Source organism: Tabrizicola sp. (genome assembly GCF_030694085.1).
In the GTDB taxonomy this organism is placed as follows: Bacteria; Pseudomonadota; Alphaproteobacteria; order Rhodobacterales; family Rhodobacteraceae; genus Tabrizicola.
In genome coordinates, this window is record NZ_JAUXZE010000032.1 from 53187 (window position 1) to 109083 (window position 55897).

General features: G+C 65.3%; 52 protein-coding genes and 2 tRNA genes (2 of these 54 only partly in view). 28 read left to right on the top strand and 26 right to left on the bottom strand.

Going from position 1 to position 55897, the window contains the following annotated elements:
- Positions 1 to 482, bottom strand: the start of a protein-coding gene (locus Q8M85_RS04480; RefSeq protein WP_305540777.1) for a DUF808 domain-containing protein. Its footprint begins 493 nt before the window's first position; only the first 482 of its 975 coding nucleotides appear in the window; the start codon lies at positions 480 to 482; the stop codon falls past the left edge of the window.
- 186 nt (positions 483 to 668) lie between these two features.
- On the opposite strand from Q8M85_RS04480, the gene gap (Q8M85_RS04485) reads away from it, so the two are divergent.
- The 4 genes from gap (Q8M85_RS04485) to Q8M85_RS04500 all read left to right on the top strand — a co-directional run bounded on the left by gap (Q8M85_RS04485) (position 669) and on the right by Q8M85_RS04500 (position 3280).
- The gene (gene gap / locus Q8M85_RS04485) at positions 669 to 1670 is read left to right on the top strand and encodes a type I glyceraldehyde-3-phosphate dehydrogenase (protein ID WP_305540780.1); all 1002 of its coding nucleotides are present in this window, start codon (positions 669 to 671) and stop codon (positions 1668 to 1670) included.
- 33 nt (positions 1671 to 1703) lie between these two features.
- Positions 1704 to 1847, top strand: coding sequence for a hypothetical protein (locus Q8M85_RS04490; RefSeq protein WP_305540783.1), 144 nt, complete (start codon positions 1704 to 1706; stop codon positions 1845 to 1847).
- Between the two features lie 82 nt (positions 1848 to 1929).
- Positions 1930 to 2931, top strand: coding sequence for a type I glyceraldehyde-3-phosphate dehydrogenase (gap, locus tag Q8M85_RS04495; RefSeq protein WP_305540786.1), 1002 nt, complete (start codon positions 1930 to 1932; stop codon positions 2929 to 2931).
- A gap of 178 nt (positions 2932 to 3109) precedes the next feature.
- Positions 3110 to 3280, top strand: a complete 171-nt coding sequence (locus Q8M85_RS04500) for a DUF1127 domain-containing protein (RefSeq protein ID WP_295077749.1) — start codon at positions 3110 to 3112, stop codon at positions 3278 to 3280.
- A gap of 48 nt (positions 3281 to 3328) precedes the next feature.
- Here Q8M85_RS04500 and coaD read toward each other — a convergent pair whose 3' ends face one another.
- The 3 genes from coaD to Q8M85_RS04515 form a co-directional block, all read right to left on the bottom strand.
- A complete protein-coding gene (coaD, locus tag Q8M85_RS04505) occupies positions 3329 to 3820 on the bottom strand; it encodes a pantetheine-phosphate adenylyltransferase (RefSeq protein ID WP_305540792.1) in 492 nt (163 codons plus the stop codon).
- 73 nt (positions 3821 to 3893) lie between these two features.
- Positions 3894 to 4328, bottom strand: coding sequence for a CBS domain-containing protein (locus Q8M85_RS04510; protein WP_305540794.1), 435 nt, complete (start codon positions 4326 to 4328; stop codon positions 3894 to 3896).
- Positions 4329 to 4384: 56 nt separating this feature from the next.
- Complete coding sequence (locus Q8M85_RS04515) at positions 4385 to 5293, bottom strand: LysR family transcriptional regulator (protein WP_305540797.1); 909 nt, start codon at positions 5291 to 5293, stop codon at positions 4385 to 4387.
- A 137-nt stretch (positions 5294 to 5430) separates the two neighbouring features.
- On the opposite strand from Q8M85_RS04515, the gene Q8M85_RS04520 reads away from it, so the two are divergent.
- The 3 genes from Q8M85_RS04520 to Q8M85_RS04530 all read left to right on the top strand — a co-directional run bounded on the left by Q8M85_RS04520 (position 5431) and on the right by Q8M85_RS04530 (position 7789).
- Positions 5431 to 6930, top strand: a complete 1500-nt coding sequence (locus Q8M85_RS04520; protein WP_305540801.1) for a CoA-acylating methylmalonate-semialdehyde dehydrogenase — start codon at positions 5431 to 5433, stop codon at positions 6928 to 6930.
- An 87-nt stretch (positions 6931 to 7017) separates the two neighbouring features.
- On the top strand, positions 7018 to 7350 hold the full coding sequence (locus Q8M85_RS04525; RefSeq protein ID WP_305540803.1) for a hypothetical protein: 333 nt from the start codon (positions 7018 to 7020) through the stop codon (positions 7348 to 7350).
- An 82-nt stretch (positions 7351 to 7432) separates the two neighbouring features.
- The gene (locus Q8M85_RS04530) at positions 7433 to 7789 is read left to right on the top strand and encodes a hypothetical protein (RefSeq protein ID WP_305540805.1); all 357 of its coding nucleotides are present in this window, start codon (positions 7433 to 7435) and stop codon (positions 7787 to 7789) included.
- A gap of 32 nt (positions 7790 to 7821) precedes the next feature.
- Here Q8M85_RS04530 and uvrA read toward each other — a convergent pair whose 3' ends face one another.
- A complete protein-coding gene (uvrA, locus tag Q8M85_RS04535; protein WP_305540808.1) occupies positions 7822 to 10686 on the bottom strand; it encodes an excinuclease ABC subunit UvrA in 2865 nt (954 codons plus the stop codon).
- Between the two features lie 160 nt (positions 10687 to 10846).
- On the opposite strand from uvrA, the gene Q8M85_RS04540 reads away from it, so the two are divergent.
- Positions 10847 to 11206: a rhodanese-like domain-containing protein gene (locus Q8M85_RS04540; RefSeq protein ID WP_305540811.1), complete on the top strand. Its 360-nt coding sequence runs from the start codon at positions 10847 to 10849 to the stop codon at positions 11204 to 11206.
- On the opposite strand, the gene Q8M85_RS04545 is transcribed toward Q8M85_RS04540, so the two are convergent.
- Complete coding sequence (locus tag Q8M85_RS04545) at positions 11207 to 12421, bottom strand: MFS transporter (protein WP_305540814.1); 1215 nt, start codon at positions 12419 to 12421, stop codon at positions 11207 to 11209.
- 163 nt (positions 12422 to 12584) lie between these two features.
- On the opposite strand from Q8M85_RS04545, the gene Q8M85_RS04550 reads away from it, so the two are divergent.
- Complete coding sequence (locus Q8M85_RS04550) at positions 12585 to 13052, top strand: DUF6647 family protein (RefSeq protein ID WP_305540817.1); 468 nt, start codon at positions 12585 to 12587, stop codon at positions 13050 to 13052.
- Between the two features lies 1 nt (position 13053).
- Here Q8M85_RS04550 and Q8M85_RS04555 read toward each other — a convergent pair whose 3' ends face one another.
- From Q8M85_RS04555 to Q8M85_RS04570, 4 genes are all read right to left on the bottom strand, one after another.
- Positions 13054 to 13611 carry a methyltransferase domain-containing protein gene (locus Q8M85_RS04555; protein ID WP_305540820.1) on the bottom strand — a complete coding sequence of 186 codons (558 nt, stop codon included), beginning with the start codon at positions 13609 to 13611 and terminating at the stop codon, positions 13054 to 13056.
- Positions 13611 to 15008, bottom strand: a complete 1398-nt coding sequence (gene lpdA, locus Q8M85_RS04560; RefSeq protein WP_305540822.1) for a dihydrolipoyl dehydrogenase — start codon at positions 15006 to 15008, stop codon at positions 13611 to 13613. The genes Q8M85_RS04555 and lpdA overlap by 1 nt, the downstream gene beginning before the upstream one ends.
- 76 nt (positions 15009 to 15084) lie before the next feature.
- The gene (locus Q8M85_RS04565) at positions 15085 to 15684 is read right to left on the bottom strand and encodes a DUF924 family protein (protein ID WP_305540823.1); all 600 of its coding nucleotides are present in this window, start codon (positions 15682 to 15684) and stop codon (positions 15085 to 15087) included.
- A gap of 61 nt (positions 15685 to 15745) precedes the next feature.
- The gene (locus Q8M85_RS04570; protein WP_305540825.1) at positions 15746 to 16996 is read right to left on the bottom strand and encodes an MFS transporter; all 1251 of its coding nucleotides are present in this window, start codon (positions 16994 to 16996) and stop codon (positions 15746 to 15748) included.
- Positions 16997 to 17171: 175 nt separating this feature from the next.
- On the opposite strand from Q8M85_RS04570, the gene Q8M85_RS04575 reads away from it, so the two are divergent.
- Complete coding sequence (locus Q8M85_RS04575; RefSeq protein WP_305540827.1) at positions 17172 to 17900, top strand: GNAT family N-acetyltransferase; 729 nt, start codon at positions 17172 to 17174, stop codon at positions 17898 to 17900.
- On the opposite strand, the gene queA is transcribed toward Q8M85_RS04575, so the two are convergent.
- Together queA and Q8M85_RS04585 are read right to left on the bottom strand one after the other, a co-directional pair.
- Positions 17897 to 18937, bottom strand: coding sequence for a tRNA preQ1(34) S-adenosylmethionine ribosyltransferase-isomerase QueA (queA, locus tag Q8M85_RS04580; RefSeq protein ID WP_305540830.1), 1041 nt, complete (start codon positions 18935 to 18937; stop codon positions 17897 to 17899). The genes Q8M85_RS04575 and queA overlap by 4 nt on opposite strands.
- Positions 18934 to 22344 carry a hypothetical protein gene (locus Q8M85_RS04585; protein ID WP_305540832.1) on the bottom strand — a complete coding sequence of 1137 codons (3411 nt, stop codon included), beginning with the start codon at positions 22342 to 22344 and terminating at the stop codon, positions 18934 to 18936. Before Q8M85_RS04585 ends, queA begins: the two co-directional genes overlap by 4 nt.
- 125 nt (positions 22345 to 22469) lie before the next feature.
- On the opposite strand from Q8M85_RS04585, the gene Q8M85_RS04590 reads away from it, so the two are divergent.
- The 5 genes from Q8M85_RS04590 to Q8M85_RS04610 all read left to right on the top strand — a co-directional run bounded on the left by Q8M85_RS04590 (position 22470) and on the right by Q8M85_RS04610 (position 27273).
- The gene (locus Q8M85_RS04590) at positions 22470 to 22931 is read left to right on the top strand and encodes a peroxiredoxin (RefSeq protein ID WP_305540835.1); all 462 of its coding nucleotides are present in this window, start codon (positions 22470 to 22472) and stop codon (positions 22929 to 22931) included.
- A gap of 71 nt (positions 22932 to 23002) precedes the next feature.
- Positions 23003 to 23818: a ferritin-like domain-containing protein gene (locus tag Q8M85_RS04595; RefSeq protein WP_305540838.1), complete on the top strand. Its 816-nt coding sequence runs from the start codon at positions 23003 to 23005 to the stop codon at positions 23816 to 23818.
- Positions 23819 to 23988: 170 nt separating this feature from the next.
- Positions 23989 to 25326: a M23 family metallopeptidase gene (locus tag Q8M85_RS04600; RefSeq protein ID WP_305540841.1), complete on the top strand. Its 1338-nt coding sequence runs from the start codon at positions 23989 to 23991 to the stop codon at positions 25324 to 25326.
- Positions 25316 to 25822 carry a polymer-forming cytoskeletal protein gene (locus tag Q8M85_RS04605; protein WP_305540844.1) on the top strand — a complete coding sequence of 169 codons (507 nt, stop codon included), beginning with the start codon at positions 25316 to 25318 and terminating at the stop codon, positions 25820 to 25822. The genes Q8M85_RS04600 and Q8M85_RS04605 overlap by 11 nt, the downstream gene beginning before the upstream one ends.
- A 44-nt stretch (positions 25823 to 25866) precedes the next feature.
- Entirely contained in the window at positions 25867 to 27273 is a 1407-nt protein-coding gene (locus Q8M85_RS04610; RefSeq protein WP_305540847.1) for an MFS transporter, read from the top strand.
- A gap of 6 nt (positions 27274 to 27279) precedes the next feature.
- On the opposite strand, the gene Q8M85_RS04615 is transcribed toward Q8M85_RS04610, so the two are convergent.
- From Q8M85_RS04615 to Q8M85_RS04630, 4 genes are all read right to left on the bottom strand, one after another.
- Positions 27280 to 28047, bottom strand: a complete 768-nt coding sequence (locus tag Q8M85_RS04615; protein WP_305540850.1) for a DUF2189 domain-containing protein — start codon at positions 28045 to 28047, stop codon at positions 27280 to 27282.
- Between the two features lie 50 nt (positions 28048 to 28097).
- Complete coding sequence (prfB, locus tag Q8M85_RS04620) at positions 28098 to 29225, bottom strand: peptide chain release factor 2 (protein WP_305540853.1); 1128 nt, start codon at positions 29223 to 29225, stop codon at positions 28098 to 28100.
- 88 nt (positions 29226 to 29313) lie between these two features.
- The gene (locus tag Q8M85_RS04625) at positions 29314 to 31869 is read right to left on the bottom strand and encodes a penicillin-binding protein 1A (RefSeq protein ID WP_305540856.1); all 2556 of its coding nucleotides are present in this window, start codon (positions 31867 to 31869) and stop codon (positions 29314 to 29316) included.
- Positions 31870 to 31970: 101 nt separating this feature from the next.
- Positions 31971 to 33191 carry an N-acetylmuramoyl-L-alanine amidase gene (locus Q8M85_RS04630; protein WP_305540859.1) on the bottom strand — a complete coding sequence of 407 codons (1221 nt, stop codon included), beginning with the start codon at positions 33189 to 33191 and terminating at the stop codon, positions 31971 to 31973.
- Between the two features lie 140 nt (positions 33192 to 33331).
- On the opposite strand from Q8M85_RS04630, the gene Q8M85_RS04635 reads away from it, so the two are divergent.
- Positions 33332 to 34093, top strand: a complete 762-nt coding sequence (locus Q8M85_RS04635; protein WP_305540862.1) for a DsbA family protein — start codon at positions 33332 to 33334, stop codon at positions 34091 to 34093.
- A gap of 137 nt (positions 34094 to 34230) precedes the next feature.
- The gene (locus tag Q8M85_RS04640; protein WP_305540865.1) at positions 34231 to 34566 is read left to right on the top strand and encodes an SMR family transporter; all 336 of its coding nucleotides are present in this window, start codon (positions 34231 to 34233) and stop codon (positions 34564 to 34566) included.
- A gap of 6 nt (positions 34567 to 34572) precedes the next feature.
- Here the strand turns inward: Q8M85_RS04640 and Q8M85_RS04645 are convergent, their stop codons facing one another.
- The gene (locus tag Q8M85_RS04645) at positions 34573 to 35784 is read right to left on the bottom strand and encodes an MFS transporter (RefSeq protein ID WP_305541025.1); all 1212 of its coding nucleotides are present in this window, start codon (positions 35782 to 35784) and stop codon (positions 34573 to 34575) included.
- Between the two features lie 97 nt (positions 35785 to 35881).
- On the opposite strand from Q8M85_RS04645, the gene Q8M85_RS04650 reads away from it, so the two are divergent.
- Positions 35882 to 36772, top strand: coding sequence for a LysR family transcriptional regulator (locus Q8M85_RS04650; RefSeq protein ID WP_305540868.1), 891 nt, complete (start codon positions 35882 to 35884; stop codon positions 36770 to 36772).
- A 91-nt stretch (positions 36773 to 36863) separates the two neighbouring features.
- On the opposite strand, the gene ispG is transcribed toward Q8M85_RS04650, so the two are convergent.
- The 3 genes from ispG to hemA form a co-directional block, all read right to left on the bottom strand.
- On the bottom strand, positions 36864 to 37988 hold the full coding sequence (ispG, locus tag Q8M85_RS04655; protein ID WP_305540871.1) for a flavodoxin-dependent (E)-4-hydroxy-3-methylbut-2-enyl-diphosphate synthase: 1125 nt from the start codon (positions 37986 to 37988) through the stop codon (positions 36864 to 36866).
- Positions 37989 to 38050: 62 nt separating this feature from the next.
- The gene (locus tag Q8M85_RS04660; RefSeq protein WP_305540874.1) at positions 38051 to 39274 is read right to left on the bottom strand and encodes a helix-turn-helix domain-containing protein; all 1224 of its coding nucleotides are present in this window, start codon (positions 39272 to 39274) and stop codon (positions 38051 to 38053) included.
- A 120-nt stretch (positions 39275 to 39394) separates the two neighbouring features.
- Positions 39395 to 40627, bottom strand: coding sequence for a 5-aminolevulinate synthase (hemA, locus tag Q8M85_RS04665; protein WP_305540877.1), 1233 nt, complete (start codon positions 40625 to 40627; stop codon positions 39395 to 39397).
- A 198-nt stretch (positions 40628 to 40825) separates the two neighbouring features.
- On the opposite strand from hemA, the gene Q8M85_RS04670 reads away from it, so the two are divergent.
- Together Q8M85_RS04670 and Q8M85_RS04675 are read left to right on the top strand one after the other, a co-directional pair.
- A complete protein-coding gene (locus Q8M85_RS04670) occupies positions 40826 to 42208 on the top strand; it encodes a M20/M25/M40 family metallo-hydrolase (protein WP_305540880.1) in 1383 nt (460 codons plus the stop codon).
- Positions 42208 to 42663 carry a GNAT family N-acetyltransferase gene (locus Q8M85_RS04675; protein WP_305540883.1) on the top strand — a complete coding sequence of 152 codons (456 nt, stop codon included), beginning with the start codon at positions 42208 to 42210 and terminating at the stop codon, positions 42661 to 42663. Before Q8M85_RS04670 ends, Q8M85_RS04675 begins: the two co-directional genes overlap by 1 nt.
- Positions 42664 to 42671: 8 nt before the next feature.
- Here Q8M85_RS04675 and Q8M85_RS04680 read toward each other — a convergent pair whose 3' ends face one another.
- The 3 genes from Q8M85_RS04680 to Q8M85_RS04690 form a co-directional block, all read right to left on the bottom strand.
- Complete coding sequence (locus Q8M85_RS04680; protein WP_305540886.1) at positions 42672 to 43127, bottom strand: GFA family protein; 456 nt, start codon at positions 43125 to 43127, stop codon at positions 42672 to 42674.
- A gap of 84 nt (positions 43128 to 43211) precedes the next feature.
- Positions 43212 to 43439 carry an RND transporter gene (locus tag Q8M85_RS04685; RefSeq protein WP_305540889.1) on the bottom strand — a complete coding sequence of 76 codons (228 nt, stop codon included), beginning with the start codon at positions 43437 to 43439 and terminating at the stop codon, positions 43212 to 43214.
- Positions 43440 to 43556: 117 nt separating this feature from the next.
- Positions 43557 to 43633, bottom strand: a tRNA-Asp gene (locus tag Q8M85_RS04690).
- 270 nt (positions 43634 to 43903) lie between these two features.
- Between Q8M85_RS04690 and Q8M85_RS04695 the strand changes: the two genes are divergently transcribed.
- Entirely contained in the window at positions 43904 to 44644 is a 741-nt protein-coding gene (locus Q8M85_RS04695) for a hypothetical protein (RefSeq protein WP_305540892.1), read from the top strand.
- A gap of 535 nt (positions 44645 to 45179) precedes the next feature.
- Here Q8M85_RS04695 and Q8M85_RS04700 read toward each other — a convergent pair.
- Positions 45180 to 45256 (bottom strand) — tRNA-Asp (locus Q8M85_RS04700).
- Between the two features lie 73 nt (positions 45257 to 45329).
- Entirely contained in the window at positions 45330 to 46265 is a 936-nt protein-coding gene (locus tag Q8M85_RS04705; protein WP_305540894.1) for a pirin family protein, read from the bottom strand.
- Positions 46266 to 46576: 311 nt separating this feature from the next.
- Between Q8M85_RS04705 and Q8M85_RS04710 the strand changes: the two genes are divergently transcribed.
- The 7 genes from Q8M85_RS04710 (at position 46577) to Q8M85_RS04740 (ending at position 55209) form a co-directional block, all read left to right on the top strand.
- A complete protein-coding gene (locus Q8M85_RS04710; protein ID WP_305540897.1) occupies positions 46577 to 48598 on the top strand; it encodes a CocE/NonD family hydrolase in 2022 nt (673 codons plus the stop codon).
- Between the two features lie 101 nt (positions 48599 to 48699).
- Positions 48700 to 50298, top strand: coding sequence for an ABC transporter substrate-binding protein (locus Q8M85_RS04715; RefSeq protein ID WP_305540900.1), 1599 nt, complete (start codon positions 48700 to 48702; stop codon positions 50296 to 50298).
- Positions 50299 to 50308: 10 nt separating this feature from the next.
- Positions 50309 to 51265: an ABC transporter permease gene (locus tag Q8M85_RS04720; RefSeq protein ID WP_305540903.1), complete on the top strand. Its 957-nt coding sequence runs from the start codon at positions 50309 to 50311 to the stop codon at positions 51263 to 51265.
- A complete protein-coding gene (locus tag Q8M85_RS04725) occupies positions 51262 to 52077 on the top strand; it encodes an ABC transporter permease (protein ID WP_305540906.1) in 816 nt (271 codons plus the stop codon). The genes Q8M85_RS04720 and Q8M85_RS04725 overlap by 4 nt, the downstream gene beginning before the upstream one ends.
- Positions 52070 to 53704, top strand: coding sequence for an ABC transporter ATP-binding protein (locus Q8M85_RS04730; protein ID WP_305540909.1), 1635 nt, complete (start codon positions 52070 to 52072; stop codon positions 53702 to 53704). Before Q8M85_RS04725 ends, Q8M85_RS04730 begins: the two co-directional genes overlap by 8 nt.
- Before the next feature lie 87 nt (positions 53705 to 53791).
- Complete coding sequence (locus tag Q8M85_RS04735; RefSeq protein WP_305540912.1) at positions 53792 to 54625, top strand: alkaline phosphatase family protein; 834 nt, start codon at positions 53792 to 53794, stop codon at positions 54623 to 54625.
- Positions 54626 to 54753: 128 nt separating this feature from the next.
- Positions 54754 to 55209 carry a hypothetical protein gene (locus Q8M85_RS04740; RefSeq protein WP_305540915.1) on the top strand — a complete coding sequence of 152 codons (456 nt, stop codon included), beginning with the start codon at positions 54754 to 54756 and terminating at the stop codon, positions 55207 to 55209.
- Here the strand turns inward: Q8M85_RS04740 and aroB are convergent.
- On the bottom strand, positions 55206 to 55897 hold the 3' portion of the coding sequence (aroB, locus tag Q8M85_RS04745) for a 3-dehydroquinate synthase (protein WP_371135199.1). It continues 418 nt past the right edge of the window; 692 of the gene's 1110 nt are visible here — the last part of the coding sequence; its start codon lies beyond the right edge, outside the window; it ends in the stop codon at positions 55206 to 55208. The two genes, Q8M85_RS04740 and aroB, sit on opposite strands and share 4 nt — an antisense overlap.

A 55897-nucleotide genomic window follows, 5' to 3' on the forward strand; every position in this document is an offset into this window, starting at 1 on the left:
GCCAGGGCAATGGTCATGATCTCGGCCGACAGGATGAAGTCGGTCTTGATCGCGCCCGCGACCTTTTCCTCTTCCAGATGGGTCGGGTCCTTGGTGTCGAAATCCTTCTCGACCTCGTGGTCGGCATGGGGGGCGAAGGCGTGAACCAGTTTCTCGGCCCCCTCGAAGCAAAGGTAGGCCCCGCCCAGCATCAAGAGCGGCGTGATCACCCAGGGGGCGAAATGGTCCAGCGCAAGCAGACCAGGCAGCAGAACGACCAGCTTGTTGCGCATGGATCCCAGCGCGATGCGCCAGATGATCGGAAGCTCGCGGTCGGCCGAGAAGCCGTGGACATATTTCGGCGTCACGGCAGCGTCGTCGATCACCACGCCCGCGGCCTTGGTCCCCGCCTTGGCCGCAGCCGCCGCGATGTCATCGACCGACGAGGCCGCAACCTTGGCAATCGCCGCCACGTCGTCGAGAAGTGCGAGAAGTCCGCTCATGCCCTGCCCCATTCTGCCTGCAACCGACGGTGTAGCGGGAAACGCAGGATTCGGCAAAGCGCCGCGAATGGTTAGCGCAAACAGGCGAAGATTGCGCTAACATCATGAAAACGCGTCGTTTTCATCCTTGCATACCATTGTGGACCGGCTAAGGCCTTGGGAACGCATCAGCAGGGGAATTTCACCATGACCGTGACTGTCGGCATCAACGGCTTCGGCCGCATCGGGCGCTGCACGCTTGCCCATATCGCGGAATCGAACCGCAACGACGTGCAGGTGGTGGCGATCAATGCCACGGGTCCGGTGGAGACAAACGCGCATCTGCTGCGCTACGACTCGGTGCATGGCCGCTTCCCCGGCGTGGTGAAGGTGACGGATGAGGGGCTGGACCTCGGCCGGGGCCCGATCCGCATGATGTCGACCTACAACCCGGAGGAGTTGGACTGGCAGGGCGTGGACGTCGTGCTGGAATGTACCGGCAAGTTCAACGACCGCGACAAGGCGGCGGTGCATCTGGGCCGCGGGGCCAAGCGGGTGCTGGTCTCGGCCCCGGCCAAGCGAGCGGACCTGACCGTGGTCTACGGCGTGAACCACCGCAGTCTGTTGCCCGAGCATCGCGTGGTCTCGAACGCGTCCTGCACGACGAACTGCCTGGCGCCCTTGGCCAAGGTGCTGAACGACAGCATCGGGATCGAATCCGGGATCATGACCACGATCCACTCCTACACCGGCGACCAGCCGACGCTGGACCGGCGGCACAAGGACCTCTATCGCGCGCGATCGGCGGCGATGGCGATGATCCCGACCTCGACCGGGGCGGGCAAGGCGATCGGCGAGGTGCTGCCAGAGCTGGCCGGGCGGCTGGAAGGCAGCGCGATCCGCGTGCCGACGCCGAACGTGTCAGCCGTGGACCTGACCTTCATCGCGCAGAAGTCGGTCACGGTCGCGGAAGTTAACGAAATCGTCAGGGAAGCCTGCGCAGGCTACATGGGTATGGTCATGGCCTATGACCCCGAACCGAAGGTGTCGATCGACTTCAACCACACGCCGCAATCGTCAATCTTCGCGCCTGACCAGACCAAGGTCGCGGGGCGTTCCGTTCGGGTGCTGGCGTGGTATGACAACGAATGGGGCTTCTCCTGCCGGATGGCCGATGTGGCCGGCGTTATGGGGCGGCTTGCGCAGTAACCGGGGCCAGGTGCCCCGCTTCCGGGGGCAGACGTGACCAATACGATTGCGATCTGGCTTGGCCTTGTGATCGTGGCCGCCATCCTCAGTGACCTCGCCCTGAACGGCGGGATGGCGTTTCAGTTTCTGGCGCGAAAATTCCTGAACTTGATCGACTGGGTGGCTTTCTGGAACTGACCGCGTCAAACTGCGGTTGCATTTCCCGGCGTAATGTCTTTGTTAGCGCTATCGGGATACCCCCAGCTTCGGAGAACTAGTCATGGCCGTCAAGGTTGCCATCAATGGATTTGGACGCATCGGGCGCAACGTGCTGCGCGCCATCATCGAGTCGGGTCGCACCGACATCGAGGTCGTGGCGATCAACGACCTGGGTCCGGTCGAGACGAACGCCCATCTCCTGCGCTACGATTCGGTGCATGGGAAGTTCCCCGCCACGGTGACCACCGGGACCGATACCATCGATGTCGGCCGTGGCCCGATCCGGGTGACGGCGCTGCGGAACCCGGCCGACCTTCCCTGGGGCGACGTCGATATCGTGATGGAATGTACCGGCATCTTCACTTCGAAGGAAAAATGCGCCGCGCATCTTGAGAACGGCTCGAAGCGTGTGCTGATCAGTGCACCCGGCGACGGCGCGGACAAGACCATCGTCTACGGCGTGAACCACAATACGCTGACCAAGGATGACATCGTCGTCTCGAACGCCTCGTGCACCACCAACTGCCTGTCGCCCGTCGCGTTCGTGCTGAACAACGCCATCGGGATCGAGAAGGGCATGATGACCACGATCCACAGCTACACCGGCGACCAGCCGACGCTGGACACGATGCACAAGGATCTTTACCGCGCCCGCGCGGCGGCGCTGTCGATGATCCCGACCTCGACCGGGGCGGCCAAGGCCGTGGGTCTGGTCCTGCCCGAGCTGAAGGGCAAGCTTGACGGCTTCGCCATGCGGGTCCCGACGCCGAACGTGTCGGTCGTCGACCTGAAGTTCATTGCAAAGCGCTCCACCAGCGTCGAGGAAGTGAACGCCGCGATCAAGGCCGCAGCCGACGGCCCGCTGAAGGGCATCCTCGGCTATACGAACGAAAAGCTGGTGTCGTCGGACTTCAATCACGACCCCCATTCCAGCGTGTTCCACATGGACCAGACCAAGGTTATGGACGGGACCTTTGTGTCGATCCTTAGCTGGTATGACAATGAATGGGGCTTCTCGAACCGCATGGCTGACACGGCCGTTGCGATGGGCAAACTGATCTGAACCATTTGAAATTAAATAAAAAGGGCGCCATTCGGCGCCTTTTTTCATGCCCAGAGCTATGCGATGACTGCATAGCCGCAGCGCAGCATTGGGCGTTGTTGGCGCCAACGGAACGCTTATGTTGCGGCCATGCGAGAAGGAAAAGCAGTCCTCTCGCGGATGTAAAAGGACGATGAAGATGACCTCTGTGTATGAAATGCTGAAGACCGCTGCGGCGAACTACGCGCTCTACCGCCAGACCCGCAACGAGATTGCCAACCTTCCCGCCGATATCGCGCTGGACCTCGGGATCCTTCCCGGCGACGCTGACCGGATCGCGCGTGAAGCAGTCTATGGCAAGGCCGCCTGAGCACCGCCAGGCCTTTGACGATGCGGGGGCCTTCGGGCCCCTTTTGCATTAGCGGTACTTTTTCACCAGGGCATCGACCACCGGGGGTGTCACGAACTTGGACACGTCGCCGCGCAGCCGCGCGATCTCTTTGACCAGCTTCGAGGCAATTGCCTGACGCCGCGCGTCGGCCATCATGAAAACGGTCTCGATGCTGGAGTCGAGCGCGCGGTTCATCCCGACCATCTGGAATTCATATTCGAAGTCCGCCACCGCCCGCAGGCCGCGGACAATGATCCCGGCGCCGACGTCGCGGGCACAGTCGATCAGCAGGTTCTCGAACGGATGGACGACGATCTCGCCCCCAGTCTTCGCGGTGATGGCGGCACATTCCGCCTCGACCATTGCCACGCGCTCTTCCAGGCTGAAGAGCGGCCCCTTGTCCCGGTTGATCGCCACCCCGATCACCAGCCGGTCAACCAGCGCCATCGCCCGCTGGATGATGTCGATGTGGCCCAGAGTTATGGGGTCGAAGGTCCCCGGATAAAGCCCGATGCGCATGGCTCCCCCTTGACTGGCCGCGACCCGCGCACGCAACAATATTACCCGCGCAGGTGCAAGCGCGAATCCGACCTCAGAAGCCCTTGATCATGCCTTCCAGGGCTTCCTTTTCCGCGGCCAGTTCCATCAACCGGGCCTTGACCACATCGCCGATCGAGATCAGGCCGACCATCTGGCCCTCTTCGACCACCGGCATGTGTCGGAAACGGCCATCGGTCATCCGGCCAAGCACCGCATCGGTGCCCTCGGCGCGGGTGCACGAGACGATCTTCGCCGTCATCAGGCTTTCCACAGTGTCCCTCAGGCAGGCCGCGCCGCGTCTGCCCAGTTCCCGGACGATGTCGCGCTCCGAGACGATGCCATTCGCGGTCTTGCCGTCGGACGAGACGATGACCGCCCCGATCCGTTTAGATGACAAGAGCTCAGCTACGGCCTGGACCGTGGTTCCGGGCGCCACCGTGATCACACCGTGATCGCCCTTGGATGCGAGGATCTGCTGTACGAGCATGAGACGGCCCCTCCACCTGACCGGACGTCAAGCGTCGGACCGATAAGGGGATTCTGTCAAGCGCGGGTTTCATCCTGCCGCAAAGCACTTTCCAGCCGCCCCATCTCGGCCCGGGCCTCGCGGGTCAGCTGGTCGGCAAAGCGGTTAAGCCGGTCCAGACGCGCATCGCTTTCGTGCCGGATCAGCCAGAACGCGCGGGTCAGACTGATCCGGTCGGTCAGGAAGCGTGTAAGGTTGGGCGCGGCTGGCAGGGCAAAGTCATGCACCACGCCGACCCCTGCCCCATGCCGCAGCCAGTTCAACTGCACCGAGACCGAGTTCGAGGTCAGCGTGGCCGGACCGATCCCGATCTCGGCCAGATAATCGAGTTCCTTGTCGAAGATCATGTCTGGGATGTACCCGACAATCCGGTGGCCAGTCAGGTCTTGCGGGGTCAGGATTGGTGGATGGGTGGCAAGATAATACTGACTTGCCGCCAGATGCAGCCGGTAGTCGGTCAGCTTCTGCACCGTCAGCCGTCCCGCCTCTGGCCTGCTGACTGCAATCGCCATGTCTGCCTCGCGCTTGGACAGGTTGAATACCCGCGGAAGGGCCACGATCTGCACCTCCAGTCCCGGATTGGCGTCGCAGATCCGCGCCAGGACCTGAGGCAGCAGATAGTTCGCACAGCCATCCGGCGCGCCCAGCCGGATCAGACCTGTAAGACCACCGGGGCCGGACAGGCTTTCCTCGGCGCTCAGTGTCGCCCGTTCAGCCTGTTCGGCATGCGGGACCAGCCGAGCGCCCTCTTCGGTCAAGGCGTAACCTTGTGGGGATTTGGTGAAAAGCCTGGCCTTGGTCGCCTCTTCCAGCCGGGCAATGCGGCGCCCGACGGTGGCCGGGTCGATCTTCAGCCGCTTGCCTGCCGTCGACAGGCTTTCGGTTCGCGCCACCGCGAGGAAAACGCGCAGGTCGTCCCAATCCATCCCAGTCGCCTCGTAGGGGTGCGCAATATTGCCCACCCTACCCATGCCCTGCATTTCTGCAAAACGTTTTTGGGTGATTGCCACTTTGTTTGGCGTTTGTGCAAGATTAAAGTGCCCCAAACCTCAGGAGGGATTCCATGCAAGAGATCGGACACTGGATCAACGGCAAGCGCGTTGCGGGCACCTCGGGCCGCTTCGCCGATGTCATGAACCCCGCCACCGGCGAAGTGCAGGCGCGCGTCGCGCTGGCCACGCTGGGAGAGCTGGATCACGCCATTCAGGAGGCCGCAAAGGCCCAGGTCGGCTGGGCTGCCACGAACCCGCAGCGTCGCGCCCGGGTGATGATGGCGTTCGGCGCTCTCATCAACGAAAACATGGACAAGCTGGCCGAGATGGTCGCCCGCGAACACGGCAAGACGATCCCCGACGCCAAGGGCGACGTGCAACGCGGACTTGAAGTGATCGAGGTCTGCATGGGTGCACCGGCCATGCTGAAGGGCGAGGCGATGGACTCGGCCGGTCCCGGAATCGACCTGTACGCCATCCGCCAACCCCTTGGCGTCGTCGCCGGAATTACGCCGTTCAACTTCCCCGCGATGATCCCCTTGTGGAAGATTGGCCCGGCGCTGTCGTCAGGCAACGCGATGATCCTGAAGCCGTCCGAGCGGGTTCCTTCGACCTCGCTCTACCTGGCCGAACTGCTGCAACAGGCGGGCCTGCCCGATGGCGTGCTGCAGGTGGTGAACGGCGACAAGGAAGTCGTCGACGGCATCCTGGATCATCCGGTGATTCAGGGCGTTGGCTTCGTCGGATCGACCCCGATCGCGCAGTATATCTATGGCCGTGCCGCCGCGAACGGCAAGCGCGCACAGTGCTTCGGTGGTGCGAAGAACCACATGATCATCATGCCGGACGCCGACCTTGACAAGGCCGCCGACGCGCTGGTCGGTGCGGGTTACGGTGCTGCGGGCGAACGCTGCATGGCGATTTCGGTGGCCGTCCCGGTCGGAGAAAAGACCGCCGATGCACTGATCGAACGGCTGATCCCGCGGATCGAGAAGTTGAAGGTCGGCCCCTATACCGCTGGAAACGATGTGGATTTCGGTCCCGTGATCACCCAGGCGTCGAAGGACCGCATCCTTGGCCTGATCAACTCGGGCGTCGAGCAGGGCGCGAAGCTGGTGGTCGATGGCCGCGGCTTCAAACTGCAGGGTTATGAGAACGGCTTCTTCGTCGGACCGTCACTGTTCGACAACGTCACGCCGGAGATGGACATCTACAAGCAAGAGATCTTCGGGCCGGTCCTGACCACCGTCCGCGCCGGGTCCTACGAGCAGGCGCTGAAGCTGGTGATGGACAACGAATACGGCAACGGCACCGCGATCTACACCGCAGACGGCGACACCGCGCGCGACTTTGCAAGCCGGGTCAACGTGGGCATGGTCGGCATCAACTTCCCGATCCCTGTGCCGCTGTCCTACTTCTCGTTCGGCGGCTGGAAGAAGTCGGCCTTCGGTGATCTGAACCAGTACGGGCCGGACGCCTTCCGGTTCTACACCAAGACCAAGACTGTGACTGCGCGCTGGTTCTCGGGCATCAAGGACGGCGCCAGCTTGAACTTCAGGGCGCTGGATTAACCCGTCCGGGCGCGGTTTTCCCAGGGGAACCGCGCCCGCGCTCCCGCGTTTTCTCGCTGATGCGTCAGCGAGGCCGAAATGCGAGCCATGATCCTTTCCCTTTCCCTGCTCTTCTGCGTGGGGCCTGTGCAGGCCGGACAATGCGGTTCGATCGTTGCGTCCGCCTGCGAACGCCCAGTGGACGACGCTCCTGCCCGGAAAATTCTGCGGGTGAAGCCCACGGTGACGCCCTTTGTCGTCGGCGACAGGTTCCCGGTCGAGACGCGCTCGCTTCTGATGGACCCTGCCCGCTACGATCTGGCGCCCTCGGACGGCAGCTGGCGCTATTACGCGATGGCGGGCGTGGTTTACCGGGTCGATGCAGCCTCAGGTCTGGTGCTGGAGGTGATCCGCACGCGGCGAACTTCGCATCTGCGCTGAAACCTGCCCAGGCACCATGGTCGCGGAACCTCCCGGTGCGCCCGCAGTTTACCTTCTGTAACTGAGCAGAAGGAGGCCAACCATGCCCCGTATCAACACGATCCTCGCCGCCACCGTCGCGGCATTCACGCTGACCGGCGTCCCCGCTTTGGCGGAAACCGTCAAGGGCTGCCCGCCGGGCCTTGCGAAAAAGGACCCGGCCTGCATCCCACCGGGCCAAGTCGGCAAATCCTGGACTCCTGACCGGATCTATGTCGAAGGCGACCGCATCCGCGGCGACTATGTGGTCATTCCGGCGGATGACTGGGACGACTTTTCCCTGACGCCTTATGGCGATGGCACGGTCTACGTCGTGATCGACAACCAGATCGTCCGGGTCCGGGAAAGCAACCTGGTGGTGGTCGAGCCGATTCGCATCCTCGAGAACGTCCTGAACTGAGCGCAGGCGTAGGGTGGGCGATATCGCCCACCCTACTCTGCCGCGATGCGCCGCGGCTTCAACAGGTCCTTGAGGTACCGCCCGGTATGGCTCGCCTCGATCTTCGCAATGTCCTCAGGTGTTCCCACCGCAACGATTTCGCCGCCACCGTCACCGCCCTCGGGGCCGATGTCGATAACCCAGTCGGAGGTCTTGACCACGTCCAGATTGTGCTCGATCACCACCACAGTGTTCCCCTGTTCCACAAGGGAATGAAGCACTTCCAGCAGTTTCCTCACGTCTTCGAAGTGCAGGCCCGTGGTGGGTTCATCAAGGATGTACAGCGTTCGCCCCGTCGCCCGGCGGCTGAGTTCCTTCGACAGCTTGACCCTTTGCGCCTCGCCACCTGAAAGCGTCGTCGCCTGCTGGCCGACCTTGATGTAGCCAAGACCGACTTCGCACAAGGCATCCATCTTCTCGCGGATCGCCGGAACCGCCTGGAAGAAGTCGCGGGCATCTTCGCATGTCATATCAAGAACGTCAGCTATGCTTTTGTTCTTGAACTTTATTTCCAGAGTTTCGCGGTTGTAGCGGTGGCCTTTGCAGGTCTCGCAGGTGACATAGACATCGGGCAGAAAGTTCATCTCGATCTTCAGCACACCATCGCCCTGGCAAGCCTCGCACCGCCCACCCTTGACGTTGAAGCTGAAGCGCCCCGGCCCGTAGCCCCGCGCCTTCGACTCTGGCAGACCGGCGAACCAGTCGCGGATCGGGGTGAAGGCCCCGGTATACGTCGCCGGGTTCGACCGCGGTGTGCGCCCGATGGGCCGCTGGTCGATGTCGATCACCTTGTCGAGGTGTTCGAACCCCTTGATCGTCTCGCAGGGTGCCGGCGTCTCATGCGCGCCGTTCAGGCGCATGGCGGCGGTCTTGAACAGGGTCTCGATGGTGAGGGAGGACTTGCCGCCGCCTGACACGCCGGTCACGCAGACAAACATCCCCAGCGGAAACTCGGCCGTGACGTTCTTGAGGTTGTTTCCCGTTGCACCCACAACGACAAGTTTCTTGCCATTCCCCTTGCGCCGGGTCTTCGGCACCGCGATCTCCCGCGCGCCTGAAAGATACTGGCCGGTCAGGCTGGCCGGATCGGCGGCCACCTGGGCGGGAGTGCCGTGGCTGACCACCATCCCGCCATGCACCCCGGCCCCCGGCCCCATGTCAAAAACGTAGTCCGCTTCTCGGATTGCATCCTCGTCATGTTCCACCACCAGCACGGTGTTGCCGGCATCGCGCAGGTTCTTCAGCGTGGTGAGCAGGCGGTCGTTGTCGCGCTGGTGGAGGCCAATGGAGGGCTCGTCCAGCACATACAGCACGCCGGTCAGCCCGCTACCGATCTGCGAGGCAAGACGAATCCGCTGCGATTCCCCGCCCGAAAGCGTGCCCGCCGCCCGGCTCATCGTCAGGTAGTTCAACCCGACATTCACAAGGAATCCAAGACGTTCGCGGATTTCCTTGAGAATGGCCTTGGCGATTTCGTTCTGCTGTTTGGTCAGCGTTGCCGCCACGCCTTCGATCCAGGCGTAGGCCTCGGTGATTGACATCTGCACCACCTGGCCGACATGCACCGACGCGATCTTGACCGCCAGCGCCTCGGGCTTCAGACGGTAGCCGCCGCAGGCCCCGCAGGCCCGATTCGACTGATACCGCTCCATCTCTTCGCGGCTCCAGGCAGAATCCGTCTCGCGGTAGCGGCGTTCCATGTTGGGGATGATCCCCTCGTAGACCCGCTTGACCTGATAGACTCGCCCGCCCTCGTCATAGCGGAAGTCGATTTCCTCGCCCTTCGACCCGCGCAGGAACAGCTCTTTCACGCTGTCTGGCAGGTCCTTCCACTTGGCCTTCAGGTTGAAGCCGTAGTGTTTGGACAGCGCCTCCATTGTCTGCGTCAGGTAGGGCGACTTCGACTTGGCCCAGGGCGCGATGGCGCCTTGCATCAGGGTCAGGTTCTGGTCGGGAACGACCAGGCGTTCGTCGAAGAACAGCTCCATCCCCAACCCGTCACAGACCGGGCACGCGCCGAAGGGGGCGTTGAAGCTGAACAGGCGCGGCTCGATCTCTGCGATGGTGAAGCCGCTGACCGGGCAGGCGAATTTCTCGGAGTATGTGATGCGGACGGGGTCCGCGCCTTCGGCGACGTCGGCCATTTCGATGACCGCGATCCCGTCCGCCAGATTCAGCGCTGTGCGGAAGCTGTCGGCAAGGCGCGTCTCCAGCCCCTCGCGCACGACGATCCGGTCCACCACCACGTCGATGTTGTGGCGGAACTTCTTGTCCAGCGTCGGCGGTTCCTCCAATTCGTAGAAGGCACCGTTCACCTTGACGCGCTGGAAGCCCTGCTTGCGAAGCTCCAGGAACTCCTTCTTGTACTCGCCCTTCCTGTCCCGGATGATCGGGGCGAGGAGATAGGCCCGCGTCCCCTCCTCCATCGCCATCACGGCGTCCACCATGTCCTGCACCTGCATCGCGGTGATCGGCAGGCCGGTCGCAGGGCTGTAGGGCGTGCCGACGCGGGCGAACAGAAGGCGCAGATAGTCGTAGATCTCGGTCACCGTCCCGACGGTGGACCGCGGGTTCTTCGAGGTCGTCTTCTGTTCTATGGAAATGGCAGGCGACAGGCCCGAGATGTGGTCGACATCCGGCTTGCCCATCATGTCCAGAAACTGCCGGGCATAGGCCGACAGCGATTCGACATAGCGGCGCTGGCCCTCGGCATAGATCGTGTCGAAGGCCAGGCTGGATTTCCCCGATCCCGACAGCCCGGTGATCACCACCAGCTGATCGCGCGGGATCGAGACATCCACGCCTTTCAGGTTGTGTTCGCGCGCACCGCGCACTTCGATGAACTTCTGTTCCGCCATGACCGACCCCAAAGGTGCAGGCGCAAGACATAGGACGGTTTGGCTGAGTCTCCAACCGGAAAAAGTGAACGGAACATGAACATGATCAAAGCGCAAGAAAGGGGCTTCAAATCTTCATCTTCCAAGCTATATAGGTGAAAACCCAAACCCGAGGTGATCCATGCTCAATTTCCTGCGTAGCGGCCAATCTGCCCCCCGCCCTTCCCTGTCGGACGTCCTGCAGCAGGTCTCCGAAGGCAAGATGCTGCTGATCGACGTCCGTGAGGTGGCCGAAGCGAAGGCCTCTGGCATCGCCGAGGGCGCAAGGCTGATTCCGCTGTCGCTTTTGCCGCTGAAATGTGACCCGCGCCAGCCGGGCTGCGAGCTGCCGCAGGGAGTGCCGGTGGCGGTCTACTGCGCCTCGGGCGGGCGGTCGGGAATGGCGGCGGATACCCTGGCAAGGATGGGCTATGGCGAGGTGACGAACCTTGGCGGCCTGCGCGATCTTGCGGCGGGCGGCTGCAAGGTGGTGGCGCTGTAATCAGGCCAGCCGCTCTCGCCGAGCCTTCTGCACCGCGTGGACCGCGATGCCGATGGCGCACAGGGTGAGGGCGGCGACTGCAAGACCCGCCGGTCCGGCGCTGGCCAGCAGCGCCGCCAGGACCGGCGTGCCGGTGGTGGTGCCCAGGTTCCCCAGCTGGGCCACCGCCCCGGCAGCACGAGCGCGATCATCCGCGCTTGCATTGAGTTCCGGGATCGAGGCGAAGCTGGCACCCTGCACGATCCCCAGTGCCGCCGACAGCAGGAAGCCGCCCGCCACCATCCCCGCCCCCTGCCCCCAGAACAGCCACAGCAGCAGGAAGCCGGGCATGGCGACGGCATAGCCGGACTGGACCAGGCGGACCGCGGACATCCGGCCCAGCAGCCTTACCCCCAGAGTCAGTGACACGGCGATCGAGACCAGCGGCATCCCCGCGGCGATCAGGGCGCGGTGAGTCTGGGGCGTTTCGGGTGGCAGCAGGGTCAGGACCGCGACGTACAGGAAGGTATAGCAGCAGAACCCCATCGCAGGCGCGGCCAGGCGGGGGGACAGGTAGATGGCGGCGTGCTGGGCCAGAAGGTTGCCCATCGGCAGCGCAACCCCGCGCGGATCGGGGGGCAGGGTCACCGCAAGGATCGCCGCGAGGGCAGCCATATAGGCGGCATGGCCAAGGAACAGGCCGATGGGCGTGGTGTGCGGGCCGATGAGGGCAAGGATGGTGTAGGTCACGCCGAAAAAGCTGGACCAGAGGGTCATCGCCAGCGGCCTGCGCTGTTCGGGGGCAAGGGCGGCGATCATCGTCGGGCCGACGACGACGATGGCCAGGTGGCTTGCACCCTCGATGATCCGGCTGGCCAGCATCAGGGGGTAGGCGGGCATCAGGGATTGCAGGGCGGACATCGCGGCCCCGGCGGCCAGGGCGGCGACAATGGCGCGGCGCGGGCCGATGCGGGCGACCAGCAATCCGGCGGTCGTGCCGAAGATCAGGCCAACCATCCCGACGATCGAGACGACGAGGCCGAGGGCGACCTCTCCATTCCCGCCGTAGCTGGCGCGAAGGGACTCATAGAGAATCGAGATCTTGCCGAACTGGGCTGCGGCGCCAAGGCCGGCGCACCACAGAAGAAGGACGAGAAACATGGGGGGCAGCGGGCGCATGGGGCAGTCGTAGCGGGAATGGCGGCGGGATGCCAGTGGGGTGTCCACAGTGGACATCTTCGCCTTGCGCTGCGATTTCAACAGCTTGCTCGCGGGCGTTCAGAATTTCTTAACACCTGGTGTTTCCCCAGTCGGCCCGGCTGCAGCGATGTCACAAAACGTGACTACACAGTTTCATGTCAGACTTGCAAAGATCTGATGAAGCTTCAGCATAAGTTTCATGAACCGCCTTTGCGCCGCCCTGCTTTTCGTCCCGGTGCTGCATTGCCCTCCGGCCAGCGCGGCGGACCTGTGCCCGCTGGTGGCCGAGCTGAATCTGGTGTTGGCGGACAGCACCGGCTACCGCGCAATCGCTTGCCCCCGGATCGGGTTCTCGATCCTGGACGGCCAGCCGGGGATGCGCTCGCAAGCCGGGGCCTATTTCCCCGAAACGGGCCGGATCGAGCTGGCCCCGGACCTAGACCTGACCACGGCCTACGGCCAAAGCTTCCTGCTGCACGAGATGGTCCATGCCGCCCAGTTCGCCCACGGCGCGGACAAAGGGGCGCGCTGCCCCGCGGCGCTGGAGGCCGAGGCCTACCGGGTCCAGGCACAGTTCCTGCAAGAAGCCGGGCTGATGCGCGATGCGCTGCTGACCCGGATGCTGGGCGACCAGCTTGGCCAGTGCGGCGCACAACCGGACTACTGAGTCACGCCTTCTGTGCCATCGCCCAGGTGACGACGGGGAAGTCCGGGTCGTTGGTCAGGTCGTCATCGTCGCGCACGTCGGGGGGCCAGGGGACCTCGAGGTTCCGCTGCGCGACATGGCGGTTGCCCCATTGGAAGCTTTGCACCCGGTCCGCCTCGAACCCGCCCTCGATCAGCAGGTTCTTCAAGCCCCGCGCGGTCCAGCGCGAGCAGTCCACCGGGGCACCGTGGAAGGGGGCGAAGAACGGAACGGCGACCCAGAACCAGCCGCCCGAGCGCAGCATCCGGTAAATGTTGCGAGTGGCGGCATAGGGGCGATCCAGATGCTCCCACACCTGGTTCGCCATGATCAGGTCAAAGCGGACAACCTTGCCCGCCTCGTCCAGCATCGGCCCCTTGCAGGGGTCGAACATCCAGCGATTCACGCAACGATATCTGCGAAACGGGAAGGATTGTCCCCATTTGCCTGACAACTCCAGGACGTCCAGCGTTTCAGGGCCAAGACTGGTGATCCAATCCCGGCTTTCCTTCTGCATGACGACCCGGTTCAGCGACCGCATCAGATGTGCAGCGCGCGCCCGTAAGCGTCGAGCACGGCTTCGTGCATCATCTCGGAGAGCGTCGGGTGCGGGAAGACGGTGTTCATCAGGTCTTCTTCCGTGGTCTCAAGGCTGCGCCCGATGACATAGCCCTGGATCAGCTCGGTCACTTCGGCGCCGATCATGTGGGCACCCAGAAGCTCGCCCGTCCTGGCGTCGAAAACAGTTTTCACCAAGCCCTCGGATTCGCCCAGAGCGATGGCCTTGCCGTTGCCGATGAAGGGGAAGCGACCGACCTTGATGTCATAGCCCGCCTCTTTCGCCTTGGCCTCGGTCAGGCCGACGGATGCGACCTGCGGATGACAATAGGTGCAGCCGGCGATCGAGTTTGGCTTGATCGGGTGGGGGTGCTTACCCGCGATCAGTTCGGCGACCATGACGCCTTCATGGCTGGCCTTGTGCGCCAGCCACGGCGCGCCCGCGATGTCGCCGATGGCGTAAAGGCCCTCGACCCCGGTGCGGCAGTATTCGTCGGTGACGACATGGGTGCGGTCGATCTTCACGCCCAAGGCCTCAAGCCCCAGGTTCTCGACGTTGCCGACGATCCCCACGGCGGAGATCACGGTGTCGAAGTCCTGCGTGGTGATCTTGCCGTCCTGTTCGATATGCGCTGTGACGCCCTGCCCCGGCTTGCGGTCCAGCTTCTTGACCGCGGCCTTTTCCAGGATCTTCATCCCCTGCTTCACGAAAGCCTTTTTCGCGAAGGCGCTGATTTCGGCGTCTTCGACCGGCAGGATGCGGTCCATCACCTCGACGACAGTCGTATCGGCGCCCAAGGTATTGAAGAAACTGGCGAATTCGATGCCGATGGCGCCGGAGCCGATGACCAGCAGCTTTTTCGGCATCCGGGTTGCGACAAGCGCGTGCTTGTAGGACCAGACCAGATCGCCGTCCGCCTCCAGCCCCGGCAGTTCCCGTGCACGGGCGCCGGTGGCAAGGACGATGGACTTGGCGGTCAGGGTTTCGGTTCCCTTGTCTGTCTTGACCGACACCGTGCCTTTGGCGGGCAGCGTCGCCGCCCCCATGAAGACGGTGACCTTGTTCTTCTTCATCAGATGGCCGATGCCGCCGGAGAGCTGTTTCGCAACCCCGCGGGACCGCGCGACGACGGCGGGCAGGTCGAAGGAAATGCCGGTCGCGGCCAGGCCGAAGTCCTTGGCGCGGTGCATAAGGTGGAAGACCTCGGCGCTGCGCAGCATGGCCTTGGTCGGGATGCAGCCCCAGTTCAGGCAGATGCCGCCCAGGTGTTCACGCTCGACGATGGCGACCTTGAGGCCAAGCTGGCTTGCACGGATGGCGGCGACGTAGCCCCCCGGTCCGGCACCGATCACGATTACGTCGAAGCTTTGGGCAGCCATCTTTCCCTCCTCCAGAAAAAGTAGTTTGCCATTAAACTATCTGCCAAACCCAAGCAACATTGGTGCTGCTGTGGGCCTATGCGTCAGGCGCATGGCTTTCCTCCTGCTCGGCCTTCAGGCGATTGACCAGGGCGGGATAGGCGCCAGCGTCGAGGAAGGCCTGTTCCTCGGGCGTGGTCATGCGCCCCAGCGCGGCGTTGCGAAACGGGAAGCGGCCAAAGCGGGCGATGATCTCGCGGTGGGCGCGTGCGTGCAGCAGATAATCCGCATCCTCGACCATGCGGGCCGAGTAAAGTTCGACCGACCATTCCTGGTCGGACAGATCCTCGGAGTGTTCGAAAGGCAGGTAGAAGAAGGTGCGTTCGGGTTCGGGCACCGCAATGTCCCAGCCAAGCGCCACGGCGCGGCGGGCGGCGGCGCGGGCGCGGGGGTCGGTGGCGAAGGCGCGCGCCTCGCCGCGGAACATGTTGCGGGGGAACTGGTCGGTGAGCACAAGGTAGGCAAGCGTTCCGGCGGGCCCTTCGACCCAGTGGTCCAGGCCCCCGTCGTGGGCTGCCTGCCAGAGGTCGAGGAAACGGTCACGGCAGGCCGCGTCCACGGCCTCGCCGCCGGTGAACCAGCCCTTCGGGCCGATCTCGGTTATCCAGAAGTCCAGCACCTCGACCGGGTCAGACATGGGGGCCTCCCTGCTTTGGCAAAGCCTTGCAGGGTTCGGGCGGCGCTGCAACCCGAAGATGTCAGGCGGCGTCCTTGCGCGGGGGGTCGTCCTTGGCGGCATCGTCCAGCACCGCTTCGACCGCAAGCGGAGAGGTCCCCAGCGTCACACCGCGGAAGGCGCCCGACACGCTGGGCGCGGCGCGGCGCGTCATGCGGTACAGCGCATAGGCGGCAAGTGCGGCATAGAGCAGGCCGATGAACAGGAAGAAGCCCGGGGGACCGACCTGTTCCATCATCCAGCCGGTCGAGGTCGGGCCGAAGATCGCGCCGAAGCCGTTCAGGAAGATGAGACCGGCCGAGGCGCCCGCCATCTGGTCGCGGGGCAGGAAGTCGTTCGTGTAGGCGATCAGGAGGGCATAGACCGGGTTGGTGATGCCGCCCAGGATCACGGCGATGCCGACCAGGGCGGGGAAGGACAGTGGCAGCACCGCGGCGGCCAGCATCGCCACGGCGGCAGCGGCCGAAAGCCCGGTGATCAGCGTGCGCCGGTCCATTCGGTCCGAGGCCCAGCCGATCGGATATTGCAGGAAAAGCCCGCCGACATACATCGCGCCGACGAAGACCGAGATCTGCCCCAGCGTCAGCCCTTCCTGCGCGCCCCAGACCGAGGCCATGCCGAACATGGCAGAGAAGACGCCTCCGGTCAGCAGCATGCCCACGCAGCCGAGCGGCGAGATGCGGAAGAGGCGGGCAAAGGAGACGCGGCGCGTGCTGTCGAATTCGGGCGCGGGCGTGGGGGCCAGAAGGATCGGCATGAAGGCGAGCGAGACAAGGACAGAGGGCAGGATGAACAGCGCAAAGCCGGTGGGGTCGGGCAGGTTCAGCAGCACCTGGCTGGCGATGATCCCGATCATCTGCACGATCATGTACGCCGACAGCGCCTGGCCCCGCGTCTCGTTCGAGGCGGTGTTGTTGATCCAGCTTTCGGCGGTGATGTAGATGCCGGAAAAGCAGAAGCCCGCCAGCACGCGCAGGGCGGTCCAGACCACCCAGTCGGGGTAGACCGGGTAGATCACCAGGATCGCCGAAATGAGTGATCCAAGCGCGGCAAAGACGCGCACATGGCCGACGCCGCGGATCATCCGGGGCGCGGCCCACGAGCCGAACAGGAACCCCAGGAAGTAGGCGGCCATCACGTAGGAGAGCTGATAGGTGGTGAACCCCTCCAGATTGCCGCGGATACCCAGAAGCGTGCCCTGGATGCCATTGCCGACCATCAGAAGCATGATGCCCATCAGAAGCGGCCAGGAATGGGAGAGGACCTTGAGCATCGTCGTTCCTGCCGCGCCGGAGTTGCGACCTGCCTGCCCGAAGTTTCGGCACAAGGCAAGCGCACGGCATTGTTTTGTCCTGACGTTGGACTGCGGTCGGATTGTATCGGTCACACCTGTTGAAATCGACGGCGGGCCTCCCACCTAAGCCCGAAGCACAACCGGGAGACAGGCAATGACCGACCAGAACGCGCGGACCACCCGCGACCGCTTTGATGGTGTGCTGGATGCCGAAGAGCTGGCCTCGGCCCGGGCCTCGGGCGCCAGGCTGGCCTATTGCCCGTTGCAGCAGGGCTGGGTGCACCATGCAGAGGACGAAGATGACACGGCGCCGCCGCTGTCCTGGCAGATGGGCGTCCTGCGGCTGCACAAGCAGGTCACCGGCACCCCGGTCTATGCCCGGCCCCAGGCGCTGACCCTGCGGGTCTGGGTCGAGGATGATCTGGCAACCTACCGCGCCCTGATGAGCGACCCCAGTCTTTGGACCTTCATGCTGGAAGAACGGCCCGGATCGCTGGACGAGGACACCGCGCGCGCGCTGATCGCCCTGTCGACCGAAGGCACGCACCACAAGGTGCGGGTGGCAAGCGTCGGCGGTCAGCCGGTGGGTCAGGTGCGGTTGGAATACGGCGCGAATTCCGCCGCGGCCGAACTGAGCTACTGGATCGGGGCGGCCCATCGCGGAAAAGGCTACGGCCGGCAGATGGTGCAGCGGTTTCTGGACCGGCTGGCAGTCCGAAAGCCGCACATCACCCGGATCGCCGCCCGCGTCCATCCGCAGAACTTGGCCTCTCAGCGGCTGCTTCTGGCGTGCGGCTTTCAGCCCTGCGACCGCGCCAGCCTGGGCCTTGCGCCACGCGGGAAGGACAAGGGCGACTGGGACGGCTTCGTCTTTACCCGCTAGGCGTCGGGGATCAAGAGCGAGCTGTCACCGTAGCTGAAGAAGCGATAGCCCTCGCGGATGGCATGGGCATAGATGCGGCGGATGCGCTCTTCGCCCATCAGGGCCGAGACCAGCATCATCAGCGTCGACTTCGGCAGATGAAAGTTGGTCATCAGCGCGTCCGTGACCCGGAAGCGGTAACCGGGATAGATGAAGATGTCGGTCTCACCCTCCCACGGGTGCAGGACGCCATCCGCATCCGCCGCACTTTCGATCAGTCTCAGTGCCGTGGTGCCGACCGGGATCACCCGGCCCCCTGCCCGCTTCGTCGCATTGATCTCGGCCGCCGCTGCCGCCGTCACCCGGCCCCATTCGGCATGCATCCGGTGGGTCTTCACGTCCTCGACCTTCACCGGCAGGAAGGTGCCCGCGCCGACATGCAGGGTGACTTCGGTGAAGTCGACGCCCTTCGCGGCCAGCGCCTTCAGCAAGTCCTCGTCAAAGTGAAGGGACGCCGTGGGCGCCGCGACAGCGCCGGAGTGGCGGGCAAAGACGGTCTGGTAATCGGTCCGGTCCTGGTCATCCGCAGCGCGCCTGGCCGCGATGTAAGGCGGCAGCGGCATGACCCCCGCCTTGGCGAGGGCGGTATCGAAGTCCTCGCCCGTCAGGTCGAATGTCAGCGTCAGGCCGGTTTCCGTCTTTTCGGCCACGGTGGCGGAAAGCCGGTCCGAAAAGCGGATCACCTCGCCCACCAGCACTTTGCGCAGGGGCTTTGCGAGGGCACGCCAGCCGACGGCCAGCGGCTCCAGCAGCGTGATCTCGACCTTGGCCACGGCATCCCCGCGCTGGCGGGTGCCGAACAGGCGGGCGGGCAGGACCTTGGTGTTGTTCAGGACCAGCCGGTCGCCGGGGTGGAAGATGTTCATAAGATCAAAGACATGCTTGTCACTGATCCGGTCGCCTTCGGCCAGCAGCAGCCGGGCGGACGTGCGGGGGCGGGCGGGCCGGGTGGCGATCAGCCCCTCGGGCAGGTCGAAGTCGAAATCGGAAAGTTTCATCCGCCCCTCTCGGCGTCTTTCAGGTTGGGCGGGCGTTGGCGGAACAGTTCGCGGAACATGCCGGGCGTCAGCACCGACAGCGGGTTGACCGCGACGTTCGGGTTTTCCGCCGTGCCTGTGACCCGGTAGTTGAAGCCGAAAAGCCCCTCGCCCTTGCGTGTCAGGATCTGCCCCACCCCGTTGACCAGATAGATCGGCGAGATCACCCCCTGCAGGTCGATCACGCCCGAGCCGTTCAGGTAAAGCCCGGCGAAGGAAATGCCAAGCGAGGCGCCGACGGCAGAGCCTTGGGTGATCTCGACCGCCTTCGGGGTCAGGATGAACTTGACCTCGCCGTTGTTGAAAGCCAGTCCCTCGCCGTTCATCTGCTCCAGAAGGCCCACCACCGAGACGGCCGACAGAAGCTCGGCCAGTGCGGGCGCGCCCTGGACGCGCATCCGGGAGAAGGTGGCGGCGCCGTTGTATTCCCCCTCGGGTCCGCGCGGAAACAGCGTCATGTCCAGCGATCCGCCTCGGCCCTTGTCGAAGATGCCCGCCGCCGCCATCACGGCGCCCGCGTTTTCCGACGTGATACGGATGGCACTGCCGCCTTCGGCCGGAGCAACGATGCCTTCGATCAGGGCCATGTCGTTGACGGCGGCGACGAAGCGGCCGTTGAAGCCGCCGCGGCTGCCGAATTCGCCGCGGAAGTCGGTCAGTGCGATGCCTTCGGAAATGCGCAGCCGGTCGAGGCGGACCTTCAGTGGCCCGCCGCCCCCGGCCTCGCCCTGGGAGGCGGGCATGCGGCGCAGATCAAGGCTGCCGCCGGTCACGGCCACATCCGGCGCACCCCGGCCCCGCCCGGTCAGCTTGACCGCCGCATCCAGCCAGTTGCCCGCGACGACCCGGTCGAAGGTGGCGGTTTCCAGCCCCCCGCCCTCGCGCGTGGTGATCCGGCCCCGCGCCTGAAGTCCGGGGGCGTTCAACGTCAGGCGATCGACCACCGGCTCGCGCGACAGCCGGGCTTCCAGGTCGAGAGAGCCGCGCGTGCCCGCCCCCTTGGACCAGCCCAGGGCGTCCAGCCGCAGTCCAAGACCGGTCAGGTTCGAGGTAAGCGTGAGTTGCGGGGCCTCGTCCTTGACCAGCGCCACGTCGATGGCCGCCGGGCCTTCGCCCTTGACCGACCCCGCCGGCAGTTCGATCCCGAAGTCGCGCAGCACGGCGTCCGACAGCATCACCGTCCCATTGACCCGTGCGCGGCCCTTCTGTTCCGGCCCGAAGCCCTGGCGGTAGGTCAGGTCCACCGGCATCAGGTCAAGCTTGCCCTTGCCGGTCAGCTCCAGCCCGTCGGTGTTGACCGCAACCTGGATATCAGGCGCAGTCAGGATGCGGCCTGGAACAAGGGCGGGCGAGGTGAAGTTGCGGATGGTGCCGGCGACGGTGAAGCTGACCTCCTCGATCGGGATGCGCGGCTTCAGCGGCATGATGACGGTGGCGGTCAGATCGGCCCGTCCGTCGCCCAGGTTGTAGGGCTGCCCGGCCTTGGAGAAAAAGCTGAACGGCTCCTGGTCCAGAAGCGACAGGGTGGCGGTCAGGCTGGCCGAGGTGACAAGGTCGACCCTGGCCGTCGCGGGGCGCTGGGTGATGTCAAGGATCTGGAAGACGGTCCCGTCGGCCTCGATCCGTCCGCCCTCGGGGGCGATGACATGACCCTTGTCCAGCGCGACGGTGTAGGTCTTGTTCTCCAGCGTGGCATGGCCGCGACCGTTCAGGATCGGCGGCAGAGTGCGGACGAAGCGGACGTCGGTGTCGGAAAACTCATAGCCAAGAGTGAACTGCGGCTGTCCGCCGGGGACAAGACGAAGCGCGGCCCGCACGTCGGTCAGCACGCCCTGGCCGACGTTGGTGGCGAACCAGGTCCGGGTCAGCGGCACGACCGAGACCGGCCAGACCATCAGAAGCCGCTCAGTCTCGATCCGGTTCAGCGCGACGTCCAGCGCAACCTTCCAGCCGCTTTCGGTCGCCTCGGCCGCACCGGACAGAAGCAGGCGCTCGTCGCCTTCGGCCAGCGCGACCTGGCCGATGTCCAGCCGGAAGGGATTCAGTTTCAGCCGCAGGTCCAGTGCGCCCGTGCCGAAGCGGACGGGCTCCTCGAACAGGCCCTCGGGGTCAAGCATGACTTCCTCGACCGCGATCTGGGCCAGGATGCTGTCCGGCAACGCGCCCGAGGCGAGGGGGCTCCCATCCGAGGCCAGCAGGTCGCCGTGGCCGCTTGCGGTCAGGCGCAGGGACGGACTTTCGACCGAAAGCCCCGAAAGCGCGATCCTTGCGGTGACGGGATCATAGGCCAGCGACAGTGCGGCGCGATCAAAACCGATGGGCCGGGCCCCATCCCCGGGAGCAAGGCTTCCTGCCGCAAGGCCGAGTTCGGCCGTCATGCCCCCGAAATTGCCATCCTGGTTCAGCCTTGCATCCAGCGAACCCGAGATCGGTGCATCGACGAAGCCAAGGAAGGCCAGCGGCGGGGCCATGACCGCCAGGTCCTTGGCGGCGATGGTGTCAACCCGGGCGCGCAGATGCGCGGTCTTTGCGTCCTTGTCCGAAACCAGCGTCAGCACCGTCTGGGCCGGGTTTGCGCGATCCAGCAGCGTCAGGCCCAGCTCGGCCGAAATCGCCGTCTCGCCATTCTGGATCACCAGCCGCCCGTCACCCACCTGCCAGGTCCGTCCCGCCCGGTCATCGGTCAGGACCAGGGTCAGCCCCTCGGCCTCGATGGTGGCAAGCGAAGCCAGCGCGGGGCTGGCAAACGCGGCTTCGACCGCCGTCAGCACTTCGGACGCGCTTTGCGGACCAGCGCTTCGGGTCGCGCCCTCGAACTGAAGGTCGATCCGGCCCGCCGCATCACGCCGCACGGCAAGCCGCGCCCCCGCCAGCCGCACGGCAGAGGGGCGGACCTGGCCCGACAGCAGCGCAAGGGGGTCGAAGGCCACCATCGCCTCGGGCAGCGTCAGAAGCGAGCGGCCGGTCTCGCCGATCAGCCGGATGTCGGTAAGCCGGAAACGCGGCACGAAATCGGCGGCGACCGCCAGTTCCACCGCACCCAGGGATATGGCTGTGCCTTTCGGCAGCCGCGCCTGGGCCAGACCCTCGTTCAGGCGCGCCTCGATTTCGGCCACGCCCCAGGTCGGCACCCGCAGCGTCTTGCCGGTATAGGCGAGCGTCAGGTAGCCGAACCCCAGCGCCAGCACGACCAGCGTCAGGATCACCGTCAGGCTGATCCGCCCCCGGGCCATCTGTGACCTGCGCCGCCGCGGCCGCGCAGGCGCCGGCTCTGGCACCTTGGGATCAGTCAGGAGCAGCGGCTCGGCACGCTCCGGCGCGGCAACGGGCCTGTGCCCGTCTTCCAAGCCCGCCGACTGGTCGTTCATCTAAGTCCGGCGCCCCGCTTACTGCCGCCGCCCCGACCGGAGCGACCGGCGTTTCCCTGCCTTTATCTTTGCGCGAAGGCAACTAGATGCAAAGTCACAAACGTGAACAAGGCAAGGAGCCGCCCATGATTTCCGCAGGTCAGACCGCCCCCGACTTCACCCTGCCGCGTGATGGTGGCGGCACTGTGACCCTTTCGGCCCTGAAGCCGGGCAAGGTGGTCCTGTACTTCTACCCCAAGGACGACACCCCCGGCTGCACGCTGGAAGCGCAGGATTTCAACGCCCGCATGGCCGATTTCGCTGCGGCCGGGACCACGGTGATCGGCCTGTCGAAGGACAGCGTCAAAAGCCACGACAAGTTCTGCAAGAAGCATGGCCTGGGGATCATCCTCGCCTCGGACGAGGCCGGCCACACCTGTGAGGATTACGGCGTCTGGCTGGAGAAAAGCATGTATGGCAAGACCTACATGGGGATTGAACGCACGACAGTCCTGATCGACGGCGCGGGCCAGGTGGCGCGGGTCTGGAACAAGGTCAGCGTGAAGGGCCACGCCGATGAGGTGCTGGCGGCAGCGCAGGCGTTGTGACATAGCGGCGGGCGCAAAATCCTTCGAAGGATTTTGCAGATCCTTTCGAAAAGATTTGCGGAGACCGAGCGATGTCGCAAAGCCTGGCAGACATGGCGGTGGAAGTGCTGACCACCGCCGATGGCCGCGCCAAGACCGCGCTTGGCCGGGCCCATGCCGCTACCTGGTTCGCTGCGCGCGCGGCAGGCCGGCCCTTGCCCATCGGCCGGGCCGAGCCACCCCTGCGCCCGGCCCGCCCGGCGCGACCCGAGCTTCTGTCCCCGAAGGACGTCCCCCGCCGCCGCCCCGGCAGCCCCGAGGGACGGATCGCCCTTCTGCATGCCGTGGCCCATATCGAGCTGAACGCCGTCGACCTGCACTGGGACATCATCGCTCGCTTCACCGACCACCCGATGCCCCTTGGCTTCTACGACGACTGGGTGAAGGCCGCCGACGACGAAGCCAAGCATTTCAACCTGATCTGCGACTGTCTTGCCGTGATGGGCAGCCACTACGGCGCACTGCCGGCCCATGCCGGGATGTGGCGTGCCGCCGAGGATACCGTGGGCGATCTGCACGGCCGGCTTGCCGTCGTGCCGATGGTGCTGGAAGCCCGTGGGCTGGACGTGACCCCCGCCATGATCGAGGTCTTCCGCAAGCACGGCGAAACTCAGGCCCTGGCCGCTCTGGAAGTGATCTATGCCGAAGAAGTGGCGCACGTGGCCTATGGGTCCAAGTGGTTCAACTGGCTTTGCGGGCGGGACGGCAGCGACCCCAGGGAGGTGTTCCACACCCTTGTCCGCCGCTATTTCCACGGCGCGCTGAAGCCCCCCTTCAACGAGGCAAAGCGGGCGGACGCCGGTCTGCCGCCCGACTTTTACTGGCCTCTTGTGGAAGATGCGGGTTAGTCGGCGGTTTCTTGCCGATAAACCCTATGTCCCGCGCGGAAAAACTCTGCATGTGGTCAAAATTGTTGCGGGTCTGAAACAGCGTGGCTAATCAGGTCCGAACCCGGGGACAGCTGCCTTGGGGTGACCTAGTGAAGCCGCTGCCAAGGCTATGAACGGATGACCTCAACGTGCTGAATCGCCTCGCCTATCGCGTCCACCAAAGCCTTGAGCGGCACTTTCCCGAACAGCGGCTCTTTCTGAAATCCGACACCGAGACCCGGTTCATCCGGCTGCGACCCGCGACGCAGATCATCGCGCTGGTCGGCGGGACCCTGGCGCTGGCCTGGACCATCGTCGCCACCGCGCTGATCATGATGGACAGTATCGGGGCCGGGTCGGCGCGGGAACAGTCGATGCGCCAGCAGGCGCTTTACGAGGAACGGCTGAACGCGTTGTCGTCCGACCGCGACCTGCGCGCAGAGGAAGCCGCCCGTGCGCAGGAACGCTTCAACATCGCGCTGACCCAGGTCTCCGGGATGCAGGAGCGGCTTCTGGCCTCGGAGGACCGCCGCCGCGAGTTGGAGACCGGGATCGAAGCAATCCAGAACACCTTGCGCGAAACGATCAAGGAGCGTGACACCGCCCGGGCCGAGGCCGAGCGGGTCACGCTGGCGCTGAATGCCCAGTCCGGCGGCGCGACCGAGCTTGGCCGGGCTGGGGACACCCTTGCGACGCTGGAATTCCTGACCGGCGCCCTTGGCGAAGCGGCCGAAGAGCGCAACGAGGTCCTGGCCGAGGCCGAGGCCGCACGCGAGGAAGTCCAGGTCATCGCCGATGCGAAAGAGGCACTGGAACTGCGCAACGATGCGATCTTCACCAAGCTGGAAGAGGCGCTGACCGTCTCGGTCGAGCCCCTGGACAAGATGTTCCGCGAAGCCGGAATGTCGCCTGACGACCTGATCGGCGCCGTCCGCGAGGGCTATTCCGGCCAGGGCGGCCCGCTGACACCGATCTCGTTCTCGACCTCGGGTGCCGCGCCATCCGCCGAAGAACTGCGGGCGAATGCGATCCTTACCGGGCTGGACCGGATGAACATGTACCGCATCGCCGCGTTCAAGCTTCCCTTCGCCATGCCGGTCAAGGACAGCTTCCGCTGGACCAGTGGATTCGGCTACCGCCGTGACCCCAAGGGTGCGGGCACCCGGATGCACGAGGGCACCGACATGGCCGGGTCCTACGGCACGCCGATCTTGGCCACCGCCGACGGGGTCGTGGTCCACGCCGGCTGGGACAACGGCTATGGCCGCCTGGTCAAGATCAAGCACGATTTCGGCGTCGAGACGCGCTATGCCCACCTCAGCCAGATCCGGGTCGAAGTCGGCCAAAGGGTCTCGCGCGGGGACCGGATCGGTGATATGGGCAATTCAGGCCGTTCCACCGGCACGCATCTCCACTACGAGGTCCGCCTCGGCGGTGACGCCGTAAACCCGATGACCTTCATAAAGGCAGCGAAGAATGTTTTCTAAGAGCCGCATCAACGAGCCGGGCCCGAAGGCCGAGGTCGAGAAGCCCAAAACCCCGGAGACCCCGATGACCAAGCCCAGCATGGATTTCACCCCCTCTGCGCCGAAGGGCAAGGCGGCGGCTTCGGTGCTGTCCTCCGATCTCACCGTCGTGGGCAACCTGCGCACCACGGGTGACATCCAGGTCGAAGGCACCGTTGAGGGCGACATCCGCGCGCATCTTCTGACCGTCGGCGAAAGCGCCACCATCCGTGGCGAGATCGTGGCCGATGACATCGTCGTCAACGGCCGGGTCATCGGTCGCGTCCGGGGCCTGAAGGTCCGCCTGACCTCGACCGCCCGCGTCGAAGGCGACATCATCCACAAGACCATCGCCATCGAATCGGGCGCCCATTTCGAGGGCTCGGTCCAGCGCCAGGAAGATCCGTTGGCGAATGGCCGCGGCCCCGGTGGTGCGGTCCGTCTGGACACGCCCGTCCCCGCGACCGACGCCGAATAAGCCATCCGACCATGACCATTGCGCGGGCATCGGAGGGCACTCCGGTGCCCGTTTCCTTCTGTGCCGAGGCCGACCAGGGGATCATTCTCTGGGCGGCGATCCTGGCCTCGTCGATGGGATTCATCGACAGCTCGGTCACGTCGATCGCCCTGCCCGCCATGCGCGAGGCGCTGGGGGCGTCGCTCCCCCAGGCGCAGTGGATCAACGCGTCCTACCTTTTGGCAGTGTCCGCCTTGGTGCTGGTCGGCGGGGCGATGGGCGACCGTTTCGGGATCGCGCGGATCTTCTCGCTGGGCATTTTCGTTTTCGTGGCGGGGTCGCTGGCCTGTGCCTTTGCCCTGACACCGGAACAGATGATCGCCGCCCGCGCCGCCAAGGGGGTCGGGGCGGCGATGATGGTGCCGGGGTCGATGGCGATGATCTCGCGGGCCTATCCGCGCGCCGAACGCGGCCGGGCGCTGGGGCTCTGGGCCGCCGCCTCGACCCTGACGACGGCGCTGGGGCCGGTGCTGGGCGGCATGTTCGTCACCTGGGGCGGCGAGCTTGGCTGGCGGATGATCTTCGCGCTGAACCTGCCCCTGGGCCTGGTCGCGCTGTGGCTGGTCCGGGGCCGGACGCCGGGGGACATCGGCAAGCCGGGTGTGCGGGTGGACCTGCCCGGCGCAGGGTTGGCGACGCTGGGCCTGGGACTGATGGCCTGGGCGCTGACCGACGCCGCTGTCCCGGCCTGGGTCGCGCTGGCCGCCATTGCCAGCCTTGCGGCCTTCCTGGCCTGGGAGGCCGTCGCCCCTGCCCCGATGCTGCGGCTGGGCCTTTTCCGTAACCGCACGCTGGCGGTGACGAATGTGGTGACCTTTATCCTTTATTTCGCCTTGAACGGGGTGATGTTCTACCTGCCGATGACCGCCGTCACGGCCTGGGGCGTCACCGCGCTGGAGGTGACGGCGGCCTTCCTGCCGATCTCGATCCTGATCGGTCTGCTGTCCGCGCCCGCAGGCCGGATGGCCGACCGTTTCGGCGCGGGGCCGCTGATGGCCGCAGGCTCGGCCCTGGTCGCCTGCGCCTATGCGGGCCTTTGGCTTGCCGCGCCAACGGGCCAGTTCTGGGCCCATGTCGTGCCCCTGACCGCGCTGGCAGGCCTGGGCCTTGGGCTTGTCGTCGCGCCCCTGACGGCGGCGGCGATGCAGGGTGCCGAGGATGGCGAACAGGGTGCGGCCTCGGGGATCAACAACGCGGTGGCACGGGTCGCCGGGCTGATCGCGGTGGTATTGCTGGGCCGGGTTGCCGCCACAGCCTACGGGCCGGGTGCGCCGGGCTTCGGCGTCACCGGCGACAGCGCCCAGCATCTTGCCGCGACCGGGGCTGCCTTCGGCACAGTGGCGTTGGCTGCAAGCCTGATGGCCGCGCTGGCGGCAGTGCTGGCGCTGATGGTCGCGCGTCCGGCCCACTAAGGGCTTTCAGGTGATCGCACGGCGGTAAAGGTGCCAGCTTGCGTGCCCGAACAGCGGCAGGACGAGGAACAGACCCAGAAAGCCCGGCAGCATCCCCAGGAACAGGCAGACCGCGATCAGCGCGCCCCAGCCCAGCATCACGCGGGGGTTTTCCCGCACCAGCGCAAAGCTTGTCAGCATCGCGGTCACGAAATCCACCTCGCGGTCCAGAAGCATTGGCAGGCTGACCACCGTCAGACTGAACAGCAGGATCGCGAAGGCCGCCCCCACCGCCGTGCCGAAGCCCAGCATGATCAGCCCCTCGGGCGACAGGAACACCGCCAGAGAGGAGGACACGTTGGTCATCGTCGCGTTGCCCAGAAAGAGGGCAAAGATCATGTGCGACAGGAAGTTCCAGAACAGGAAATAGACCACGATCACCGCCGCGATGGCCGGGATCTGGCGGTCCTTCTGGCGGAAGATCACGCCGAAGATCTCGCCCGCCACCAGCGGCTCCCCAGCCTCCAGCCGCCGCGAGATTTCGTAGAACCCGCAGGCGATGAACGGGCCAAGGATCGGGAAGCCCGCACTGGCGGGCAGCGTCCACCAGACCTGGCCCTTGGTGGTCATCGCCCAGAGGATCAGCCAGCCGCCAAGGACATAGACCGCCGAGAAGGCAAGGCCCAGAAGTGGCGCGCGCTTGAAGTCGCGCCAGCCAAGCGCAAGGCTTTCCCGCAGGTCGGAGGCTTCGACCAGATTGATCTCGGGCGCGGCGGGCGGGTGCGTGACGGTCATGCCCAAATGTTAAGCGCCGGGCTACGCGTCAGGCAAGGGTTTTGCGGCTGTCAGTCGACGTCGGCAAAGTCGCCGCGCTTCTTGCCGCTGGCGTTCAGCGCCAGGGTTGCGGCCATGAACCCGTCAAGATCGCCGTTCAGGACGCCTTGCGTGTCGCTGGTCTCGTACCCGGTGCGCAGGTCCTTGACCATCTGATAGGGCTGCAGCACGTAGGACCGGATCTGGTTGCCCCAGCCCGCGTCGCCCTTGTTTTCATGCGCTTCGTTGATGGACGCGGTGCGGCGGTCCAGTTCCTGCTGGTAGAGGCGCGATTTCAGCGCCTTCATCGCGATGTCGCGGTTCTGGTGCTGGGATTTGAGCGACGAAGTCACCACGATCCCGGACGGAAAGTGGGTGATCCGCACGGCCGAGTCGGTCTTGTTGACGTGCTGACCGCCCGCGCCACTGGAGCGGACGGTGTCGATGCGGATGTCCTTGTCCTGGACCTCGATCTCGATGTTGTCGTCGACGACCGGGTAGACCCAGACCGAGCAGAAGCTGGTATGCCGCCGCGCCGCGCTGTCGTAGGGGCTGATGCGGACCAGCCGGTGCACGCCCGCCTCGGTCTTCAGCCAACCGTAGGCGTTCTTGCCGCTGATCTTATAGGACGCCGACTTGATCCCCGCGCCGTCGCCTTCGGATTCCGATTGCAGTTCCACGGTGTAGCCATGCGCCTCGGCCCAGCGGACATACATCCGCGCCAGCATGCTGGCCCAGTCGCAGCTTTCCGTGCCGCCCGCGCCCGCGTTGATTTCCAGGAAGGTGTCGTTGCCGTCGGCCTCGCCGTCCAACAGCGCCTCCAGCTCTTTCGCCTCGGCGACCTTCACCAGGTCGGTCAGCGCCGCCTCTGCCTCGCGCACGATGTCGGTATCGCCCTCGGCCTCGCCCAGCTCGATCAGCTCGACGTTTTCCTTCAGGCCGCCGTCGATCAGCTTGTAGGCGTTGACCGCATCCATCAGCGCCTGGCGGTCGCGCATCAGCTTTTGCGCCTTGGCCGGGTCGTTCCACAGGTCGGGGTCTTCGATCATCGCGTCGAATTCCTCCAGCCGGTGCGGCGCGGTTTCCCAATCCAACCGCTGCGCCAGAAGCTTCAGCGTCTTCTCGATGGCCTCGATATTGGCTTGGGTTTCGGCGCGCATGGGTCGGGTCCAGTCCTTGATCTTGGCCGTGGGTCATAAGGGTTTGACCGCGCCCCGGCAAGGGCGCGGCCCGGTTGGGTCTGCGGGGTCAGTAAAGTCCGCCCGATGAGACAGTGCCGAAATCGGCCTTCTTCGGGACCACGACCCGCTCGCCTTCCGAGTTGGTCACTGTGGTTCCCTGGTCGCCACCGCCGCCCTCACCCTCGCCATAGGCGAAGAGGGGCAGGTTCTCGCCCATTGCAAAGCCGCCGTCGACGACAAGGCCGATGCCGATCAGCGCCTCTTCGCCCTCGCGGAAGTATTCCGACACCACGTTGTCGCCCGAGGCGTTGTCGGGCAGGGGCATGCCGCTGAAGCGGTCGATCTTGCGGAAATAGCCGCCCGGCGGGACCTTGAAGTCACCGCCACCGTATTTCTTGATCGCGTCCTCCATGAAGTCCTGGAAGACGGGGACGCAAAGCGTGCCGCCGAAGGCGCTTTCGCCCAGCGTCCGGGGCTGGTCGAAGCCAATGTAGCAGCCCGCGACGATGTTCGAGGAGTAGCCGACAAACCAGACATCCTTGGCGTCGTTCGTGGTCCCGGTCTTGCCCGCAATCGGGACCGGCAGTTTCAGTCGGCTTGCCGATCCGCGCTGGACCACACCCCGCATCATGCTGGTCAGCTGATAGGCGGTGATCGCGTTCATAACCCGCTCGCGGTTGGTGTCGATCCTGACCCCCTGCCCCGCGGGCAGGTTGGGGTCGGCGCAGGTCTCGCAGACGCGCTGGTCGTGGCGGTAGATCGTCTTGCCGAAGCGGTCCTGCACGCGGTCGACCAGCGTCGGCTCTACCCGTTCACCACCGTTGGCGAACATAGCGTAGGCGGCGACCATCTTGAACAGCGTCGTCTCCTGCGCGCCAAGCGAGTTCGCCAGGAACGGCGCCATCCGGTCGTAGACGCCGAAGCGTTCGGCATAGCCCGCGACAGTCTGCATGCCGATTTCCTGCGCGATGCGGATCGTCATCAGGTTCCGGCTCTGCTCGATCCCGGTCCGCAACGGCGTCGGTCCGTAGAACTTGTTCGAGGCGTTCTTCGGGGTCCAGAGGCCCTGCGGCGTCTCGATCTCGATGGGCGCGTCGACGACGATCGTGGCGGGGGTAAAGCCGCTGTCCAGCGCGGCGGCATAAACAAACGGCTTGAAGCTGGACCCCGGCTGGCGGGTCGCCTGCGTGGTGCGGTTGAAGACGGAATCCTGATAGGAAAAGCCGCCCTGCATCGCCAGCACGCGGCCGGTGTTCACGTCCATAGCCATGAAGGCGCCCTGGACTTCCGGGACCTGGCGCAGCGACCAGCGATTGAAGGTGCCGTCGTCGTTCGTCACAGCGCGGACCAGAACCACATCGCCGACCGAGACCAGATCCCCCGCAACCTTGGCCTTCCTGGCCAATTCGCCGCCCTCAAGGCGCTTGCGCGCCCAGGTCACGTCCTCGGCCGGGATGAAATGGCCGTCCTCGTCGTCCATGACGCCTTCTATGCCGATGCGGGCGGCACTCTCTCCCACCTCCAGCACCACGGCGGGGAACCAGGCGTCCACGTCGCGCGGGACTTCGACTGCAGCAAGTGCCTCTCGCCAGGTCTGCTCGGAGTCCAGAACCTCGGCGGGCAGCACCTTGCCGGTGCCGCGCCAGACGCCCTGGTTGCGGTCATATTGTTCCAGCCCGCGGCGCAGCGCCTCGGCGGCGGACTTCTGCAGGGCGGGGTCGACGGTGGCGCGGATCGTCAGGCCGCCCGAGAAGAACTGCTCTTCGCCGAAGGTGCCCGACAGCTGACGGCGGATTTCGTCGGTGAAATAGTCGCGCGGCGGCAGCGATTCCCGGAAGGCTTCGAATTCGCCGCCCTGCACGGTTTCCAGCGGGGCCGCCTTGGCTTCCTCATAAGTCGCCTGGTCGATGTATTTGTTGTCCAGCATCTCGCCCAGGACGTAGTTCCGGCGGGAAATGGCATCCTCGCGCTGGCGGACCGGGTGCAGGTTGCCAGGGCGCTGCGCCAGGGCGGCCAGATAGGCGACCTCGGCGGCCGACAGGTTGGACAGGCCCTTGTTGTAATAGGTCTGTGCGGCCGACGCGACACCGTAGGAGTTCTGGCCCAGGAAGATTTCGTTCAGGTAAAGTTCAAGGATCTTTTCCTTGCTCATCGCGGTTTCGACCCGCGCGGCCAGGATGATCTCCTTGATCTTGCGTTCGGCGGTGCGGTCCGACGACAGCAGGAAGTTCTTCATCACCTGCTGGGTGATGGTGGACGCGCCCCGGCAGCGCCCGCCTTCCAGGCATTGCAGCAGGGCGACCACCATCCCGCGGGTGTCATAGCCCTGGTGCGTGTAGAAATTCTTGTCCTCGGCGCTGATGAAGGCCTGCTTGACCAGATCGGGGATATCCTCGGCTGCGACGAACAGCCGCCGCTCGCGGGCGAATTCGTCGATGATCTCACCCTCGCCCGAATAGATCCGGCTGATCGTTGCGGGGGTGTACTGCGCCAGATTCTCGATCGAGGGCAGGTCGCGGGAATACATGAAGAAGATGCCGCCGACGGTCAGCGCACCAAAGACCGCGCCCAGCGTCGCCGCCGAGAAGATCCCGCCCAGAACATTTCCGACAAACCTAAGCACAAAGCCCCCTTGTGTCTGCGCCCCCGCAGTATACCAGACGCGCCCCCGCGTCAAAACCTTGGCCGGTCACAAATGTCTGTCCGGGCGGGGTTCCGCAAGGGTCAGGGGTTGGCCGCAGCCCGCAGCGCCGTGTCTTCCGCGGACCAGGTGACCAGGGCCTGCAGCAGCGCCTCGGCCAGGGTCGCGCGCCAGGCCGGGTCGGACAGGCGCTGAAAATCGCGGTCCGAGGACAGGAACCCGACCTCAAGCAGGACCGATGGGATGTCGGGCGTCTTCAGGACCGAGAAGCCTCCCGATTGCTGCGGGTGCCGGTGCATCCGTATCTCGGCCGCCTTGATCGCCCCGACCATCGCTTGTGCCAATCGGTCGGTACGTGGCGCGGTCTCGGTCCGGGCCATGTCCATCAGAACCTCGGCCACCACGTCGTCCTGGTCTGTCAGGTCCACTCCAGCCAGAAGATCGTCGCGGTCATGCCGTTCGGCCAGCGCCGCCGCCGCCTCGTCCGAAGCCTCGGCGGCCAGGGTATAGACCGTGGCCCCCTGCGCGTCGCCTTCGGCCAGCGCATCGGCGTGCAACGACAGGAACAGGTCGGCCTCGGCCTCGCGTGCGATCGAGGTGCGGGTTTCCAGAGGCACGAAGACATCCTCGTCGCGCGTCATCACCACCCGGAAGCGGCCATCGCGGAGCAGGACTTCCTTTACCTCGCGCGCGAAGGTCAGCATCAGGGTGGCTTCGCTGACCCCGTCACGTTCGGCGCCGGGGTCGATGCCGCCGTGGCCGGGGTCCAGGACGACGACCAGCGGGCCGTTGCCTTGCGGCAGAGGCGGCACCAGCTGGGCCGCCTCGGGTAAGGCCCAGTCCGGCAGGTCAGGCCGCGCCGCCTCCAGCGCAAAACTGGCGGCATCCGTCGGCTCCAGCACGATCTCCAGCCGGGTCGCCTCGCCGGTCGACATTTCGGCCCGCGCGACCTTGTGCGGGGCTTCCAGCTCCAGCACCATGCGCGACCAGCCGGGACGGAAGCGGCCCGCCCGCAGCGAGACGCCGGGCTTGACGACGGCCAGGGTCTCGGCCCCCTTCCAGTCCACCTCGCGCGCGTCGATCACCAGACGGGGCGGGTTGTCCATCAGTCGCAGGCGCCAGGGCACCGGCTGGCTGAGTTCCAGCCGCAGCTCCAGCCCACTGCCGGTGGCCACGATCCCCGACCGCATCGGGTTCACCCTGGCCAGCGCCGACAGCTCTTGCGCCGCCGTGGGCAGGGCCAGAAATTGGGCCGCAAACGGGGCCAGGAGCAGGGTCAGGATCAGGGTTTTCAGCGGGGTCATCGCCGCCTTATCCCTGCTTGGCCGCGGTTTGTAAATTCCGCCCGCATCCCGCGGATCACAAAGCGGCGAGCGGCTTGTCTTGCCGCAAGGCCCCCCCTATCCTCCGCCCGCCGCAGATCCGCGGTCTTGCAGGAGCCTTCATGACCCGCCTTGCCCTTGGCCTGATCGCCGGCCTTGCCGCCTTGCCCGCTTTTGCCGAGGAGCCGGTCACCGCACCCGTCGCGACCATGACCGAGGCCGAGCGCAAGGCCTTCCGCGACGAAGTGCGGGCCTATCTTCTGGAAAACCCCGAGGTTCTGATCGAGGCGATGGACGTCCTGCAACAGCGCGAAGAGCGGGCGGGGCTGGACCGTGACAGCCAGATCATCGCAACCAACAGCGCGCGCATCTTCGCCAATCCGAACGACTGGGTCGGCGGCAACCCGGACGGCGACATCACCCTGGTCGAGTTCATGGACTATCGCTGCGGCTACTGCCGCAAGGCCTATGCCGAGGTCGAAGAGCTGATCGCGACCGATGGCAACATCCGCTTCGTGGTCAAGGAATTCCCAATCCTGGGCGAAGCGTCGATGCTGTCGGCCCAGTTCGCCATCGCGCTGCGCCAGCTGCACGGTGACGAGGCCTACGGAAAGGCGCATGATGCCCTGATCGCCCTGCGAGGCGAGCCTACGATCGAGACTCTCTCCCGGCTGGCAGGCGATCTGGGATACGAGGCACAACCGATCGTCGACCGGATGAACACGCCTGCGGTGATGGCGGTCATCCAGGACACTTATGCCTTGGCCGAGATGATGGACATCAGCGGCACTCCGGCCTTCATCATGGGGGATGGCGTGATGCGTGGCTATGCGCCGCTGAACATCATGCGCGACTTCGTCGCCGACATGCGCGCGGACGGCTGAACCCGGCTGCCCCGCGTGGCCCGCTGTGGCGGCGCGTTTGCCGGATACGCTTGGGCAAACGTCGCAGGCCAACTCGACTTGTGCTGCCGTCCCGCGCAGGATGCCGGAGTACACAGGCCCTATCCGAGCAGGCAGGCATGACCCGGACCTACCTTATTCTTCTGGCGGCCATCGTGGCCGAAGTGGTTGCGACGACCGCTTTGGCCCGGTCGGAAAGCTTTACCCGCCTCTGGCCTTCGCTGGTGGCGATCTTCGGCTATGCGGTGGCCTTCTGGCTTTTGTCCTATCCGCTGCGGGTGATGCCGACCGGGGTCGTCTATGCGATCTGGTCGGGCATGGGCATCGTGCTGATCAGCGGCGTGGCCTGGGTCTGGTATCGCCAGACGCTTGATTTTGCAGCCATCCTGGGGCTTGCCTTCATTCTGGTGGGGGTCTTGATCGTGAACCTCTTCTCGAAATCGATCCCCCACTAGGCCGCCTCAAGCCTCGACCGCCGTCGGTTCGGGCCGCAGCGCATGGGCAACCCAGAGGCCGACGCCGATCACGACCAGGCCGCCTCCAACCGCCGCGAAGGTTCCAGCAAGCCCCAGCCAGGCCACCAGCGGTGCCGACACCAGGGGCGAGGCGAACTGGCCCAGGAAGAACGCCGTGGTCAACAGGCCCGAGGCCCGCCCCCGCATCGTCGCCGGGACCCGCGCCATGAACCAGGTCGTGTAGTTGGGCATCGAGATCCCCATCCCCAACCCCGCGATCAGTGACCCCCACAGCACGCCATGCCAGTCCGTCGCGGTGGCATGTGCCAGAAAGCCCAAGCCGATCAGCACGAACGACAGCCCGAAGATCGTCATCGCCGACAGCCGCGCACGGATGCGGCCATACATCAGCGATACCGGGGCCGAGACGGTGACCAGCGCCGCCATCAGGGCGCCCACGACCAGGGGGCTGGTGGTCCCCAGCGCCTCCAGATGGAACGGCAGCCGGGTGGGCGTCACGTAGAACGCGACCTGGAACAGAAAGGCCAGCGGCGCGATGAAGGCATAGGCTGCCCAGGGGAAGCGGTCGGCGGTGGTCTGCACGGGCTTCGGCTGGTCGCGCTCGGCCGCGATCTGGCGGGCATGCGGACCAAGTGCCACGAACGCCAGCGCCGCGATGGGCAGGATCAGCGCATAGACCGCGAAGGCCCCGCGCCAGTGATAGCTGGCCAAGAGGCCCCCCAGCAGCATGAAGACGATCCCCGCCGCCGAGATCGCCGCCCCCTGCATCCCCAGAAACCGCGCCCTCTCCGGCCCCTGCCACAGGTCGCTGGCCCAGGTCATGCCCAGGTTCATCGTCCCTGCAACCCCCAGTCCCAGCGCAAGCCTCCCGACCAGCATCGCCCAGACACTTTCCGCCCAAAGACCCGAGGTCCCCCCGACCGCATAGAGCACCGCCGTCACCAGCAAGAGCTTCTGCCGGTCCCAGCGGTCGATCAGCACCCCCATCAGGCCCGCCGACAAGACGATGGCCAGCGAGGGAAGCGTCACGATCAGCCCGGCCAGCGTGTCGATATGCGGCACGTCGGCATAATGCGCCCGCAGGCCCGGCAAAGACGAGGCAACCGTCGCATTCGCCATGATCGTCATCGAGGCGAGGCCAAGCACAGCCGCCGTCACTGTTCCACTCACCGCGCGAGAGGACGGTGTTTCGGTCATTCGGGTCACGGGGGCTCCTTCGATCTGGTCTTGTGCAAGATGCCAAAGTCCACCATCATGGACAAGTCAGCCATTCCTGCAAGGTGCGTCCCGAATTATGGACAATGACATAGACCTCACCGCCCTGCGCGGCTTCCGCACCGTCCTGCGCGAGGGGTCCTTTTCGGCTGCAGCCCTGACGCTGCGGGTGCCGAAGTCCACCCTGTCGAAGCGCGTCGCCGACCTGGAATCCCACCTTGGCGTCCGGCTGATCGAGCGGTCCACCCGCACCCTCCGTGCCACGCAAGAGGGCGAGGTCCTTGCCGCCCGCGCCGACCGTCTTCTGGGCGAGGCCGAGGATATCCGGCGCGCGCTTGGCGAATCCGGCGGCACCCCGCGCGGGCATCTGCGGCTGGCCGTGCCGCAGGTGATCGGCAATCTTCTGATCGGCCCCATCGCTGCCGGGTTTCGCAAGCTTCACCCCGAGGTGACGCTGGAGATCCACTTCCTCGACCGCGCGCCCGACCTGCTGGAAGAAGGCTTCGACGGCTGCATCCGCTTCGGCCCGCTAGAGGATTCAAGCCAGGTCGCGCGCCGACTTTTGCACGGTCAGGCCATGCTGGCCGCATCGCCACACCTTCCCGGACTTGACGCCCTGCACCATCCCACGGAACTGGTCCGGTTTCCGCTGGTCGGTCTGGCAACGCTTTGGGCGGGGGGCCTGCCGCTCAGCAACGGGACCGATGAGATCACCCTGCCCTTCGCGCCGCCCTTGCGCCTGGGGTCGCACCTTGCGGTCCGCGATGCCGTGGTCGCCGGGGCCGGGATCGCCCCACTGCCCGGGATGATCGTCCGCGAGGAAATCGCGCAAGGCAGGCTGGTCCATGTGCTGCCGGACTGGTCCACACCGCGAAAGGCGATCTATTTCGTCTACCCCTCGGCCCAGTCGGTCACGGCGCGGCTGCGAGCCTTCATCGACCATCTGGCGCAGGAGTTGGGCGAGGATTAGGCGCCGCACCCGGTCCGCTCGTCGATGACTGCGTCACTCCTCGCTGGCGGCACCGACGAGAAGACGAAGTCGCACGAGGAGGAGCCCTTGCCTACTCCGCCGCCAGCTTCTCTGCCGCCTCGATCTCGGCGGCCTTCGCCTCGACCAGTTCGACGATGTGGTCCACCATCCGGTCGTTCGACAGGGTATGGTCCTGCTTGCCGGCGAGGTAGACCATCCCCTTGCCCGCGCCCCCGCCGGTAAAGCCGATATCGGTCATCAGCGCCTCACCCGGGCCGTTCACGACGCAGCCGATGATCGACAGGCTCATCGACGTGGTGATATGCGCCAGCCGGTCCTCCAGCGCCGAGACGGTCTTGATCACGTCGAACCCCTGCCGGGCGCAGGACGGGCACGAGATGATCGTCACCCCCCGGTGCCGCAGCCCCAGCGATTTCAGGATCTCGAAGCCGACCTTCACTTCCTCGACCGGGTCCGCCGAAAGCGAGACCCGGATCGTGTCGCCGATCCCCATCCACAACAGGTTTCCCAGACCGATGGCCGACTTCACCGTGCCGGAGACAAAGCCCCCGGCCTCGGTGATCCCCAGATGGATCGGCGCGTCGGTCGCATCGGCAAGCTGCTGGTAGGCAGCGGCGGCCATGAAGACGTCACTGGCCTTCACGCTGATCTTGAATTCGTGGAAATCGTTGTCCTGCAACAGCTTGATGTGGTCCAGGCCCGACTCCACCATCGCATCGGGGCACGGCTCGCCGTACTTGTCCAGAAGGTGCTTTTCCAGCGACCCGGCATTGACCCCGATGCGGATGCTGCACCCGTGGTCCTTTGCGGCGCGCACCACCTCGGCCACGCGGCGGGCGTCGCCGATGTTTCCGGGGTTGATCCGCAGGCAAGCCGCCCCGGCCTGGGCCGCCTCGATGGCGCGCTTGTAGTGGAAATGGATGTCCGCGACGATCGGCACCGGGCTTTCGGCCACGATTTCCTTCAGCGCCCGCGTCGAGTCCTCATCGGGGGTCGAGACCCGGACGATGTCCGCCCCGGCCACGGCACAGCGCTGGATCTGCTCGATCGTTGCGGCCACATCCGTTGTCAGCGTGTTGGTCATCGTCTGGACGCTGATCGGCGCATCCCCGCCCACCAGAACCTTGCCGACCCGGATCTGCCGCGAGGGCCGACGCTGGATGTTGCGCCAGGGGCGGATCGGATTGTGGGTCATGGGATCGGGCTCCGTTTCTTGCCGCCGCAGCATAAGCCGCGGGGGCAGTCCCGGCAATCCGCCTATTCGGTCCCAGCCAGGGCGGGAACCACGAAAGAGGCATCCGCTGTGGCAAAGCGCGCCAGGTCCTCATCCGCCATCGGATCGGCCTGGGCAAAGCTTTGCGTCAGCGCCTCGGGCGAGAGCGGAATATCCTTGGCCACCTGGGCACCAGGTGCCACGGGGCCGTAGGTCAGGCCGTCCACGACGAAATAGATCGAACCCGAGTTCCCCGTGCGGAACACCGCAGCGGTTTCCAGAGGCGGCACGGTGTAGCGTTCACCTGCATCCAGGATCTTCTCGAACAGGACCGTGCCGTCGGCGGCGTTCACACGCACCCAGGACGGACGCACGGCCAGGACTTCGATGCCCTGCTGCGCTTCGGCCACGACCTGCACTTCGCTCTCGACCGCCTGGTCAATGGCCTGATCCACGGCGTCCGCCTCGGCCACTTCGACAAGAACCCCCGTCTCACGCGGATTGATCGCAGCAATCGGACCATCACGCGACGTCAGGACGGGCACGTCCAGCGCCTGAGGCCGGTAAAGCCGGTCCAGCACATCCCGATTTGCAGAGCCTTCGGCGCTGGCCACGGCTTCAGCCGCAGGTTCCGCAGGGCGGGCCACGGCAATCTGCTGGCCGACGGTTCCGGCGTTCGACAAGGGATCGATCTGGGCCACCACGGTCGGGGCCTCGTCGACGGGCGCAAGCTGTACGCGCTGCACTTCCTGCAACACAGACCAGCCGCCGTAACCGATGGCCCCGATCAGAGCGACCAGGACGGCGATGGACCCGACGGCACCGGGTTCGATATGCGACCAGATCGCCTCGCCGCGCGGGATGAAGCTGGCATTGGGGTCGGCCAGCGGGTCAGCATGTTCAGCCCGGGCCCGGGCCTTGGCGAATTGCTGCGGTGCAGCGGCAGAGGACAGCCCATGCGACACGGTATAACCCGCTTCGGCACAGAAGCGTTCAAACGCCCACTCGGGGTCCATTGCCAGGTAGCGCGCATAGGACCGAACGTAACCTGCGACAAAGCCGGGGGTCTCGAAGGCCGATAGATCGGCGTTTTCGATGGCGGCGATGTAAGTCGCCTTGATCTTCAACTCGCGCTGGACGTCAAGCAGCGACTTGCCCAGCGTGGCACGTTCGCCACGCATAAGATCGCCGAGTCGCAACTCGAAGTCGTCAAAGCCCTTTGGCTTGTCCTCTTCGGTTGTCGAAGGTTTCGACCTCCAACCGATCATCTGCCCGCTGTCCCCTTCGGTGCACTCGTCTTCGTGGTCGCCTTCCCCAGCGACTCACATCGTTGTTCGTATTGGGCAAACAGTAACATAGGACAAGGGCTTTTCCACGGGCCAAAGCCCTTAGGCGACCTGTTCGGCGCGATTCAGCGCACAATGGGACCAGAGTGCATCCATCGCGCGCACCAGCCTGTCGATCTCCTGCGGGCCGTGCACCGGCGAGGGCGTGAAGCGCAGCCGCTCCGTCCCGCGCGGAACAGTCGGAAAATTGATCGGCTGGACATAGATGCCGTGGTCCTCCAGCAGCATGTCGGACAGCATCTTGCAGTGCACCGGATTGCCGACATGGACCGGGACGATGTGCGACCCGTGGTCGATGATCGGCAGGCCCATCGCCTTGAGGCGGGTCTTGAGGATCGTGGCCTGGGTCTGGTGCCGCGTCCGCAGTGCCTGACCGCCCGTCCCTTTCAGGAAGCGGACCGACGCCGCTGCACCCGCAGCAACCGCCGGCGGCAGGCTGGTCGTGAAGATGAAGCCCGGCGCATAGGACCGCACCGCATCCACCATCCGCGCCGAAGCTGCGACATAGCCGCCGAAGACACCGTAAGCCTTGGCAAGCGTGCCGTTGATGATGTCGACGCGGTGCATCTGCCCGTCGCGTTCCGCCACCCCTGCCCCGCGCGGACCATACATGCCGACTGCGTGCACTTCGTCCAGGTAGGTCAGCGCGTCAAACTCTTGCGCCAGATCGCAGATTTCCTTGATCGGACCAAAATCGCCATCCATCGAATAGATCGATTCGAAGGCGATCAGCTTCGGCGCCGCCGGATCATCCTTGGCCAGAAGCTCGCGCAGGTGGGCCACGTCATTGTGCCGGAAGATCCGCTTCTCGCCCCCGCCCCGCCGCACGCCTTCGATCATCGAGGCATGGTTCAGCGCGTCGGAATAGATGATCAGCCCCGGGAAGATGGTCCGCAGCGTCGAAAGCGTCGCGTCATTGGCGATATAGGCCGAGGTGAAGACCAGCGCGGCCTCTTTCCCGTGCAGGTCGGCAATCTCGGCTTCCAGCGCCTTGTGCCAGACCGTCGTGCCGCTGATGTTCCGCGTGCCACCCGACCCGGCGCCCGTGGCATCCAGCGCCGCGTGCATCGCGCCCAGCACCTCGGGATGCTGGCCCATGCCCAGATAATCGTTGCCGCACCAGACGGTGATGTCCTTCTTGGACCCGTCGGGCCGCGTCCAGACCGCATGGGGAAACTGGCCCTGGCTGCGCGCAATGTCGATGAAGGTGCGGTAGCGGCCTTCGTCGTGCAGGCGTTGCAGGCTGGCGTCGATCGCGTCGGTATATCTGGTCATGCGTCCCGGTTCCTTTTGCGATGGTTCTGCCTGAACCGCCGCAGGGGTGCCTTGATTTCGGTCAACTCGCCGGGATTGCCAAGGGGACGATTTGTCACCCCGATGCCGACGGCCCCCTTTCCATACCGCAGCCCGCCCGCTCTGGACAGTCCCAACCCGGCTGCTAGGCTGGTTCTTGATCAAATCCCGGAGAGTGCCATGCCCCCGTCCCTCGACGCCGTCCTTCAGCGCATCGACGAAACCCTGCCCCAGTCGCTGGACCGGCTGATGGAGCTGCTGCGTATCCCCTCGATCTCGACCGATCCCGCCTTTGCGGCCGATTGCGCGCGGACGGCCGACCATCTGGCCGCCGACCTTGCATCCCTCGGCTTTGACGCCCGCGCCGCCCGCACCCCCGGGCATCCGATGGTCGTGGCGCATGGCGGCGAGGGGCGCAGGCACATCCTCTTCTACGGCCACTATGACGTGCAACCCGTTGATCCGATTGAACTCTGGGACCGCGACCCCTTCGATCCCGAACTGCAGGACACCCCGAAAGGCAAGGTGATCCGCGCCCGGGGCGCGTCGGACGACAAGGGCCAGTTGATGACCTTCATCGAGGCCTGCCGGGCGTGGAAACACGTTCACGGCACCCTGCCCGGCAAGCTGACGATCTTTCTGGAGGGTGAGGAGGAATCGTCCTCCCCCTCCCTCATCCCCTTCCTGAAAGCCAACCGCGAGGAGTTGTCCTGCGACCTCGCCCTGATCTGCGATACCGGGCTGTTCGAGGGTGCCACCCCCGCCATCACCACCATGCTGCGCGGAATGGCGAAGGTCGAATTCACCATCCGCGCGGCGAACCGCGACCTTCATTCCGGGATGTATGGCGGGTTGGCGCAGAACCCGCTGCACCTGATGTCGCGCCTCTTGGCGGGCCTGCATGATTCCCAGGGCCGGGTTCAGGTCCCCGGCTTTTATGACGACGTGGACGAACTGCCCGACACGCTGCGCCAGCAATGGCAGGCCCTGTCCTTCGACCATGCCCGCTATCTGGGCGACGTCGGCCTTTCGGTCCCGGCAGGCGAACAGGATCGCACGCCCTTGGAAAAGATCTGGTCCCGCCCGACCGCCGAAGTGAACGGCATGTGGGGCGGCTATACCGGCGCAGGCTTCAAGACCGTGCTGCCGTCCGAAGCCCACGCCAAGGTCTCGTTCCGCCTGGTCTCGCGCCAGGACCCCGAAAAGATCCGTGCCTCCTTCATGACCTGGGCCGCGGCGCAACTGCCCGCCAATTGCGAAATCGTCTGGGACGGCGACGGCGAGGGCGGGTCCCCGGCTTCGGTGATGGAAATCTCGGACCCCGCGTTCGAGGCCGCCCGCCAGGCCCTGACCGAGGAATGGGGCCGCCCCGCCGCTTTCGTGGGCGCTGGCGGGTCGATCCCGGTGGCCGGCTACTTCAAGTCGATCCTCGGCATGGACGCGATGCTGATCGGCTTTGGCCGCGACGACGACCAGATCCACTCGCCGAACGAGAAGTACGACCTGGAGTCGTTCCACAAGGGCATCCGCTCCTGGGCCCGCATCCTGGCCCGCATCGCGTGATGCCCCCGGTCGAAATGCTTGAACTTCGCGACGCAAGGCCCGAAGATGAAAGCGATTTCCTGCGGCTCTGGCAGGGGTTCTGCGACGGCTACGGCATCACCCTGCCGCCCGAGGTGACCGCCTTCACCTGGGCCCGCCTGATGGACCCCGCCAACCCCCTGACCGCGCGCCTCGCCTGCCTGGACGGCACCCCGCAGGGCTTTGCGATCCACCAGCACCACCCCTCCACCTGGGTCCTGGGCGACGACGGCTATCTGGAAGACCTCTTCGTCGCCCCCGAAGCCCGCGGCAAAGGCCTTGGCCGCGCGCTGATCGAGGACCTGATCGCCATCGCCCGCGCGAAGAGCTGGCGCAGGCTTTACTGGCTGACCGAGATCGAAAACGCGACCGCGCGCCGTCTCTATAACCAGTTCTGCGACAACGACGGCCATATCCGCTATCGCATGACCCTGTAGGCGGTCGGTCAGGCTCCGGTTTCGCGCGCCAACTCGACAAGCAGCCGGTCCGCATCCGAAACGGTCAGCTTTGGCAGGTCTTCGCAGACCTTGTACCAGGGCAACTGCGTGTCGGCGTAGATGTGCCGCGTCATGCGCGCGTCGGCGGGCCGGTCAAGGCTGCCGACCGTCAGGTTCGTCAGCCAGTCGTCCTCGGGCCGGACCGCCTGCCAGACCAGCCGGGATCCACAGGTGCCGCAGAACCCGCGCTTGCCCTCGGGCGAGGAGGCGTAATACTGCGGCTCCTCCTTCAGGTATTTCAGCGTTCCTGCCTTGATCAGCACGGTGATCTCGGCTGGCTGTCCGGTGCTGTGCTGGCAGATGGTGCAATGGCAGATATAGCCGTTGTGCAGAAAGACTTCGGCCTCATAGCGGACCCGGCCGCAAAGACAGCCGCCGGTGACCCTGGTGGTGTGATGCTGCATGACGCGACTCCCCCGCCCTGTCGCGCAAGTAGCCCATGGCCGGAGCCCTGGTGTCAAACCTGATCTCCTGGCGCTGTGGCGCCCTCAGCCCGCCGGGCCGCTGCCTGCCATGCGAACCAGTTTCAGCCCAAGCAGAACAAAGGGTGCGGCATGCATCAGAAGGTCGAAGATATCGACCGGCTTCACCAGATCGCCCGCAACCAGCATCTTGAGCTTTTCCCAGATATGCGGCTCGGGAAAGAACGGCGCGAGGCCAAGGGTCAGCGCTGCAAGGATCAGGATCGACAGCGGGATCTGGTCGAGAAAGGCCATGCGGGTTCCTCCTGCCGGGAACGGCCCGGCCCACAGACAGGTCCTACCCTGAAATCGCGCAAGGCCGCCATGCGACACCCTGACTGTAAGGTCAGTCCTGGGTGGATGAGGGGAAGCTGGCGCGGTGGACGGGGCTCGAACCCGCGACCCCCGGCGTGACAGGCCGGTACTCTAACCAACTGAGCTACCACCGCGCGCTGAGGGGCCAGATAAGGGGTTGGTGAAGGGGCGTCAAGCGGGAAACGGTGGGGTTCCTTGCGGGAGGAGGTTAGCCTCGAAACAAGGCGCGACAGGCGAGGGTCGGCCTGGCGAGAAGGACAGATGCAGGGTGCGTGGCCTCACGCAGCCTTGCTACACAGGGAAGGCGGGCTGGCAGGAAAGACCTTCGCACACACGCATACCTTGCTATTCTTCGCCCAATGAATCGTTGAAGGGCTAGGGATTTGGACGGGAATGTTGGCGTTATGTCGGTGCTGGCACTTGCGTCGGTCGTTTGTTTCGCCGGCATGGTGTACCCGTTCAAGCCGTTCAGGAGGCGTTGGATTGCGCTCGTTTCGCTTCTCGCCTGTTTCGTTCTTGTCGGCGTCCTTGCCCCGAAGAACGCCCCCACGCAAATCGCAGCACCCGACCCTAACCCGCGTCCCTGGTCCGCGACCGAAGACGACGGCAAGTTTTGGGTCACGTCCGAAAGGTTGAACCGTCGCACCTGCCCATCGAATAGTTGCGGCGTTGTCGGGCAGTTCTTCTTTCGTGAAGGTACCAGCGTTCTGGAACGCCGCGACGGTTGGGCCCGCGTGACCAAAAGCTACGACGCTTCATGCGTGAATGGACGCAGCCAATACGTTGATACTGGCAACGCATCTTGCGACCCTGCAAATGGCATCATCGATGGGCAATTCGCCGAATGGGTTTCGGCTGAATATCTTTCGGATGTCCGCCCGCCTGATCCAGCCGCGGGCGCTGCGGGGATTGAAGCATTGGTGGCCGGATCCGACGACTTCGCGCGACACAGAGTTGCGTTTGCAGAAGCAGCCCAATCGCTGATTGCGCAGGGTAGATGCAAGGATCAAGATTTCCGGGACATGGGCGGTTGGCTGAAGTCCTCCAACCATCGCAACCAACCTATCTACTTCACTTACTGCGGTGGTTCGACTGTGGCTAACCGTCTTTACCTGAACGCAGATACCGGCGAAGTCTTCCGCTAAGCTGGCCGTAGGGTGCGTGATTTCACGCACCAAACACGTTTCGAACATGCGCACCAAGCTTTACTTGCCACCACACAACACCCGACCGAGTAGTCTCCTGCAAACCCTCCCGTTCGGCCGCGGTGCGTGCAATCACGCACCCTACGGGGGTTTGAGGCTGACGCGTCGTCACCACCCATACCTGCCCTCCCGACTATCGCGTTGGGCCGGCGAAAGCGTCCAGACGGCATGCAGGTGGTCAGGCAGAACCACCCAGGAATCGATGCGGAACGGGCGTTCGGCGCGAGTCACCTCCACTGCCCGACGCGGCAGCGTGGCATGGTCTGTCAAGGTCCGGGCGGCGCGGTCAGCCAGGGGCACGGGGAGGACACCAAGGCACCGGAAACGCGGGGACGAAGGTAACGCGACATGGCCAAAAGCATGGCTTTGAGACGTTAATAAACCTCTAACGTCCGCGACCAACCCATTGGTATCACTGGGATATCCAGAAATGTCCACCGTGGACATCCTTGAGGTCGATCCAGGAAAGGGAAGCTGGCGCGGTGGACGGGGCTCGAACCCGCGACCCCCGGCGTGACAGGCCGGTACTCTAACCAACTGAGCTACCACCGCGCGCTGTGGGGCGGGATAGACGCTTCCCCCGGGGGCGTCAATGGGGGAAGCACGGGATTTTCACCGGCCACCGCTACCTTTCCGGTGCCGGGATGAACTCGTCGTCGTCGTGGGGGGGCAGCTTGAATCTGCCGTGCATCCAGTCCCCGGCCCGCCAGGCCTCGCGCGCGGCGTCGATCTTCTCTTTCGAGGAGGCGACGAAGTTCCACCAGATGAAGCGGGGCCCGTCCATCGTGGCGCCGCCGAGAAGCATGATCCGGGCACCCTGCGGGCCTGCCTTGACCGAGACCCGGTCGCCCGGGCGGAAGACCAGCATCCGGCCGGCCTCGAAGGTCTGACCCGCACATGAGATCTCGCCGTCCAGGATGTAGACCCCGCGGTCCTCATGGTCGTCGGGCAGCGGGATCGAGGCGCCGGGCTGGAGGCGGGCGTCGGCGTAGAAGACCTCGGAGGGCATATCCAGGCCGACCTTCTCGCCCCAAGCGGTGCCGAGGATCAGGCGGACCTGTTTTCCCTCGCCCTCCAGTTCCGGCAGGGCGGCGCGTTCCAGGTGGGCAAAACCGGCGGCATCTTCCTCGCGGTCCTTTGGCAGGGCAAGCCAGGTTTGCAGGCCGAAGAGGGAAAGGGGGGCCTTTCGGGCCTCGCCATCGGTCCGTTCGGAGTGAGTGATCCCCTGCCCCGCCATCATCCAGTTGACCGCGCCGGGCTCGATCCAGAGGTCGGTGCCCAGGCTGTCACGGTGGTGCATCTTTCCCTTCAGAAGATAGGTGACTGTCCCGAGGCCGATGTGCGGATGGGGGCGGACGTCGATGCCCTGGCCGGTCAGGAATTCGGCCGGGCCCATCTGGTCGAAGAAGATGAAGGGCCCCACCATCTGCCGCTGGGCCGAGGGCAGCGCGCGACGGACTTCGAACCCGCCAAGGTCGCGGGCGCGAGGGACGATGACGGTCTCGATCTGGTCGACCTGGGTTCCGATCGGAATGGAAGGGTCGAGAAGCGGATTCCACATGGGCTGTCTCCTTTGGAGATGAAGGTAGACCCGGGGGGCCGGAATTTCATCCCGATGTGTCCGCGCGGAGGGTGTGCGGGGGTGAACAGGGAAAAGTGTCCACGGTGGACAAACGCTGAATACCATTTTGTATCAATAGCTTGGTTTCGGGCATTAACGGTTTCTCAACACCTGCAGACACCCGCGCTTCTGCCCCACGGCGCGCGTCGTCGACTGCGTCGCGCCTCGCTGCGCCACCCGACGAGAAGCCGAAGGCGCACGAGGAGGTTTCCCTCACGAGGCGCTTGAATTGCACGAACGGATAATATCGGATGACATCAGAGAATCGGAAAGGCCCCCTCCTCGTGACAATCCGCTCGAATTTCCCTGCCGAGATCACCGAAATCGAAGACCTGTCGATCCCGATGCCCGACGGCACCCGACTGTCCGCAAGGGTCTGGCTGCCCGTCGATGCCACCGCTCGCCCCGTCCCGGCCGTGCTGGAATACATCCCCTACCGCAAGCGCGACGGGACCCTGGCCCGCGACGAGCTGATGCATCCTTACGTGGCGGGCCACGGCTATGCCTGCGTCCGGGTCGACATCCGGGGCAATGGCGACAGCGATGGGCTGATGGAGGACGAATACTCGGCGCAAGAGCTGCAAGACGCCTGTGACGTGATCGCCTGGCTGGCAAAGCAGGACTGGTGCAGCGGCAGCGTGGGGATGATGGGGAAAAGCTGGGGCGGGTTCAACTGCCTGCAGACGGCGTTTCTGCAACCCCCGGCACTGAGGGCGGTGATCTCGGTCTATTCCACGACCGACCGCTTTGCCGATGACATCCACTTCAAGGGCGGCGCTTTGCTGGGGGAAAACTTCGGCTGGGGGTCGGTGATGCTGAGCTATTCGTCGCGCCCCGGCGATCCTCTGCTGCACAATGGCTGGCGCGAGACCTGGTTGCAGCGGTTGCAGAACCAGCCTTTCCATGCGCCGGGCTGGGCGTCGCACCAGACGCGCGACGCCTATTGGAAGCACGGCTCGATCTGCGAGGACTGGGACCGGATGACCGTCCCGATCCTGTCCTTCGGCGGCTGGAACGACAACTACATGAACACTGTGGCCGCGCTGATGGAGAATGCGCGCGGGCCGGTGAAGGGGATCATCGGGCCCTGGGTGCATCAGTATCCGCATACGGCAGTGCCGGGACCGAAGATCGGGTTCCTGCAACTTGCGATCCGCTGGTGGGACCGCTGGCTGAAGGACATCCCGAACGGGGCCGAGGATGATCCGGCCTTCCGCGCCTACATGCTGCACTCGGCACCGCCGAACCCAAGCGCGGACCACCGCGACGGGCACTGGATTGCGGAATCGGAATGGCCGACGCCCCGGGTGTCGCGCCGGGTTTTGCTGGTTTCGGATGCGGGGTTGGGGGTTGCTGGGCCGCTCACAGCCAGCCTCTGCACGCCGCAGCATCTGGGCATGACGGCGGGCGAGTTCTTTCCGATGGGGCTGAATGGCGAGATGTCGGGCGACCAGCGCACGGATGATGCGTTGTCGGTCTGTTTCGATGCGGCAGCCTTGTCGGAGCCGCTGGAGCTGCTGGGCGCCGCAAGACTGTCGCTGCGTCTGGCGTCGGACAAGCCGCTGGCCTTCCTGGTGGCGCGGCTGTGCGACGTGGCGCCGGATGGGTCCTCGGTCAGGATCGCGCATGGCATCCTGAACCTCTGCCACCGCCGCAGCCCCGAAGCGCCGGAGCCGATGCTGCCTGGCGTGCCGGAGGATGTGACGCTGGTCCTGGACCAGATGGGCTATCGGGTGGCCGCGGGGCACAAGCTGCGGCTGGCGCTGTCGACGACCTACTGGCCCTTCGTCTGGCCCAGCCCCGAAGCGGCAACGCTGCAGATCAGCCAAGCGAGTCTGGACCTGCCGGTCCATCAGGGGACGGGCGAGGAATGGGTGCCTCCACCCGCCGAGACGGCAGCCCCCTGGAAGCACCGGATGCTGCGGGTCGGGTCGGCCAGCCGCAAGATCGAGAGCGACCTGATTGCGGGCCGTCATGCGCTGGTGGTCGAGGACGACCAGGGCGACCCGGAGAACCTGACGCATGGGCTGGTGACGGGCGAGCATACGACGGAACGCTGGGAGATCGGTGCAGACCCCTTGTCCGCGCGGGCCGAGATCACCTGGGAGCAACACCTGTCGCGCGGCGACTGGCGGGTGCGGACGCGGGCCGAGACGGTGATGACCGCGACGGCCACGCATCTGCGGATGCAGGCGATCTTGACCGCATGGGAGAGCGGAACAGTCGTTTTCCAGCGCGACTGGGACGAGACGGTTGCACGAGACTTTGTGTAACCGCGCGTGAGAAATCGTTTGTCGCACGGGGCGGTTCGCGGTTTATTGATCCTCAAGTCAACAAAAGAATCCCCGAAACGGGGCCAATCAGGGAGACGGCAATGAACGACAAGCACAAGCAGCTTGACTGGATGGTGGCGCAGGCCAAGCAGGGTCGGATGACCCGGCGCGAATTCGTCGGGCGGACGACGGCCCTTGGCGTGTCGGCGGGCCTTGCCTCGGCGCTGTTCGGCAAGGCGGTGCAGGCGCAGGAGGCCAAGAAGGGCGGCGTGATCCGTGTCGGCATGCAGGGCGGGGAATCGACCAACAGCCTTGATCCGGCGCTGGCGGCTTCGGAAGTGCCGTTCCAGGTGAACATGACCTGGGGCGAGATGCTGTGCGACGTGAACCCTGACGGCACGATCGACCCGCGGATCGCCGAAGAGATCTCGTCCAACGCCGACGCGACGGAATGGAAGTTCAAGATCCGCGCGGGCGTGGAATATCACGGCGGCGGCACGGTGACGGCCGAGGACGTGGTGGCGACGCTGAAGCGGCACACCGACGAGAAGGCGCAGTCCGGCGCACTGGGGATCGTGCAGGGCATCACGGACATGAAGGCCGAGGGGGACATGGTCACCCTGAAGCTGAACGCAGCCAACGCCGACCTGCCCTTCCTGATGGGCGACTATCACCTGATCATCCAGCCCGGCGGCGGCGTGGACAATCCGGCGGCTGGCATCGGCGCGGGGCCCTACCAGGTCGTCGTGAACGAACCCGGCGTCCGGCACACGTTCAAGAAGCACGCGAACTACTTCGACAGCACCATCGGCCATGCCGACGAGGTCGAGATCCTGGTCATCAACGACAACACGGCGCGGACGGCGGCGCTGCAGTCGGGCCAGATCCACATGATCAACCGGGTCGACCCGAAGATCGTCGACCTTCTGAAGGGCGTGCCGGGGGTGCAGATCAAGGCCGTCCCGGGTCGGGGGCACTATGTCTTCATCATGCACTGCGACAAGGCCCCCTTCGACAACAACGACCTGCGGATGGCGCTGAAACTTGCGATCAACCGGGGCGAGATGGTCGAGAAGATCCTGGGCGGCCTTGGCACCCCGGGCAACGACTTCCCGATCAACGCGGCCTACCCGCTGTTCGAGGACACGTTCGAGCAGCGTGAATACGACGCGGCGAAGGCGGCAGAGTATTATGCGAAGTCCGGCCATGACGGCAGCCCGATCGTTCTGGCGACCGCTCCGGGGGCTTTCCCGGGCGCGGTCGATGCGGCGAACCTGTTCGCGGCCAGCGCCAATGCGGCGGGCATCCCGTTGCAGGTGAAGCTGGAGCCCGATGACGGCTACTGGTCGAACGTCTGGAACGTGGCGCCGTTCTGCGCGTCCTACTGGGGCGGGCGGCCGGTGCAGGACCAGATGTACTCGACGGCCTATCTGTCGACCGCCGAATGGAACGACACCAAGTTCAGGAACGCCAAGTTCGACGAGCTGCTGCTTGCCGCCCGGGGCGAGCTGGACACTGCAAAGCGCAGCGGCATGTACAGCGAAATGGCGCAGATCCTGCGCGACGAGGGTGGCCTGATCCTGCCGATGTTCAACGACTTCGTGTCGGGCGTCAGCGACAACATCGGCGGCTGGGTCGACGACCCGAACGGCGAGCTGATGAACGGTCGTGCGCAGGTCCGTTGCTGGCTGAACGCCTGAGGCCGGCCCGGTGCATCCGATCCTGAAACTGCTGGTCCAGCGCATCGCGCTGGGCCTCCTGCTCTTGCTGGCCGTGTCCGCAGTGATCTTCCTGGGCGTCGAGGCGCTGCCCGGCGATACCGCACAGGCGATCCTGGGCCAGCAGGCGACGCCCGAGGCGCTGGCCAACCTGCGCGAGAAGATGGGGCTGAACGAGCCACCGCTGACGCGCTATTTTCAGTGGCTGGGCGGTATCCTGACGGGTGATCTGGGCAAGGCCCTGACGAATGGTGCCGACATCGCGCAGTCGATCGGGCAGAGGCTGGGGAACACGCTGTTCCTGGCCGGATGCGCTGCGGCCATTTCGGTACCGCTGGCGATCCTGCTTGGGCTGACCGCTGCGCGCCATGCCGGAAAATGGCCGGACAAGGTGATCTCGGGGATCACGCTGACCACGATCAGCCTGCCCGAATTCGTGGCGGCCTATTTCGTCATCTACATCTTCACCCAACTGATCCCGATCTTTCAGCCCGTGGCGATGGTCTTTCCCGGCATGACCTTCTGGGCCAAGCTGAACGCGGTCGCACTGCCCGTCATCGTGCTGGTGCTTGTCGTCCTGGCGCACATGATGCGGATGACGCGGGCGGCGATCCTGAACGTCATGCAGTCCGCCTATATCGAGACGGCAGAACTCAAGGGTCTGTCCCCGATGACGGTGATCTGGCGTCACGCCTTCCCGAACGCCATCGCCCCGGTCGTCAGTGTCGTGATGCTGAACATGGCCTACCTTGTCGTCGGCGTCGTCGTGGTGGAGGTGGTCTTCGGCTACAACGCGCTGGGGCAGTACCTGGTCGACCACGTCACCAAGCGTGACCTGCCCGTGGTGCAGGCCGTCGGCCTGATCTTTGCCGCCGTCTACATCTTCCTGAACATGCTGGCCGACATCATCGGCATCCTGGCCAACCCGCGTCTGAGGCACCCGAAATGAGGATCCCCATTTCTGCCCTCATCGGACTGGTGCTGACCGGCACCTTCCTCTTTGTCGCAATCTTCGCGCAATGGATTGCGCCGTACCCGATCAGGGACGTCTCCGGTGGGCAGTGGGAGGGTCCTTCGGCACAGTTCTGGCTGGGGACCGACACCATCGGCCGAGATATCCTGAGCCGCCTGATCTACGGCGCGCAGATCACCATCTTCGTGGCGCTGGCCTCTTCTGTGCTGGCCTTTTCGCTAGGGGCCTTCCTGGGGTTCCTTGCGGCGGTCAAGGGCGGCTGGATCGATCAGGTCCTGTCGCGGATCGTCGATCTGGTGATGGCGGTGCCCTCGCTGATCGTGGCGCTGGTGATGCTGTCGGTGCTGCCCTTGAACCTGACCGTGCTGATCCTGGTGATGGGGGTGCTGGATTCGACGCGGGTGTTCCGGCTGTCCCGCGCCGTTGCCGCCGACATTGCGGTGATGGACTATGTCGAGGCCGCGAAACTGCGCGGCGAGAAAGGCACCTGGGTCATCTTCCGGGAAATCCTGCCCAACGCCCTGTCGCCCCTGGTGGCCGAGTTCGGGCTGCGGTTCATCTTCGCGGTCCTGTTCATTTCGACCTTGTCGTTCCTGGGCCTGGGCATCCAGCCGCCCTTGGCCGACTGGGGCGGGATGGTGAAGGAAAACAAGGACGGGCTGATCTATGGCAAGTCGGCCGCCCTGTTGCCGGCCGCCGCGATTGCCGCGCTGGCGATCAGCGTCAACCTGGTCGCCGACTGGATTCTGACACGCACCTCCAGCCTGAAAGGAGGCCGCGGTGGCTGATCCCCTGTTGCAGATCAAGGGCCTGGTGATCGAAGCGACGTCCTATCCGCCGGGCGAGCCTCCCAAAGAGGTGACGCTGGTGCATGGGGTGGACCTGACCCTGGCACGCGGCCGCGTGCTGGGCCTGATCGGAGAATCGGGGGCCGGCAAGTCCACCATCGGGCTGTCCGCGATGGCCTACGGGCGCGGCGGTGTGCGGCTGACCGGGGGCACGATCCATCTGAACGGACGGGAAATCCGGCTGGCGGATGCCAAGGCATTGCGCGCCCTGCGGGGGCGCGAGGTGACCTATGTCTCGCAATCTGCGGCGGCCAGTTTCAATCCGGCCAGGCAGATCATGGAGCAGGTTATCGAATCCTCGCTGTCGCATGGGCTGATGACCAAGCCCGAGGCCGAGGCACGGGCGGTGGCGCTGTTCCGCAAGCTGGGGCTGCCGAACCCGGAAAGCATCGGCAAGCGCTATCCGCACCAGGTGTCGGGCGGGCAGTTGCAGCGGTGCATGACGGCGATGGCGCTGTGCCCGAAGCCCGATCTGGTGATTTTCGACGAACCGACGACCGCTCTGGACGTCACCACGCAGATCGATGTCCTTGCCGCGATCAAGGAGGCGATCCGGGATACCCATGTCGCTGCGCTCTATATCACGCATGACCTTGCCGTGGTGGCGCAGGTCGCAGACGACATCATGGTGCTGCGGCATGGCCGGATGGTGGAGTTGGGCGAGACCGGCCAGATCATCCACCGGCCGACGCAGGACTATACGAAGGCGCTGGTCTCGGTCCGCAGTCTTGACCATGTGGAAAAGGCTCCCGCACCGCCGATCCTGCAGGTGCAGAACCTGACGGCGCGGTATCGGGGGACGAATTTCGACGTCTTGAAGAACGTCTCGGTGGACCTTCCGGTGGGTCAGACGCTGGCTGTGGTCGGCGAAAGCGGCTCGGGCAAGTCGACACTGGCGCGGGCGATCACCGGGCTTTTGCCGCCGTCGGCGGGGCGGATCACCTTTGCCGGGCGGCAATTGTCGGCGGACCTTGCGGGGCGCACCAAGGACGACCTGCGCGAGATCCAGATGATCTACCAGATGGCCGACACCGCGATGAACCCGCGACAGACCGTGGGCACGATCATCGGGCGACCGCTGGAGTTCTACTTCGGTCTGAAGGGCGAGGCGCGGGACCGCCGGGTGCAGGAGCTTCTGGACCAGATCGAGATGGGCAAGGGATTTGCCGACCGCTTTCCGGCGGAACTTTCGGGGGGCCAGAAGCAGCGGGTCTGCATCGCGCGGGCGCTGGCGGCGAACCCGAAGCTGATCATCTGCGATGAGGTGACCTCGGCGTTGGACCCGCTGGTGGCGGACGGAATTCTGAAACTGTTGCTGAACCTGCAGGCCGAAGCGGGGGTGGCCTACCTTTTCATCACGCATGATCTGGCGACGGTGAAGGCCATCGCCGACAAGATTGCGGTAATGTTCAAGGGGGCCGTGGTGCGCTACGGGCAGAAGACCGACGTGCTGACCCCGCCCTTCGACGATTACACCGACCTCTTGCTGTCCTCGGTCCCGGAGATGGAACAGGGCTGGCTGGAACAGGTGATCGCGCATCGGAAGATGGAAAGTGCGGGGAACTGAACTGCTGCTCGTCGATGACTGCGTCGCTCCTCGCTGGGGTGCCATCCGACGAGAAGACGAAGTCGCACGAGGAGGCGTCCGGCCGAAATGACCAAACTTCTGCTTATCATCCTGGACGGAGTCCCCTACCGGAACTGGCGGCGGCTCTTCGGCAACCTGGAAGGCTGGGTCGAACAGGGCGAGGCCCAGGTGCGGCGGATGCGGGCGGTGCTGCCTTCGACGTCGGCGTCCTGCTACGCCTCGATCCACACCGGGGTGCCGCCGCAGCAACACCACATCTGGGACAATGCGGATATCCGGCGGGTCACCTATCCCGACGTCTTCAGCGAGGTGACGCTGGCGGGAAAGAAGACGGGCGCCGTGACGCACAGCTACTGGTCGGAATTCTTCAACCGCGCGCCCTTCGATGTGGTCCGCGACATCGAATATGACGAGCCGGGGGGGCCGATCACGCACGGGCGGTTTCACACGATGCACGGCTACGGGCACGCGAACCAGATGACGCCGTCGGACCATGATCTATTCGGGACGTTGACGCGGCTGTGCGAGGTCAAGGGCATCGACTACGGCATCCTGCACACCTGCACTCTGGACAGCATGGGCCACCGCTTCTTCCACGACTGCGCCGAGATGGACCATGCCTGCTTCCACATGGACGCGATCCTGGCCCCGTTCCTCCACCGCTGGCGGAAATCGGGCTACGAGGTCATCGTCACCGCCGACCACGGCCAGGACGCGCGCGGGCATCATGGCGGGACCGGCGAGGATCAGCGGGACTTTGCGTTCTATTACTTCGGAACCAGCAGTTTGCCGCCCGAAGATCATGTGCTGGATCAACTGGCGCTGGCGCCGTCCATCTTGACGCGGATGGGGGTGCCGGTGCCGCCGACGATGCAGGCCAAACCCTTCTTCACCCCCTGAACCCCCGATATTCACGACCCGGTGTGCAGCACCTGGCGGCAGTCCCGACCTCTGGACATGCTGCCGAATTCGCCGCATAGACGCGCGACCGGCCCCGCCTGACGCCCTTTTCGGAGACCTGCCTGCCGATGACTGCAAAGACCCGCCTCCTGATCATGGGTCTGATTCTGCCGCTGGCGGCCTGTGCGAGCGGCACCAGCCCGATGCAGCTCTATCCGTTGCAGGGCCCCATCGCGGATGCCGACCCGACGCTGGTCATCCAGGCGACGGCGAAGAACACCACCGGCACGTCGGGTGAACTTACCTTCCGCCTGCCCGAACGCGGGCGCTGCACCGGCACCTGGTCCTCGCTGACCCCGCGCACGGTGTCGAACACCAAGGGGATGTCGCTGACCTTCAAGAAGACCGGCGGCGAAGTCGGGCGGGAGATCGAGACGGTCGCAGGCGTGAACAACGGCGAGATCTATGCCGTCTGCGCCGATGGGACCCGCGTGCAAGGCACCTTTGTCATCGGGTCGGGCACGGCCAGCGGCACCGGCCAGGCCTCGGACACCAACGGAAACGTCTACAAGCTGCTGTTCTAGGACCTTAGGGCGTCGTCCAGCACGGAGCGGACGGTGTCGCCCGGCACGTCGTCGGCAACGAAGGCGTGACCGACCCCGCGCGCGAGGATGAAGCGCAGCTTTCCGTCCACCACCTTCTTGTCCTGACCCATCAGCGCGATCAGCGCCTCGGCCCCCGGCAGCGCGCCAGGGATGTCGCGGATGTCGGTCTTCATCCCCATCGCCTTCAGATGCGCGCGGACGCGGCTGGGGTCTTCCTGGCTGCAAAGGCCAAGACGGGACGACAGCTCGAACGCCAGGGCGCAGCCGATGGCAACGCCTTCGCCGTGGAGCAGGCGGTCAGAGTATCCTGTCGCCTTTTCAAGCGCATGGCAGAATGTGTGGCCAAGGTTCAGAAGCGCGCGCTCGCCCTCTTCCGTCTCGTCGCGCGACACGATTCCGGCCTTCATCTCGACCGACCGGGTGACGGCGCGCAGGCGGGCGGCTTTATCGCCAGACCGAAGCGCGGGGCCTTCGCGTTCCAGCCAGTCGAAGAAGGCGGCGTCTCCGAGAAGCCCGTATTTCACCACCTCGCCATAGCCCGACAGGAAGTCGCGGTCGGCCAGTGTGTCGAGGACGTCGATGTCGGCAAGCACCAGGCTGGGCTGATGGAAGGCGCCGACCAGGTTCTTGCCCTGTGCGGTGTTGATCCCGGTCTTGCCGCCGACCG

Coding starts and splice junctions, on each gene's coding strand:
- Q8M85_RS04555 (WP_305540820.1), bottom strand. CDS start 13,611: ATGCGGTCGCTGAACCGGGTCGTCATGCAGAAGGAAAGCCGGGATTGG.
- Q8M85_RS04530 (WP_305540805.1), top strand. CDS start 7,433: ATGCCCCGTATCAACACGATCCTCGCCGCCACCGTCGCGGCATTCACG.
- Q8M85_RS04725 (WP_305540906.1), top strand. CDS start 51,262: ATGAGGATCCCCATTTCTGCCCTCATCGGACTGGTGCTGACCGGCACC.
- Q8M85_RS04670 (WP_305540880.1), top strand. CDS start 40,826: ATGCCCCCGTCCCTCGACGCCGTCCTTCAGCGCATCGACGAAACCCTG.
- hemA (WP_305540877.1), bottom strand. CDS start 40,627: ATGACCAGATATACCGACGCGATCGACGCCAGCCTGCAACGCCTGCAC.
- gap (WP_305540786.1), top strand. CDS start 1,930: ATGGCCGTCAAGGTTGCCATCAATGGATTTGGACGCATCGGGCGCAAC.
- Q8M85_RS04605 (WP_305540844.1), top strand. CDS start 25,316: ATGTTTTCTAAGAGCCGCATCAACGAGCCGGGCCCGAAGGCCGAGGTC.
- queA (WP_305540830.1), bottom strand. CDS start 18,937: ATGAAACTTTCCGATTTCGACTTCGACCTGCCCGAGGGGCTGATCGCC.
- Q8M85_RS04595 (WP_305540838.1), top strand. CDS start 23,003: ATGTCGCAAAGCCTGGCAGACATGGCGGTGGAAGTGCTGACCACCGCC.
- Q8M85_RS04565 (WP_305540823.1), bottom strand. CDS start 15,684: ATGTCTGACCCGGTCGAGGTGCTGGACTTCTGGATAACCGAGATCGGC.
- Q8M85_RS04520 (WP_305540801.1), top strand. CDS start 5,431: ATGCAAGAGATCGGACACTGGATCAACGGCAAGCGCGTTGCGGGCACC.
- uvrA (WP_305540808.1), bottom strand. CDS start 10,686: ATGGCGGAACAGAAGTTCATCGAAGTGCGCGGTGCGCGCGAACACAAC.
- Q8M85_RS04710 (WP_305540897.1), top strand. CDS start 46,577: ATGACATCAGAGAATCGGAAAGGCCCCCTCCTCGTGACAATCCGCTCG.
- coaD (WP_305540792.1), bottom strand. CDS start 3,820: ATGCGCATCGGGCTTTATCCGGGGACCTTCGACCCCATAACTCTGGGC.
- Q8M85_RS04680 (WP_305540886.1), bottom strand. CDS start 43,127: ATGCAGCATCACACCACCAGGGTCACCGGCGGCTGTCTTTGCGGCCGG.
- prfB (WP_305540853.1), bottom strand. CDS start 29,225: ATGCGCGCCGAAACCCAAGCCAATATCGAGGCCATCGAGAAGACGCTG.
- Q8M85_RS04590 (WP_305540835.1), top strand. CDS start 22,470: ATGATTTCCGCAGGTCAGACCGCCCCCGACTTCACCCTGCCGCGTGAT.
- Q8M85_RS04630 (WP_305540859.1), bottom strand. CDS start 33,191: ATGACCCCGCTGAAAACCCTGATCCTGACCCTGCTCCTGGCCCCGTTT.
- Q8M85_RS04685 (WP_305540889.1), bottom strand. CDS start 43,439: ATGGCCTTTCTCGACCAGATCCCGCTGTCGATCCTGATCCTTGCAGCG.
- Q8M85_RS04715 (WP_305540900.1), top strand. CDS start 48,700: ATGAACGACAAGCACAAGCAGCTTGACTGGATGGTGGCGCAGGCCAAG.
- Q8M85_RS04575 (WP_305540827.1), top strand. CDS start 17,172: ATGACCGACCAGAACGCGCGGACCACCCGCGACCGCTTTGATGGTGTG.
- Q8M85_RS04615 (WP_305540850.1), bottom strand. CDS start 28,047: ATGACCGTCACGCACCCGCCCGCCGCGCCCGAGATCAATCTGGTCGAA.
- Q8M85_RS04735 (WP_305540912.1), top strand. CDS start 53,792: ATGACCAAACTTCTGCTTATCATCCTGGACGGAGTCCCCTACCGGAAC.
- Q8M85_RS04585 (WP_305540832.1), bottom strand. CDS start 22,344: ATGAACGACCAGTCGGCGGGCTTGGAAGACGGGCACAGGCCCGTTGCC.
- Q8M85_RS04545 (WP_305540814.1), bottom strand. CDS start 12,421: ATGTCCACTGTGGACACCCCACTGGCATCCCGCCGCCATTCCCGCTAC.
- lpdA (WP_305540822.1), bottom strand. CDS start 15,008: ATGGCTGCCCAAAGCTTCGACGTAATCGTGATCGGTGCCGGACCGGGG.
- Q8M85_RS04740 (WP_305540915.1), top strand. CDS start 54,754: ATGACTGCAAAGACCCGCCTCCTGATCATGGGTCTGATTCTGCCGCTG.
- Q8M85_RS04650 (WP_305540868.1), top strand. CDS start 35,882: ATGGACAATGACATAGACCTCACCGCCCTGCGCGGCTTCCGCACCGTC.
- Q8M85_RS04550 (WP_305540817.1), top strand. CDS start 12,585: ATGAACCGCCTTTGCGCCGCCCTGCTTTTCGTCCCGGTGCTGCATTGC.
- Q8M85_RS04635 (WP_305540862.1), top strand. CDS start 33,332: ATGACCCGCCTTGCCCTTGGCCTGATCGCCGGCCTTGCCGCCTTGCCC.
- ispG (WP_305540871.1), bottom strand. CDS start 37,988: ATGACCCACAATCCGATCCGCCCCTGGCGCAACATCCAGCGTCGGCCC.
- Q8M85_RS04510 (WP_305540794.1), bottom strand. CDS start 4,328: ATGCTCGTACAGCAGATCCTCGCATCCAAGGGCGATCACGGTGTGATC.
- Q8M85_RS04640 (WP_305540865.1), top strand. CDS start 34,231: ATGACCCGGACCTACCTTATTCTTCTGGCGGCCATCGTGGCCGAAGTG.
- Q8M85_RS04645 (WP_305541025.1), bottom strand. CDS start 35,784: ATGACCGAAACACCGTCCTCTCGCGCGGTGAGTGGAACAGTGACGGCG.
- Q8M85_RS04660 (WP_305540874.1), bottom strand. CDS start 39,274: ATGATCGGTTGGAGGTCGAAACCTTCGACAACCGAAGAGGACAAGCCA.
- Q8M85_RS04540 (WP_305540811.1), top strand. CDS start 10,847: ATGCTCAATTTCCTGCGTAGCGGCCAATCTGCCCCCCGCCCTTCCCTG.
- gap (WP_305540780.1), top strand. CDS start 669: ATGACCGTGACTGTCGGCATCAACGGCTTCGGCCGCATCGGGCGCTGC.
- Q8M85_RS04695 (WP_305540892.1), top strand. CDS start 43,904: ATGTCGGTGCTGGCACTTGCGTCGGTCGTTTGTTTCGCCGGCATGGTG.
- Q8M85_RS04525 (WP_305540803.1), top strand. CDS start 7,018: ATGATCCTTTCCCTTTCCCTGCTCTTCTGCGTGGGGCCTGTGCAGGCC.
- Q8M85_RS04675 (WP_305540883.1), top strand. CDS start 42,208: ATGCCCCCGGTCGAAATGCTTGAACTTCGCGACGCAAGGCCCGAAGAT.
- Q8M85_RS04500 (WP_295077749.1), top strand. CDS start 3,110: ATGACCTCTGTGTATGAAATGCTGAAGACCGCTGCGGCGAACTACGCG.
- Q8M85_RS04705 (WP_305540894.1), bottom strand. CDS start 46,265: ATGTGGAATCCGCTTCTCGACCCTTCCATTCCGATCGGAACCCAGGTC.
- Q8M85_RS04515 (WP_305540797.1), bottom strand. CDS start 5,293: ATGGATTGGGACGACCTGCGCGTTTTCCTCGCGGTGGCGCGAACCGAA.
- Q8M85_RS04570 (WP_305540825.1), bottom strand. CDS start 16,996: ATGCTCAAGGTCCTCTCCCATTCCTGGCCGCTTCTGATGGGCATCATG.